This is a genomic window from Paraniabella aurantiaca, from assembly GCF_050309965.1.
Lineage (GTDB): Bacteria > Bacteroidota > Bacteroidia > Chitinophagales > Chitinophagaceae > Niabella.
In genome coordinates this window covers 1,499,462-1,557,132 of the sequence record NZ_JBLOSY010000002.1, presented here as the reverse complement: position 1 = coordinate 1,557,132, position 57,671 = coordinate 1,499,462, and the positions used below count along the sequence as shown (strand labels likewise).

The following is a 57,671-nucleotide window of genomic DNA, read 5'->3' as shown; positions in this document are numbered from 1 at the left end:
TGGCGAAAATCTTTTCTATGAAAGAATACGGATCAACGGCTCTCGTTATGCTTTTGAATGGGATATGCTGGGGAGTGCCACCCATGTTGGCACCGCGGCTTCACGCTACCCACCCAGGGACAAGGATGCGTTAACACCTGTGTTTAGAAGTATCAAGGCTGAAAATATTGTAATCGAAAAAACAACACAATTTATAAAAGCCACTGCCATACCAGAAAGTCCGCTGGAAAATATTCGTATTAACAAAATACAATCGAACACGGAGGACCTGATTGCTGCCGCGGATGTTCAAGGTTTAACGATCAGCAACAGTGTCCTTTCGGTTCAACAACCAGTAATAAATCTTTTAGACGCCAGGAATATTCTTTTTAACAAAGTAACCATTATCAGCCCGTCTAATACCGTACAACTTAAAGTCGAAGGTCCTTTATCCCGTCAAATCCGGTTCAAAAATAGTTCTCCATCCAGGCCAATAGGTTGGGCTAGTAACAGCTGGCAAAAAACCGCTTCAGCTACTAAATAAACAAATGGGAAATAATTATTGGTCTATATGCGACTTCCGGAAGAAAACTGAACCAAACTATTATCAATAGAAATCGTGTACTAAACACACAATAGAGTTTAATTTGCTTACTCTTTAGCAGGTTCGGGGCCTTTTAATTTTTAAAAAAAAGCCAGGTGAATAAACACCCGGCTGAAATTATAATGAAATCATATGACATTATACTTCCATTAAGTTTACAGCCGATTAAAAGTTAGCAACGGCCGGATATCGCTGTCATATATTAATAAATAATAAATATAAAACAGTTATGGTCATTTAACATTTAGCTAGTTCGAAACTGATTGTCAATAAAATATAAAAAGCAGTTAGTTTTGGCTCTACATATATTTATTTAGAATCTTTGCATTTTACTTTAACCAACCTTATTGCATAACCGTATAAATTTCTCATTTAATCCAGAATACAGTAAGTGGTTGCTCATATATTCCTAATAGAATCTTCTGCAAAATAGACGGTTTCTAAGAACTTATTACGTCAACTGTGTGAAACAAGCCTTTTATTTAGTGAAGTACCGGTTTTGACAGGTAAATACCGGTTTGTGCTGTTAAATAAAAACTATGTATTATATTGCTAGTTCACTTAACGGTGAAATTAAACATCTGATTACCATTGGCTAGTTTATGTTTGTCATATATGTGTAGGACACCTAAGTCATATTTCTTGTGTCTATTGATTTTTACAGTGGGTATATTGGGTATGCCTCTAAAAGTACCAGGCCAATGGTCTTTTAAACCTAATTACTATCAATATGATGCATCAGTACTGGGCACCAATACGGTTTACCGATTACTTGAAGATCCTTATGGCTTTATATGGATGGTGAGCGACAAGGGCATTCTTGTCTTTAATGGTAAAACTTATGAGACCATTAAAATACCAGGAACCGAACAGGAAATAGTAAACATTTATCGGTATAAAAATACTGTGTTTGCAGGCACCTACTCTGGAAAATTATTTGAAATAGATATGCTGACTTTAAAAGTTGAAGAAATACCCTTGCCGCAGTATATGAATAGACAAGCTCGCTATCTTTCCACTATTAATGTGATGGATGATAAACTATACCTAGCTAAAAATATGGGGCCCTTTGTCATACTCGATTTAAAGAAGAAAAAAACACCTACATTAATAAGCCATAGTAATTATCTTTTCAGGTATCTCTTATATGGAGATACATCGATACCTGACTTAAGATTTCATCCATACTGGATTAAAATCTTAGATTATAAAATTTTTGTAGAAAGTACGATTTATGATCTTCAAAATAGAGCTTTAAAAGTATTTTATACTGCAAGCAAAGACAGCCAGGAGTTAAAAACGGTATCTTCTTACTTAAAAGAGGGCAGCGATTTATATGTAGGTTTTTTACAATCGGGAGGATTGGTAAAATATAATAACTACAATGTCAAATCCTACCAAAATATAAGACAAACAATTTTGCCTGACGTTGAGGTTGGCGATATACTAAAAGACAGCAGGGGTAATATTTGGATATCAACATTACACAATGGAGTATTTGTCTTTTTAAGTGAGGTAGCGGAAGTTCAAAAGCTTTCTAGCAATTATACACTCTATAACAACGATATTTGGTACATAAAATATAAGAACAGGATACTAGACATTGGTTACAAAAAACAGCTGGTTGACCAACTCAAAGATGGCGCTTTTTATAAAAAATGGATAGGAGATACCACTACCATTTTTAACCCGGTCTTACTATTTCGTTCTTATAAAAACAAGTTCATGATTTTAGGAAGCGTTAGTAGCTATATGACCGGCGCCACCAACTTCGACAGGATAAGAAGCATATACAAAGATTTTTATACATATAATAATGAATTATATGGCACAATGAACGGAACCGCTGGGAAGTTCTTAGAAAATCTTAACTACAAGCCAATCCTGGCAGATACAAGCGAACTAAATTTTTATACAAGGTTTCCCTTACCTGATTCAACCTATGTGAAAGGTGGAGCAAACGGGCTGTTTATCAACGACAAACCAACCATTGTTAAAGACCGTGTTATCAAAGTAAGAAAATATAATAACGACATTCTTGCTTGTACAGATAATGGTTTATACATCAAACGAAAAGAAAAATATGTCCATATAACCCAAAAAGACGGTTTACCCGATAACCAATGTGTGCAAATAGAATATCCCGGAAATCGATACTACCAACTACTCACCAAGCAAGGCTTATCCTATATCGATACAGCAGACTGCAAAGTTGTTAATTCATTTAATGCTCAACTATTAGGTAGCGACGCTATTATTCATCATTTTGATGTTGAAAAAGACACCATTTGGTTAGCAACTAATAAAGGCATTTTCATCCTCGATGAGAAAGCTCTACTGATCAAAACCAAGAGTGATATTACTGCTTACCTATATCCGGAACAATTGACTGGGCGCTACCAAAAATACATGTACCAAAACTTCGAATTAAAATATAGCAAAGAGAAACTGGTAAAAATGCATGTTGAAATAATCAGCTTCTCACCTAAAGAATATTATATCGCTTATCAGGTTGCAAAGGAGAATAAAATTATAGCCGCCCCTGTACAGCTGGTTGATCGATCGTTCTTTGTAAATACACCTGAGCCTGGGACTTACACCATTAAACTACACATAGGAAGTGATAAAGATCATATTGATAAACAACTCACTTATTTATTGAAGATCAAGCCTCTCTGGTATCAGATTCTATGGATAAAAATTCTCCTGATCTTTATTTTAATTATTGCATTTGGGTTTATCGTCAGGATAGTGGCGCAGCAAATTATAAAAGAGAAAGAAAAAAGACTAAAAGAAAAATACGCGATGCTCCAGTTACAATCGCAGGCATTTTTTACTCAACTAAATCCACATTTTATTTTTAATGCATTAACCCCTTTACAATCTCATATTTTAAAAAATGAGAAAATGGAGTCGCTTGAATACCTGGATCGCTTCAGTAGCCTGATGCGGGACATCTTAAAAAACTCCGATAAAACGGAAACCAGTTTAAAAAAAGAGCTTGAGTTTATAACAAAATACATCAATATTCAACAAATACGTTTCACCCCGCCATTCATTTTCGAGCTTCATATTGCTCATGATATTAAACAAGACAATACATTTATACCAGCCATGTTATTGCAGCCTATTATTGAAAATGCAATTGAGCATGGTATCAAAAATAAAGGAGCCGAAGGCTTAATTTCAGTCCACATTCAAACAACTGTTACCAAAGGACAAGAATGCTTACAAATAGAAATAGCAGATAACGGCGTTGGAATGAAACACAATTTTCTGAAAGAAGGACATGCATTATACATTCTGCAAAAAAGAATACAAACCTTACAAAAACAAGCAGGTACAATAGCGTCCCTTACGCATCAACCGGGAAATAACGGGATGGGAACGATATTTACATTGTTATTATCTAAAACTAAAAATTTATGGATGCCATAATTATCGATGATGAAGTGACAGCGAGGGAAAGCCTGAAAGAGTTATTATCTATATTTTGCCCCGGAGTTCGTGTAACGCATATGGCGGAATCCTATAAAGTGGCGTTTGAACTACTGCAATCGATAACCCCAGAAATAATATTTCTTGACATACACCTGGGTAAAGAAACAGGTTTTGATCTGTTGAATGTGCTGGTAAACAAACCAACAGCTATCATTTTCGTAACAGCATCAGAGCAGCATTCTTTAAAAGCATTTGACTATGCCGCTACTGATTATTTACTGAAACCTGTTTCCGGGTTGCGATTGCAAAAAGCGGTAGAAAAAGTTGCCCTTAAAAACACCAGGTGGATCAAGTCTGAAATAGAAGATCTCAAGAACGCTATCGCGTCAGAAAAAAGAAATAATAAACGACTTTATATCAGCACGAGAACCGGAGCCGAAATTGTCAACTCAGATGACTTACTATATATACAGGCATTGGGTAATTATGTTAAACTTGTTTTACTGAACGGCTCTGAAATTGTCACCTCCAAATTATTAAAACAATTAGAAGATGATTTAGCGCAAGTAAAAACATTTCTTCGTATTCATAAATCATTTATAGCGAATCTTGCTCATATCAAGTCAATTGACCGAAGCAGTAAAGGCAGCGAAGTACTTTTTATTAATGGCCAATCTATTCCCTGCAGCTATTTTGATTTATTGAAAGAAAGACTCGAAATGATATAATGATTAGTATCCTGAAATCATACTTTCTAATATTATTCATTCTCACTGGATGTTTTTCTATTTGCACCTGCTCAAAAGTCCACGCGCAATGGCTTGTCGAGCCAAACTTTTATCATTATAACGCGTCTGTATTACCTACAAACACCATATACAGGCTGTTAGAAGATCCTTTTGGTTTTATTTGGTTAGTTAGCGATAAAGGCATTTTAATTTTCAACGGCAGAACCTATGAAACAATTAAAATACCGGGAAATGAACAAGAGATCGTAAATATTTGTAGATATGGAAATACAGTATATGCCAGCTCTTATGCAGGAAGACTGTATGCTATAGATATGATTACGCTATCGGTTAAGGATATAGCCCTCCCCAGTCACATTGCCAGCGAAGGAACGCCTTTTAAGATTATGAATATAGTTAATGATCAACTTTACCTTGCAAAATCGTTTACCGCCAGTTTTCTTATACTCGATATAAAGAAAAACCATCAGTCCGTACCACTAAAAGGCAGCATCAATTACCTGAAATATGTATCAAATGAAGACCAGTCATCACTTAGATTGTTGTTTACTAAACCATGGGGGAAAGCCCTAAATAATAAAATATTCACAAACAGCGAAATCTATGAAGTGCAGGATAAAAAGTTAAAAGTTTTTTATACCCCAGGACCAGATAATGTCGAACCTAAAATAGTATCCTCCTACCTGGAAGAAGGTGACAATTTATATGTAGGTTTTCTACAATCCGGAGGTCTGATAAAATACGCTAACTATAACAAAAGTTCAAGTACAAATATTCCGCAAAAAATATTACGCGATGTAGAAGTAGGAGATATTCTAAAAGATCGAAAGGGAAACATATGGGTATCTACAATGCATGATGGTGTTTTCGTCTTTTTGGAAGAAGGAAAAAAGATGCAGAAATTGTCAAAACTATACAATAGCTATTCCGATGACGTATGGTATATTAAGCATAAAAATAACATACTCGAATTAGGCTACAAACGATTAGTGGTTGATCAGATAAAAAATGGAAGGCTCTATAAAAGATGGACGGGCGACACGACGGTCCATTTTAATCCGGTAACTTTCTTTCGCAACTATCAAAATAAGGCTATCATATTTGGCAAATCGCAAAACTATACCACCTATGACAATTCAAAACATCCGGAAATAAAATTTTCCTACAAAGATTTTTATATAAGCAACAATGAGATATACGCAACAATAGCAGGAGGTCTGAGAAAGTTTTCTCGGAAACTTGACCCTATTACATTTACATCAAGTCAGGAAAAATTTAATACCATATTTATACTACCTGATTCGGTTTATGCAAAAGGTAGCGCCGCTGGGTTATATTTAAATAACTCACCGACTAAAATTAAAGACCGTGTTACCAAGGTAAGAGGATATAATAAAGATATCCTGGCATGTACAGATAAAGGTCTATACATAAAGCGCGGGGAAAAATATCTTTTCATAGATGAAACTAAAGGCCTTCCAGGTAACAAGTGTATCCAAATTGAATATTTTGGTGATAAATATTATAAATTATTAACCCAAAATGGATTAGCCTATATCGATACCGCTACCTGTAAAATTGCAGGAATATTCAATAGTCAGTCCTTAGGCGATGATGTTATCATTCATCACTTTGATGTGGAAAATGATTCTGTATGGCTGGCAACAAACAAAGGTATTTATGTTTTAGATGAACATCTTATTTTCAACAAAGCGCAAGAACCCATCACAGCCTACCTCTATCCCGATAAGCTAAATAATCGGAATACCAGGTACACGCAACAGATATATGAGACGAAATACGTTAATTCAAAACAAATAAAAATGTTGCTTGAATTACTTGATTTCTCGTCAAACAATTATTCAATTTCCTACCAGGTAGAAAAAGATGATATCTTAATTACTGAACGAAGTCAGGTGATTAACAATGCTTTTATAGTTAACACTCCAGACCCAGGTAACTATGCAATAACAGTATATATATCCGGCAAAAACAATTCTATTTCCAAAATATTGGCATATACTATTAAGATAAATCCCCTTTGGTATCAAACATTATGGGCCAGGTTATCCTTTGCAACAAGCTTAATCATCGTACTTTGGCTAACCATAAGATCAATAACCCGCTATGTTATCAGGGGCAAGGAAAAAAGATTGAAAGAAAAATATGCGACACTTCAATTGCAGTCCCAGGCTTTTTTTACGCAACTAAACCCGCATTTCATTTTCAATGCGCTTACTCCCTTGCAATCCCATATCTTAAAAAACGAAAAAATAGAATCGCTGGAATACCTGGATCGCTTTAGCAGCCTGATGCGCGACATCTTAAAGAATTCGGACAAAATGGAAACCAGCTTAAAAAAGGAAATAAATTTCATTAACGAATATATTGCGATTCAGCAAATACGCTTTTCGCCATCTTTTATTTTTGAGCTTACAGTTAGCGAAACTATTGATGTTGAAAATACTTCTATTCCTGCCATGATGCTACAACCTATCATTGAAAACGCCATTGAGCACGGGGTAAAAAATATGGGAGCAGCGGGAAAAATATCGGTAGAAATCGGCCAGGAAAGGATGAGGAATAAAGCGTGTATTCGAATACAAATAAGCGACAATGGTTCAGGCATCACCGGAAACATTCTGAAGGAGGGGCATGCTTTATATATATTGCAAAAACGCGTTCAAACCCTGCAAAAGAAAGATAACATAACGGCATCCCTGACCCACGGACCTGGCCCAGACGGCACCGGCACAACATTTAAACTAATATTACCCGAAACAAGCTCCTTATGGTCTACAGGTCAATAGCGCTCATTATTAACCTGATACTTCCTGATGCGGTTAGCCGCACGTTGCTGTTTAGAAGCTATCTTATTCTTCTCCTCAGAAGATAAATAGCCGTCATCTTTATATTTTTCTATAGTGTTATAAATAACCTGCTGTTCATCCATCAACTTGTTATATTCCTTGTGTGTTAATCTCTTCTTTTTATAAGCAGCTTTAATAGCTGCTTTCTGTTGTGTCATTGTTTTACTAAAATTTTGGGAATAGCCAACTACGGACCAGCATAGGGCAATTAAAATCAAGGGGGTTATTTTCCTGAACATAACGAAATGGGTTAATTGAAGTAATATAAAGTTCCTGCAGGACAAATATAGTCGTCTTTACATCCCCAACCGTTTTGATGGGGCTTCTTCTTTATAAGCTAACTGTTTTTAATGAAAGACGACCTTTCTTCAGATCCTTACCACTAACGTTCAACTCAATGGTTCCTTCTTTTTTTGACGCCTGCACCAGCACTACTAATTTGCCGCCGAAAGTCTTCATGGTTGGTAGATGAAAAGGCTCCAACGAGGTTGCATCGCCGTTACATACAGCTTTAAATACACCACTACCTTTTACAGCAAACTGAAGCGGCTGATCAGCAACAGGACAAAGATTCCCATCCTTATCAACAATCGAAACCGTTACAAAGCTGATATCCTGTCCATCGGCGACAATAGTATCTCTATCAGCCTCCAATTTTAAATGGTGCGGCTTGCCGGCAGTAACCATTACCTGCTCCGCTGCAGGCTTGCCGTCTTTTCCAAATGCTATTACTTTAATAGAACCCGGCTCATACTTAACGTCGTTCCACATTAAGCGATAGCGGTTCTGCGGTGTTGCATTGTGTTTTTTCTGAATGCCCATGCTCTTACCATTTACAAACAGCTCGGCGCTATCGTAGCTGGTATACACAAACACAGGTGTCACTTCGCCTTCCCTGCCTTTTTCCAACCGGGTCTTCGCAGACCAGTTCCAGTGCGGCAGTATATGTAAAGTGGGTGATTGCGTATTCCACCTGCTTCGGTATAGGTAATAACGATCCTTGGGCAAGCCAGCCAGATCATTAATACCAAAATAAGAACTACGGGAAGGCCATTTATTATCATAAGGTGTAGGTTCTCCTAGATAATCAAATCCTGTCCATACAAACTCTCCAATCACCCAGGGCTTGTCATCCTGCATTACAAAATCATCATCCGGCAGGTTTGACCAACTACAGTATTCCAGGTCATAGGAAGATGATTGATGATCATCATATTGCTGCTGGGCAGCCTTTATAACCGGGAACTTATACACCCCGCGCGAACTCACTGTAGATGCTGTTTCCGAACCCAATAAGAAACCCTGGGGAAAGGTTTTATAGGCCTCTTCATATAATTTAAGCCGGTAATTTAAACCAGGGATATCCAGCACTGCGCCAAATCCATATTTCGTAGCATTCTGCACCTGGTCCATACCTACTGTTACCGGCCGCGTCGGATCTTCCCTGTGAAAAATATCCTGTATGCGTTTAGCTCTTTTAGCACCTTCAAATCCCCATTGGTCAGGCACCTCGTTACCGGCGCTCCACATAACTATACTTGGATGATTACGTGTTGCATGTACGAGATTTACTACATCCTTTTCCATGTCGCTTTCAAAATAAAGATTATAGCCGTTTTTTACCTTCGGCCGCGCCCATTCATCAAAACTCTCCGCCAGGAACATAAAGCCCATTTCATCGCAAAGTTCCAGCTGTTCGAGCGACGGCATATTATGCGAACTGCGTATTGCATCACAACCCATCTCTTTTAATATTTGTAACTGACGCCGGAGTGCAGCTTTATTTACAGCTGTACCCAAAGGCCCCAGGTCGTGATGGAGACATACTCCTTTGAATTTCCGCGTCACTCCGTTTAACTGAAAACCTTTGTCAGCAGTATAACTAATAGTTCTTATTCCAAAGCCGGTACTCACCTCATCTTTTAATTCATTACCTACATATAGGCGCGATACAGCCTTATAAAGCCTTGGCGTTTCAGGACTCCATAAACGCGGTCGTGCAACCGCAATATCCTGTTCAAACTCATTGCCAAATATTCTCCTGGCAGTATCCTTACCTACCAGTTTACCACCATCATCAATAATATCTGTAACCAGAAAACTGTTGGCAGCTGAAACACGTGTTTTAATTTTCACCTTCGCTTCATCAGTAGTCACCAATGGTGTTGTAATATAAGTTCCCCATTGATCAATACTTTCCTTGTTTTTCACAATAACAGAAACCTTTCTATATAAGCCGGCTCCGGGATACCAGCGTGAAGATTCACCTTTATTGGTCAGGTGAACAGAAAGTAAGTTTTTATGCCCAACGCTTACCTGGTTGGATATATCAAAATAAAAATAGCTATAGCCGTAATTCCATTCACCAGCCTTAGTTCCATTAACATACACCTGCGGTTCACTCATAGCGCCTTCAAATAGCAGGATTACCTTTTTACCGGTATTAAAATCGGGCAACTCAAATTCCTTCCTATACCAGCCTTCGCCTATATATGGCAATGAGCCGGTACGGCCTGTTTTTTCGGTGGGTACTTTTTCACCGTTCTGTTCTATGGCTACTACCTGCTTGTCAATTTCTTTATCAAAAGGTCCATATATGGCCCAATCATGCGGCACTGAAACGGTTTGCCAGCTTTGATCATTAAATGAGATACTATGAGCATTCTCAGCTTTTAACCGGGAGAATTTCCATCCCTCCGAAAGCACTTGTACAGTTCTTACCTGTCCATTACCTGTTAAAATCGCCATACAAAATAAAGCCAGCAACAGGGCTCTTATACACTTCATAAACACCGTCAATTAATATTTAAAGGTTGTTCTAAAACATTGAGAAATTAAGTTTCATTAAGTTCTATTTCATATGATCTGGTAATACTAGCATTGCTGCAATCCTTAATTATCTTAATACCTTAGTGGTTTCTCTCTCTTCGGTTCTATTTTAAAAAACGTTAAGAAATTAAGGTCCGTTAAGTTCGATTTTATATAATCTGATAATACTAATATTGCTGCAATTCCTAATTATCTTAATCTCCTAATGGTTTCTACTGCTAATGTTTCCCTCAATCGATTACCGGATAACTTTTAAACGCGTGTTTAGGCTCGTAGTGGTTCCAGATTAAAGCAGCTATCTTTCTTGTAAGCACTTCCGCCTCGTTAGAATTTGTCCAGCTTTGATCCTGATTATTTTTGGTAAGCACACAAAAAACGATATCCCCGCCAGGCGCGTTAACCAATACTACTTCGCCACGGGCTTCATTAACTGATCCGGTTTTGGAGATCGTATTTACCGTGGAAGGAAATTGGGCCAGGGACCTTCCATTATAGAACTGGTTTTTAAGATACCGGTACATTTTATCAGAATAGCGGGCATCAATTACTTTCCCCTCCCGGATCAATTGAAATAAAGTAGCCATTTCCAGGGGCGTAGTTTGCCCCCAGCCATACTTTTTCCATATCTCAAGGCGCCCATCAGTACGGGAATTAACTTTTGTATTTTTCAGCCCCAGACTATCCATGATCTTGTTAATAGCCACACCTCCCCCACTTAGCTGCTGTAGCCAGATCGAAGTGATATTATCGCTATAAGTTAGCATCAGTGAGATCATGGTAGACAGATCCGTCCTGGCACTATCCTTATAAAACTGCATCAGTCCCGAACCACCATAAAGACGGGAGGTATCGTAAATAAACTCCTGCGATAGCTTCAACTCACCGCTTGCTATTTTATTAAAAACACCTGCCAATATGGGTACTTTTACAATGCTGGCTGTTGGGAACACAGTATCAGCTTTAATTGCCACTATCCTGTTTTTTTTCAGGTGATGCACGTAAACGCCTATATCTCCTTTAAAACCTGCTATTTCATTTCTGATCGAAGCGTCCAGCTTTTTGTCCACCTTCTGCCCTATCGCTACAGAAAAAACAGAGACAAATGTGAGTAAGAAAATCATTCTCATAATATAGCTATTGAAGTTCAATCAAAGATAGCTTTGAAAATTTAAGAGAACAACAGATGTTTATTATGTCCGTTTCTATTACATGCCTACTTCGAGGATTGAACCCAAGTGATTATTCAGCTATTTCAGGTAGTTATGAAGATCACTACCCTTTAAAGCCTTAATACCCTCAACAACTTTGGCGGCATTTAACATCGAACCTTCTTTATTGGGATGTGTATGATCCTTGGGAAAAAACCTGGCAACAGCTTCCGGTCCCATTGCATCATAAGCATCAGCAATCAGCGCATTCAAATCGATAAACAAAGCTCCTTCATCCATTGCTACCTGCTTAGCCCAAAGACCGTAATCCTGGTCACCACGTTTAGCTTTGCCATCCTTAAAACTATTCCTGGGAACAGGTGAACATACGATTGGGATTGCACCTTTCTCCCTGGCCTCCCGAATGTAGCGACGCATATAATGCCCGTAGGTATAAACAGTTTCATTTACCTTCCTTATAGGGTTATAAATATCTTTACTTTCCCTGCCAATGCCTTTAATAGTCCCCCTGGCTCTCGAAGTATCATCCAAAGGACCCGCATCATTATGCCCGAATTGCATGATCACATAGTCGCCTTTTTTTAAAGTTTTTAAAATAGCATCCCACCGGCCTTCTGTAATAAAAGTGCGGCTGCTCCGGCCCCCAATTGCCCTGTTCTCTATACTAAGCCTGCCGGTATCAAAATATTGATCAACTAAACTCCCCCACCCCCAAAGCGCATCAGCTCCTTTACCGCTGCCGTTCTTAACGGTCGAATCACCAATAATATACAACACGGGCTTCTCTTTAAATACCATAAAAGACATGCAGGTTAAGGAAGAGAGCAGCAGCAGGTAAAAAACTTTTTTCATTTCAAATATTTATATTATAAATTTTAGTGATGGCACTATAGACGTTTTCTATAGCTCTTACCGGTAATTTTTAAACCAGTCGTCAAATTCTTTTGATGTAATGGTGAAAACAGTGCCATGCCTGATTCCCCCGGGCATTTGAATTTTATCCGATACATCATTCCAGGTCTTTAAGTCGGTTGAAGAAACGGCTCCGTATCGATGGTCTCTATATTTATCAAAATAGACGATCCATTCTTTTCCTTTTAACAGTACGGTAGGCCCCTCCGCCCAGTAGTTACCGGTGATCGGCGCCGAGGGAGCAGAATAGCCTGTATGTATATTTTTACTGGTGGCTACTTTTATATTTTTCTCTGCTCGCGGCAATTTGGTTTCATCCTTGAGAAACATAACATGCTGACCGTTCCTGGATTGGATAGTGGCATCAATCACGGTAAAGCCCTTATCGTACAGCACTTCGGGACTGGTGAATGTTTTAAAGTCCTTGGTAAAAACATAATACATCCGGTGATTATAATTGCCATCGCCGGAAGAATCGGTTTCAGGATACTTACCCGGGATGGTTGTTGCCCAATAGATCATATACTGTTTTTTCTTTGAATCGTAGGTTATTTCAGGCGCCCAGCAATTTAATGCGTTAACATGCTCCATAAGCGGAATATACTTTTGTTCGCTCCAGTTAACCAGGTCAGCTGACGAAGCATACCCTATTCCCTTCTCATTCCAGCTAACGGTCCACACCATATGAAACCGGCCATCGGCTCCCCTGATCACACAGGGGTCCCGCATTAATTTGTCCTTGCCGGCCGTGGGTGTCAGAAACGATTCATCTTTTTTCAAAGCCGTCCACTTATAACCATCCCTGCTGTAAGCCAGGTGCAATCCATCCTGCCCGTTGTTTTTAAAGTAACTGAACATATATACCGGTGTTTGCGCATTTGCTACAACAGTTATTGTCAACATGCTCAATAATAAAATCAGCTTTTCTCTTATCATTACTTCCTGCTTTTTAAGGGTTGTAAACGAACAGAAACCGGCTGATCCCTGTCACAGGTGATCTCGCCGTTCCTGTATTGTAATTCTGCCACCTGTATCACGCTTCTTTTATCTTCAAAGCTTCCTTTTGCTACCGGCTGATCCTTTCCCCGGCCGGGATGTGTAAAATAGTAAACATAGGCTTTATCCCCGTTCACCACCACATCGCAGTGTCCGCCAATAGCCTGATCGTCTTTGCCCCTGCCTGGCTGCTCCAGTATTCTTGAGGACCGCTTTTTCCATTTCAACAGATCAGGGCTGGAAAATATTTCCATTCCTTTCCAGGCGTCGATGATCATGAAATACCGGCTTTTCCAGTAAAAGACTTTTGGTCCTTCTCCTCTTGCGGCGATCGCCTTCCCCCTGTCTTCCCATTTATAAAGATCCTTACTATCCGCATAATAGATACTCTTCCCATCTTTTTCATTGTTATACCACATACGCCACAGCGAATCATTGATCTTATAAACAGAAGCGTCAATAACTTTATCATTTACCAGCTTCAATACCGATTGATAATTCCAGTTCCTCAGATCGGCGCTGGTCAAATGTACTATGACACGTGGGTGCGCCCATCCATTAAATGTACCCGGAACATAGGTTAAATACATATGCCAGGTACCATTATGTTCAATTACGTCCGGAGCCCAATGCGTATAACCCTGATCCGGCCGATAGTTAATATTTGCAGTATCCAGGTAACGCCATTTGCTACCATCTTTGCTCTCTGCAATACCAATGCGTGTGCCGTGAACCCATTGCACGGTAGTATCATTTAAGGAAGCCCTGCGGTTGGTATAGAACATCCACCAGCGTTGTTCCTTTTTATTGTAAACGATAACAGGATCTGCGGCACCATGATGAACCGGATCATCGTATACAGGCTTTGGGGCTGCTTTATTCTGCCCGGCTACATTACCATTGGCCAGCAATAGCAGTACCGGTATTATGGTGGCTTTTTTAAAAACCCGATGTATTTCTTTTATAATCAGACAGGTCATAAATCAGTTTCCTTAATTAAAGTAACATCATCTACACAGCAAAATGCAGTGGCTTGTCCTTCACCAACAAAACCCACCTCCACGTTTCCGCGGGTCACTTTTATATTTTTAATCTCTATCTTTTTCCAACCCTCATCAGCGGTAATATAATTCAAAGCCGGATTACTATCCCCAGTTTGTGCATACATTTTTAATTTTGAAGTTCCGGGACTGAGCTTGATCATTGCTGTCAAAGTATATAATCCGTTCTTTAGTGGCACATAAGGTGTTGAGGTAATAATCTGTGATATTTTCCTTTTAAAAGGAATGCGGTCGCTGATATAAAGGCTCTTTTCCCCCGTTACCGTTTTCCGGTCCGACAATGTATTAAAATAGTTCAAACTGGGTGAAGTGGCACTGTCCAGCGATACTTTATTCCCTTCTATCACTTCGGTGGTCCAGCCCAGCAAAAAGGTTTGAACCGGTTTTACATGGCTGGGAATCCGGTTACGATCTGCTTCAAAACTACCATTGGATACATAATTATTATCTCGGGCCACTTCCCATAAACCGGTTGTAGCATCCAGGTTCCAGGAGCTTAATGAATTGAAATAAAGCACGTCATTTCTGAAGGAAAGCGGGAACCATTGGTTATAGCCCAATCCATTACCGGCAAAATTAGCCCAGCGATCACCACAATACAGCACTGTTTCTTTTTGACTTCCTTTTACATTAACAAAAAAACCAGTTTGCGTTATATGCGCATAATCTTTCTCGCTACCCTCCATTACCTGCATATCATTAACCGGCAGGTAAGGTCCGCGTATATGATCAGCAACCAGGTAGTAAGCAAAAGAAGCATCCCATCCATAAATATTAGAAGCCGCCATATAATATTTACCCCGGTACTTAAACATGCAATTCCCTTCCCGGCTGGCACCTTTAAACACTTCGGTACAATCCAACAAGCCCACTTTCCCATTCTTTACACCAATTTCAGAAACATAGATCCGGTTGCGGCCCCGGCCATATGAATATACCAGGTACGACTTACCCGTATCGGGGTCGGTAAAGACAGTTTGATCTCCTGTATTAGGCGTACCTATGATCGGCTGCATATCAATTAACTGGTGCCAGCTAAAGACACCGGCAGGTATATCGGATAACGCCACCAGTACCTGGTTTCCAAACTGAACAAACATAGCGTACTTATTTACTTCTTTCACGTACACCACACCTAAACGACCTACCCAGGTAACCTTGCTTAATTTTTCTAATGCTTCACGGCTCAGCACATCACCTTCGCTCTTCCAATTTACGAGATCGGTTGATGAGTAGCAGGTTACTGACTGGAAGGTCGCATTGGGTAAGGTAATCGAAGGATCTTTTCTGTATTGATTGGCTTCTTTATAATGTACCCCATACCAATAATATTGCTCCTGGTTCGTTGCAGGGTCTTTAAACCGGAATATACCGCCACCCTGGCTGTAAACAGGCTGTCCTTCTTTTGTATCCCAGAACACATCGTTTTTAATGTTCTGCATCTGCGCAGCTATATCGGCGGATAAACCAAAGTATAAACCAACGGAGAGCAATATTTTATTGGCTATCCAGTTAAAAAAAGATATGTCTGTTAATTGCATCAAACTGTTTTTATTTTAGCGGCGTCAGGGTAACGATACCTGAAAGCCCTGACGGGAGCGATTTCCATTGACGAATAACCGGCCAGGCTAACCGGGCATTTATTTCACCTGCGGCCATCAACATAAAGGTCATGCTGCATAATACAGGCCTGTCCCCCCTTTCTTTAAAAATCATTAGTACCATTTAGCATTTACAAAAATGACGGTCCTATCTCAATCGTTATTGTACAAAAGCATTAGCTTTTTCATCAATTATTAATAAGCTCTCTCGTAAAAATAAGCTTCTGTATCGCCCAGCAATCCTGAACTATCCTGTGACAAAGCAAAAAAAAATGCCGCGGTTTAAAAGCGGCATTTTTCTGACCATTATTATAACTCAATACCCTGGATTTTGATAATTTTTCATCTGATCGGGCGACATGGGTTGTCCGCCAATTTGCTGAGCCACCATCTGCAGGTATGGAATGGGCCTACGTTTATGGTAGGTAGCAAATGAAGGACTAATATCTGCGTTATACAATTTTGTTCTTTCAAACAATGTTTCGGTACGAACCAGGTCTTCCCACCGGTAAAATTCGCCACAGAGTTCACGGGTTCTTTCATTCAGTATAAAATGAATAAACCTGTCAGGCGTTGATGTTACTGTTGGCGGGTATAGCTCGCTGGGTGCGTTAGTAGTAAACAATGTAGTAGTAGCCGTATTAGTAGCTTCTGTGCTGGCTAAATTGTTAGGGCCACCCAAATATTGCCATATTTGCGGGCTACGTGCTTCATTTGCTTTGTAAGCAGCCCTCTGCCTAAGCCTGTTAACATATATTAACGCATTTGTATAGTCTCCTTTACGACCGTAAGCTTCTGCTATAATCAGGTAAGTTTCTGCAAGCCTGGCATAAGTACCATTCCTGATACCCTTAGCCTCATTATTGGTATTCGTTAAGCGAACAGGGTCAGACATCTTCCACATAGTGAGATACTTGTTATTATTAAAATCACTCGTAACAGGGCCACCCGCAGTAGTTTGTTTATTCCTTGCAAACACAGCGTAGTAGCGCATTGCAGCTATTTGCGATGTTAATAGCGGAAGATTAGGAGGATTAACGATATATAAACCGGCCGTATCTCCCAACATTACCTTAGGCAAATTAACCAGGCCGGGAGCAGGAGCATTTACAGCTGTCCAGTACAACGCCGGCGAAGCACTTTGCGCAGGTATTGCAGCATTCCGGTAATAAACAGTCTGGAAGGTTTTAAAAAAACGGGAATCATTGATTTTATCAAAAATATCAATGGCGTAATCGGTTGGGCGCAATCTTCTAAATGGCCGTCCGTTAAAGAAATCTCTGGTCATACCGGTCACTCCTGCATCATACTGCGATGGATAAAAAAGATGGGTTTGGTTATTGGCACCGCTACCAACCAATAAAAGGTTAGAGCTGAACTGAGCGGCAAAAATAATTTCATTGCTTGCGTTGTTTGCTTCAATTTTAGCCTTACTGCTAATCGGTGGCGTACCTGCCTGGCCTAACGGTGCTATCGTACCATCAGGATAAGCTGCGTTAAATAAATTGCCAAAGTCGGCCTCCAGCGTATGGCCACTATTTAGTATTACCTCATTGGCATAATAGATGGCACTATCCATATCGGTGGACTTTTGCCCCCGCTGTTCCGTCACCGCACTACCCCTTGTAAGATATACTTTTGCCAGGTAATGATTCACCATGGCTTTTGTAACACGCCCCCTGTCAGCAGCTGTATAGCGCCAGGGCAAACCGGTTACGGCTGTTGCTGCTCTCAGGTCGGTAATGATCTGTGCATACACGTCAGCTTCGCTGGCCCTCGGAAATTCGTACTGTGCTTCTTTAGGCACGGTTAATACCAGTGGCACCCCTCCCAATTGCTGCAGCAAATGAAAATAGTAAAACGCCCTTAATCCTTTTAACTCGGCTATTCTCAGATCTTTTTTAGCCTGCGTACCCAAAGTGGTAGATGCCGGGTTGTCATATGCCGAAATTAATTCGATGCCCTGGTTACAGCGGCGAATACCGGCGTAATTGTTGGTCCAAAGCCCGTCAACAAACAGGTCATTGGCATTCAGGTTGGCATCGTAATCATTGTACCTTACATTATTAAACTGATCTCCCTCGCGAAATTCGTCCGTTCCAAAATTAGACATGGCATAAGATTGCTCACCTGTAAACTTCCATTGTAAGGGCGCGTAGGCAGACTTTACCAGATCTTCCAACCCTGCATCTGTTTTATAGTAGTCTTCTGTAAGCGTACTTACCAACTCTTCTTTAATAAACTTGTTACACGATACTACCGCTGATAAAAAAAGAACAACAACAGCGCACTTTATATATAGCATTAAATTCTTCATTGTATTACATTTTAACCTTTATAAAAAACTTACAGATCAACTCTTACTCCTACCACATAACTTTTAAAACTATAAGAGCTCGGGCCTACCTGGCTGGTAGTATTACCCGGAAACTCCCTGTACGGTACCGTTTCAGGATCATAATCCTTATCGCCATTATGTATCAGGAAAGGATTAACCGCAGTTACATATACGGCCAGGTTGTTAGCATTTATTTTTGACGTAAATGCCTTCGGTACCCGGTAAGTAAGCGTAATATTTCTTACCCGTATAAAAGTTGCCTTCCTGTAAGTGAGCGCTTCCCAATAAAGCGGGATATCACTGGTTTGCGTAGGTTGCTGGTAATCGTTGGAGGGGTTAGAGGGGGTCCAGTAATCAACTCTGTTAGATTGATATCGACCTACCAGGCCCGGCCTTGGTACGCGATACAATCCGCCTACCCGGAAATAAGTAAGAAAGTTAAGTTCAAAATTTTTATAGGAGAACGTGTTATTGATACTGGCTATGAAATCCGGGTTATGAGACCCTAATACTACTTTGTCAGCATTACTGAAAGTGGAATCCCCATTGGCGTCCAGGATCTTTATTTTACCTGGCAAAAAGGCTGTATTGGTTTTACCATTTTTGATCCAGTATAAAGAAGAAAGGATACCTCCGGATGCGGTATCACTGTACTGAAAAATACCTTCTTTTTTATAACTCCAGTACACCTGCAGCGGTTGGTCTAATATCCAGAGATTGGCATAGTTACTGTTACCCGATCCATCAATATCTACCAGTTTTTCTATATTCCTCGAAAACATAAAATCGGTGCTCCATTTAAAATTGGCATTGTCAATATTCCTGGTGCTTAGCGCTACTTCGATACCACGATTATTCACCTTACCTAAGTTCACCGACAGGTATCCCACTCCATTCGCTGCGGGTATGGATTTATCCTGTAGTTGATTAACGGTATTGGTGTTATAAAGATCAATGGTACCGGTGATCCTATTCTTTAATATGCCGAACTCTATACCCAAATTCGTGGTAGTGGTTTTTTCCCAGGTAAGCGTGGGCACCGCAAAAGTTGCGGGAGCCGCGCCAATAGCAGGAGTACCATTGCCCCAGCTGTAACTGGTAGATGCTAAAGGTCCGCCTGTACGATAAGGAGCAATAGAAGCATTACCCACCGTACCAATGCCTAAACGCAATTTTGCATAATCGAATACATTTTGCGAGGCGAAAAAACCTTCCCTATCTAACTGCCAGGCTAGTGATGCTGAGGGGAACCAGGCTCCGGTACTGTTAACCGCAAATACAGATGAGTTATCGTAGCGATTGCTTAAGGTAAGCAAGTACTTACTCCTGAAACCATACTCTACCCTTGCCATATAAGAAAGGTATTTAGCTTCAGAAAAATTACCGCTGCCCGTTACTGTTGCGTCTGTATTCTTTTGCAAAGAATACCATTTCTGAGATTCAAAGATCAAATTATTGGCACTCATAGTCGCAGTATCTGTCCTGTTCAGGCTCTGCATTTCATGTAGTAGTGTGACATTAATAGAATGATCAGATTTTATATTGGCACTATAGGTCAATATATTATCATATACCCAGGACGAGCTGCGCACATCCGTCCGGGATGCGTTGGCCGGACTTCCCAACCTGATGGAGGATTGGGCACCATTGAAAGTGCCCCGGTTTGAATTGCGGATATCCGCGCCAAACATCGTCCGGTATTTAAGGCCTTTAAATAAAGTAACCTCGGCATACACATTACCAAAAACACGGTTGGCCTTGGTTTGATCCATAACAGTATTACGGTCATTAATGGCACTTACAATTTGCTGGTCTCTATTGGGAAACATCACCCAATTACCCGCACTATCGTAAGGGGTCACCAACGGTATCATACCGTTAGCATTTCCATAAGAGCTGGTGCTGGTATTGGTAATGCTATGTATAAAGTTGATAGAAGTACCAAAATTCAAGAATTTAGTAGGTTTAAAGTCTACCGAATTACCAATGGAGTAACGTGTATAATCCTGGGCGTACTCAATACCTGTTTGCTTAAAGTAGCCTGCATTTAAAGACGACCTGATCTTATCACTTCCTCCTGTTACAGAAATACTATGATTATCTGTAGAACCGTTTCTTAACCCTACTTCATTTTGCCAGTCAAAGCTCTTTACCTTTGATGGATCATACATGTCAACACTATCCAGCTGGGAGGTTATTCCAAGTCCCCTTAACAAATCTTTCTCAGCGTCGGTTGTGGGTCGCTTACGCGCCCTGAAAACATTATTGGACGGATCGTATACATCCCAGGTATAAGCATCTTTAACAGAGTTCCACTGCTCGATGCTACCGAAACGCGTCCAGAAAAGAGCAATATCGTTGATTGCGGTTGGATAATAATATAGTGGATTGGTAGCTGATGCGGTACCCCTGTTTGCGGTATATTGCCTGTCGGCAAAGAAGGCCTGTCGCCAGGCATCAGCAATTCCGGGACCGTCATATATGGGCGCCTGCCTGATAATCTGATCAACCGATTTGCTACCCATATAAGTAACATTCACTTTACCTGCTTTTCCTTTTTTAGTAGTGATCTGCACCACCCCATTGGCGCCGCGCACACCATAAATAGCCGTTGCCGATGCGTCTTTTAAAATATCTACCGACTCAATATCGGCAGGATTCATGTCATCAATGGTATAAGTTACCGGGAATCCATCTACCACATATAGTGGTTCATTACTGGCATTGAGCGATCGGTTACCCCTTATACGTATGGTGCTTCCACCACCAGGCCTGAAACTATTAGGAGTAGCTACCACACCTGTTACACGGCCCTGCAAAGCCTGCGTAAGATTGGTGACCGGCACACTACGAAGATCATCTCCTCCGACCGAGGCAATAGCGCCGGTAACATCACTCTTTTTACGGGTTCCATAACCTACCACCACTACCTGGTCCATTTCAGCAGCTTTCTGCCTGAGCACAATATTCAATTGTGCTTGATTCACTGTTACTTCCTGAGTTTCATAACCTACGCTGGAAATAATCAGCGCCGCGTTCATGGGTACATCAATGGCAAACTCACCTTCTGATCCCGTGGCGACTGTAAGCGTTCCGCCTTTTAGTTGTACGGAGGCGCCTATAACGGGTTTGGCATTTTCATCTAATACGTTACCTGTAATTTTTGTGGCTTGCTGGGCCTGCGACATAAAAGGGTTTATCCAAAAAAATATTGCACACAGCAATAAGCAACAAGAATACCTGCGTCTTTTCATATGACTGTTTGGTTTAAATTAAATAATCGTTAGAAAGTACCATACAATGTAGCTAATAAAGAAAAGCCAACTGTCCTGAACCATCCTGCTTAAAAACACAACTACTTCATTTGCATATAAGTTCTTTAAAAGATTATTTGATCAAGCTTTTAAATCAGATGAGCACAAAAAAGACGTGCTGCATGCAACACGTCTTTACAAAAGAAATAAGATTACTATTTCTTAATCATTTGTACGGCACTATCATTAATTTCAAAAGGGTGTGCCTTAAGTAACCGGTACATTTCAGCTGCGGCCAATAAAACCGGGCCGTAACCGTGGGCTGCAAAGTTATTTACAGGCCGGTAGTAATAAAAGGCGGGATCAAAGCCCATGCCCGTTCCCACGCAGGTGCCTTCCACCTGGCCATTGTCTGCAACCTTGGTAGCCACTGCATTCCATGCCAATATCACCATGGGGCCGTAAGCTTTTGCATCCAGCCACCCTTTATTAATGGCACGTGCTATGCAATAAGTATATATAGCAGTGGCTGATGTTTCCAGGTAAGAATCATTTCTATTCAGCAGCTGGTGCCAGAATCCTTTTTTATCCTGCAAAACCGCCAGTCCGGCGACATGCTTTTTCAACATTTCTAAAATTTGTTTTCTCCCCGGATGCGCTTCCGGTAAAGCATCCAATAATTCAATCTTTGTCATAATTGCCCAGCCATTGGCACGTGCCCAATGAAACTGCGGATGTGGCTCCATGCCCTGCACCCAGCCATGCATGTATAGATTATTATCTGTATTAAACATACGTCCGGCAAACAACTGATATTGCTTTACAGCCTCATTAAAGTATTTGCTATCACCGGTTAATTTCCCCATTTGAGCCAATGCCGGTAAACTCATATACAGGTCATCCAGCCAAAGCGTGTTGGGCAAAGGCCTGTTTCGGGCTAATGTACCATCACTTAGCCGGAATTCTTTGGTCATTATATAATTAATAAAATTATCGATCATGGGTCTCACTGCACTGGCATCAGCACCTGCATTGATCGCTTTAATCATAGACGCACATAAAGACCCTGCATCATCTAAAGCATGAGGTTGCATCACTGACCTGACAGGAGTAGTCACATCCGCTTGCTTTGCCTGTAAGGCTTTATAATACTTCACAACATTTCCCAGAAAATTGATCCTGTCAATAGAATATTGAGCATACCGTTTATCACCGGTAGCAGCAGACGCTTCCAGCATACCCGTATAAGTTACTCCCCATTCATAGCTGGTAAGCCGGAAATCTCCCTTTTTTAAAACCGAATGCTCATCTGCTTTAGACAGCTCTACTGCTGCATCAGTTTGCTTATTGGCCAAACTCGCCGGCGTTACCGCATTCAGATAATCATACACACGATCCAAAACCTTTTTTACTTTTTCCGGCGTTGTTTCACCATAAGGTATATCATAGTCTGGTTTCATCAGGTGTAAGGGCATCGTGGCGTCATTACCTTTACCGCTCACATATTGGGCAGATACCTGTGTTGCAGCAAACATACCGAATCCGAACAGCAGGGTTGTTTTAATTTGACCGGACAACATATTTTTTGGTTTAAGTAGAAAACACTAAGGCATGTAGAACACCTCTTTTAAAGGAACAGACAAGGGTTCGTTATCTGGATGGGTTTCCATGATATCAGCCATATAGGCCCACCATTTTTGCATAACAGGCTGATATGGCAGTTGGTCCATTGTTTTTCCATCTGCAAGTTTTAATACCCCAAACAGGTCCAGGGTTTGAGCATCCAGGAATATAGCATAATCACTCACACCGGTTTCATGTAAAAGCGCGCTCAGTTCGGGCCATATCTCATCATGCCGTTTTTTGTACTCATCTTCAAATCCCGGAAACAATTTCATCTTAAAGGCAATTCGTTGCATACAAGTGGTTTATCTTTCAATAAAGAAAGGGCAAATGATGGCTCCCATACATCGCAATCGTTCCTTATTGGCAACAAATTAAATCTTCATGGTGAACAGCCCATCCTGAACTGTCCTGAACAAGCTACCCGCCTGCTACTTCCTGGTATGCTGAAAAAAAGGAAAATCTTCATTTTCAACATGTTCCTTTTTCATGATATCAGCTATCCGTGCTGTAATGTCGGGGTGGGCCGCAGCTTTGTTATGTTGCTCCGCCGGATCGGACCGAAGATCATATAACTCTATTGGCCCATCAGGACGCGCCATTGCATTCAAACGTATCCCTTTCCAGTCGCCCATACGAACAGCCTGCTTACCGCCCTGCTCATGAAATTCCCAGTACAGGTAATCATGTTTTTTCTGCGGCTGACTTTTTAATTCCGGAACAATAGATATACCATCCACCGGTGATGCAACTTTAACACCAGCCAGATCTGCGAAAGTCGGCAGCAGGTCCCAGAAAGCACCCGTGAAGTTAGAACGGCGACCGGCTTTAATAGTTCCCGGCCACCAGGCAATAAAGGGTGTGCGTACGCCACCTTCATACAGGTCGCGTTTCACTCCTTTTAAACCAGCGCTACTATTGAAGAATAAAGGATCATTACCACCCTCTTTATGAGGCCCGTTATCACTGGCGAAAAGGATCAATGTGTTATCTGCTATACCTAAGGCCTCCACCTGTTTCCTTACTTCGCCTACATATTGATCTAATCGGCCAACCATGGCTGCATAGGCAGCATGTGGATACGCCTGGGGTTGATACCCTTTTCCCTGCCATCCTGTGGCAACCGCTACCGGCTTTTCATCAAACACTTTTATATAGTGTGCCAGTAAAGAGTCGTTGGCGGGTAACTGCAGGGCAGCATGCGGAAGCGTGTAGGATAGAAAAAGAAAAAAAGGATGTTTACTATTTTTTTGAATAAACTGTTGAGCTTTATTATGAATTACTTGTGCAGCATAAACGGTTTGGTTGGCGGTAGTATTGGGTAAAGACACTTTTGAACTGTTGTGCCACAGATGCTCCGGGAAATAATTATGGGCCAGCGACTGGCAGTTATAGCCATAAAACTCATCAAAGCCCTGTTGATTAGGATCGCCTGAAGTACCTACAAAACCAAGTCCCCACTTGCCAAAATCACCGGTAATATATCCTGCTTTTTTCATAATCCCGGCAATAGTAACTGCTCCTTCCGGCAACGGCCACTGACCTTCCGGCTGGGTAGCCTTATTACCACGGATAGGCGTATGCCCGGTATGTTGCCCTGTCATTAAAGATGAGCGGGACGGAGCGCATACTGAAGTGCCTGTGTAAAACTGGTTAAACAGAAGTCCGTCTTGTGCAAGCCGGTCGAGGTGGGGCGTTTTGATCTTTTGCTGTCCGTATACTCCCAGATCACCGACGCCCAGATCGTCAGCCAGTATCAGAATGATATTAGGCTTTTTTTGTTGTGCGTTTGATGTAGAATAAAACCCCGCCAATAAAACAGGTAGAAAAGAAAGCAGCCATTTGTATTTCATCGTTATAAACTATTTATTTTCGATTGTTGGGATAACTAATATAGGTATCTGTGCTTCATGTAATATCCGAACGGAAGTTTCTCCGTTTAACAATCTTGATAAACCGCTATGTTGATGTGTTCCTATTACGATAAGCTCTGCCCCGATTTCCCTTGCATAATTAACAATTTCATCTTCAACCGTACCTAAAAGCACTTTTGTTGTTAACGCTCCGAAGTTTAGATTTGCCTTAATTTTATCTAATTGCTCTTCTGCTATATTCTTATGCGCCTCTATGAGCTCCAGCTCATTGGGAAGAACGGCTGTTTCGATACCTCCCAAAGGATCAACCAGGTTGGGTGCGATATAACTACCCACTGATGCTATCACATGAACGAGGTGCAGGTCTGACGCAAATTTACCGGCCATTTGAACTGCTTTATCAACTACCAGCTCTGTGTGACTTTGTAAATCCAACGCTGCTACAATACTTTTCATATCAAATATTTTAAAATTTCAGCTACTTTAGTCTTATATAAAGCTACTACTTTGAAACAAGATAAAGAAGTTTGGTTAAGAGGTGAACATTTTGCAGGCATTACGCAACTTCTTCAACCGGTTGCCCATGCACTCCTGCAGGCCAGTGAAGAGCTTGCAATTATTATGCAAAATTTTAATGATGAGCTTTTATGGGCTAAACCGGCAGGTTGCGCGTCTCCCGGGTTCCACCTGTTACATATTTCCGGCGTTTTGGATCGATTACTTACTTATGCAGAGGGTAATATGTTGACTGATGACCAATTGGCTTACCTGAAAAAGGAAACCGAAATACAGGAACTATCATCTTCCGACTTAGAAGACCGATGCCAACAGCAGATCAAAATAACTTTAGATCGATTGAAAAATTTTTTACCTGACACACTCACTCATCCCCGTTCTGTTGGAAGAGCAGCCCTACCCTCAACCGTGATCGGGCTTTGTACGCATGCCGCTGAGCATACGATGCGACATATAGGACAACTTATGGTTACGGTAAAGGTTCTTAACTACCAGCCAGCTTCCTGACCTTATGTTATACCTGCTTCTCTGTAAGGTATTTCCAATATCTTTTGGGTACATGCCGTACATGTAAACGGGTGTTTTTCCTGGATGCAATATTGGTACTTTTAAAATAATCCTGCCACAACGCCGCATACAAGGCTTCCTGCTCATCTAAGGTAACAGCATCCGAATCCACCATACCAGATGAAATATCCAATACGCTCAATTCTATTTCACTGAGATTTTGCTTATCGTAATAAGCACCGTACCGGCGTTTGTTATCGTAGATCAGCCACTGTTGATCTGCATACCGTTCTTTAAAAAAACGGGTAATCAGAGGGAGCACATTAAAGTCGGGTTCCATAGTAGCAAAGTATAACTGTTCCTTACTTTTCTGAAAACGTATAAAGGCCTTCATGCGATGCTTTTCCCGCTCAACTTTTTTGGCCACCTGCGTTATAAAAAGTATATCTCCATCGCCGTAATTGCTCATTACGTCGCCACTATTCCGAAATACATTCACCATTAACCGGAACAATTTATCATACACTTCCGGCATCTCCGATAAATAAGCCACGTATATCTTTCTGGCCTCAATGGCGGGCAGGCGGCTCATTAATCCTTTCCAAACTCTTTGCGCACTGGTATCATTGGTATTTACATGATGAATAATACCAAAAACAGAATTTTGGTAACTGGCAGATGGATATAGCCGGGCATTAAAGTCCTTTCTTTCAAAACAATCAAATACAGCCGTCAACATCCCTTTAAAGCTTCCGTCAAAAAGATATTCCATATAAGCATGTTTTAAAACAATTGCAATTGAGCATCATGCAAACTTTTATACTTACTGTGCCCACCACTAAGAATTAAGGACTTTATTTCATGGGGTTGCAGGTGGCGCAGGCTTGCATAAGAATCTGCACAATAAATAAAGTATTGAGCCCGGTTATAGGCTATGCCTATTTTCTTAAGCTGATGCACATGTAACTTTCCAAACTTACGGGCTGATACAATATGTTGAGCGCTTTGCCTGCCAATGCCGGGCACTCTGATGATCATTTGATAATCGGCGGTATTAATATCAATAGGAAAAAGATGCAAATTGCGTAACGCCCAGCTTAGCTTAGGATCTATATCCGTATCAAGGTTGGGATGGCTGGCATTTAGTAACTCCCGCACTTCAAACCCATAAAAACGCATCAACCAATCTGTTTGATACAACCGGTTTTCACGCAATAGCGGCGGCGGTGTTCCTAACTGCGGCAAAAGCGCAGCTGTATTGGGTATTGGAATAAACCCACTATAATAAACCCTTTTCAGAGAAAAGTTTTTATAATAAGCATTTGCGGTCTGTATGATCTGCATATCCGACTCCGGTGTTGCGCCAACTACCATCTGTGTACTCTGACCAGCGGGAACGAAACGGGGCACTTTCTTAATCAGCTTCCTGTCATCCCTGAATTGAGCAATTTGGTTTTGTACAAAATCCAATGGTTTTTGAACGTCCAGATGGCTTTTATCAGGCGCTACCAGTTTCAGGCCCTCTTCGGTAGGCATTTCCAGGTTAATGCTCATCCGGTCCACATACAGGCCTGCTTCTTTGATTAATTCCTCACTCGCTTTGGGTATGGTTTTCAGATGAATATAACCATGATATTTCTCGTCAACACGAAGCTTTTTAACTATACGTAGAAGACGTTCCATAGTATAATCAGCATTTTTAAAAATGCCGGAACTTAAAAACAATCCTTCTATATAATTACGGCGGTAAAAATTCATAGTAAGCTGCACTACTTCATCTACCGTAAAAGCAGCACGTTTAACATCATTACTTTTCCTGGAAACACAGAAGGCGCAATCATAAATACAATGATTGGTGAGCAGAATTTTTAATAATGACACGCAACGCCCGTCTTCCGTATAGGTATGGCAAATACCATTGGAAGCATTCCCGATGCCGCCTTCATTTTTCCGTTTGCTGCCACTACTGCTACAACTAACGTCATACTTAGCAGCATCTGCTAAAATGTTTAATTTTTCACGTAATCTATCGTTCATATAAATTCCTCCATTAAAAACGCTGGATAACATTATGAACGACAGGATATACTATACGTTCAATTTCCCTTCAACACCATCACTGTTATCGGTTTTTTGTCCTGTTACAGCGGCCCAGGCAAAACTGGCCAGCGTTACCAGCTTCCCTGCTTTTGTATCCCAGTAATAAGTATCACCTGGCGCTACTCTTATAATGGTTACATTCGGGTCGTCTTTTCCCTCTTCAAACCAGGCTTTGGCAATGGGAGACCATTTTTCTTCTATGGTTTCCCTATCTGTATAAATAAAAGCGTCGCCAAAAACAGAAAGGTATTCATGGTTGCTATTATTCATAAAAAATAGCTGCACCCTTTTGTCATCGCCTATTTCAAAATTCTTGTTACTGTCAGCACTGCTTATAAACCAAAGATTTCCTTCTTCATCACACTCCTGCAAAGACATAGGTCGAGCAGCTAAAGGCAATTCATCCAACTGCGTGCAAAACATACAAACGCGTGCTTTTTCGGAGAGTTCTTTTAATTTTTGAGCAGCTTCCTGTCGGGTTAAATTTTCTGTAGACATAAAGTTTAGAGTTTAATTGTCTCTCTTATGCATAAAGCGCGCCAAACCAATTTCCTCGTCTTTATTTCTTACTTCCTATGTAAAAATACAGATTAAAACTAAAATATTTAGTAAAATATTATGCTATATTTTTTAGTTTTTATTATTTTCCAACTTATCGTATCTTTAAATAACCAATTCTGCACTATGCCCTATCCAAATATTAACGCCGTAATTGTTGATCTTCAGTCAATAGTCAATCATTGTAAAAAAAATAACCTCAGGGCAGGTTACTTTGCTGCACTTTATTTGCGAATGACACAGGCTGTAAAAGAAGGCATTACTAACGGAACTTTTGAAGATCCCTCCCGTATGGAGCAGCTGGATATACATTTTGCTGCGAGGTATACCGATGCATGGAACAATTTCCAGGCTCAGCAGCCTTGCACCCAATCATGGCAATATACACTTAACAGCAGTCCCAACAATAATAATATTGTGCTGCAGCATTTACTTTTAGGAATTAATACACATATCAACCTTGACCTAGCTATTGCGGCTGCAACTATTGCTCCCGGCACAAAAATCTACGAGCTTGAAAAAGATTTTAACGCTATCAATAATATTATTGCCGGCCTTATTGACGATGTACAGGAATGTCTTTCACAGGTGTGGGCTCCGATGCGGTTTCTGGCGCGTGTTATCAATGGACGCCATGAAGCCGTTTTAAATTTCAGTATTGATAAAGCCAGGGCAACATCGTGGAGCAATGCTGTATTATTGGCTAATATGACCCCGGCTCAGCAGGAGCAGCATATTGCAGCGATGGACAACCTGGTGGTAAAGCTTGGAAAGAAGATTGAGCAACCTGGTCCCTGGGCTATTTATCTTTTAAAACTGATCAGGAAAACAGAGTTTGATGTACCCGCCAGGACAATAGGTTTGATTGAGTCGGTAGTTATGTAAGTGCAAAAAATATTAGCCGCAGGAGGAAAAGAGAAGCGGAGATAACGCAGGGTAATGAATTTATTTTATTAAAAACATCAAGTTATGCTTAAACTGCTCGTTAGTTCCATTTGCACCTTTGCGCATATTCTGCGCACTTCTTTTTCTGCGGTGATTTTTAGCCAGAAAGAGCTAACATTAATTTCACCTTCAACAAGATATTCCTCCTTACACTTAAACAGGATATTTGAATTATCTTTGAAAAAACTTAACCCATGATACAGGTGAATATACATGCAGGAGGACACGCCAATTACCTGGAAAAGCTAGCAACCAGGCTACAGGAATGGATCAAAAAAATCAACAGGGATCCCGATCTCTCGCCGTTAGAAAAAGCGGATGCCCGAAAAGAAGCCAAAAAGTCGGTTCAGAAAGACAAAAAAGAAAGCCTTAAAAACTGTTATTAATTTCAGGTCTTCTCCTTAAAAATACCTGCCTGCCTGTTTCGGCTTAAATATTGCATTACACTTCGTTACTAATTTTAAGGCAGATGAAGAAGAAATATTTATGGATTGGAGCAGGTGCATTAGTTGCAGCAGGAGCTGCTGTATATTTAGCAGGATGCAGAACCATACCCAAAGGGATTAATGCTATTACCGGTTTTCAAAAAGAGCGCTATCTGGGTAAGTGGTATGAAATAGCCCGGTTTGATTTTCGGTTTGAGAAAAATATGAGCCGGGTAACAGCAGAATATAGTACCAATCCTGACGGCACTATCCGGGTAAAAAATTCGGGTTACGATAATAAAAAGTATAAACAAAAAGAATCAATAGGTAAGGCTAAGTTTGTTAAGGATGAAGATATCGCTATGTTAAAAGTATCTTTCTTCGGTCCGTTTTATGCCGGCTACAATGTGATTGCCATAGACGACAACTATCAATATGCCCTGGTTTGTGGAAAGAACAGGGACTACCTGTGGTTACTTTCGCGCGAGAAAACAATGCCGGACAGTATCAAAAACCAGTACCTGGATATTGCCAAAAATGCCGGATTTAATATTTCTGAATTAATCTGGACACAACAACAATAACCCAGGAAGCAATGTTGTCAATCAATCCGGATCAATACGATCAATTAACAGCTTCTGAAGCAGTAGCATTGCAAAAAGAACTGAGAACTAAAATAAACCTCTCAGCACTCCAAACACCCATCCGTTTAATAGGAGGCGCTGATATTTCTTTTAATAAATTTGAAGACACGGTTTACGCCGGCATTATTATACTGAAATATCCCGGGATGATACCTGTTGACCGGGTATCAATAGTTGCTACCACCCAATTTCCATATATATCAGGTTTATTGGCTTTCAGGGAGATACCGGCACTTCTAAAAGCCTGGAATAAGCTGGATCAAAAACCAGATGTTATTGTATTGGATGGGCAGGGTATTGCACATGAAAGGCGATTGGGTATTGCCACTCATTTTGGATTGCTTACCAATACTCCTTCTGTAGGATGTGCCAAAACCCGGCTAACAGGTACTTATACTGAACCTGCTGATATTCCGTTTGCCGAAAGTCCTTTATTTCATAAAAATGAACGCATAGGGACTGTACTTCGCACCAAAATAAAATGTAACCCTGTTTTTGTTTCGCCGGGCCACAAGGTCAGCATCGACCAAAGCGTTGACATCATTAAAAACTGCACCCGCAAATACAGGATTCCCGAACCTACCCGGCTCGCTCATTTACTAGTTAATGAGATCAGGATCCAGCACAGAGAAAATAACATTCCGCCTTTGTTCTAGAATACGACCCAGCCCCGCTCTAGTCCACCTTGCACCTTATTAATTCCAGCCTGGAATAGGTCATTTCATGGAGCGTTCCAGGCAGATTTATCTAAAAAAAACAGGCACTGAACTTATAAAACAGCCCATTCATCGAAAACCAAACTAACAACCCACTATGATGCTCTATTTTTACAATGGTTTAGAGGGCTAGAGTGGGCTACGGTGCTTTTCCAGGCAGGACGTTCGCCCCTCTTTTTTTTATCTTCACCCCGTTGTTTTGCTAAAACAGGTCCTTCAATATAGTTTGGGCTGCATGATACCCGCACATGCCGTGAACACCTCCGCCGGGCGGCGTTGATGAGGAGCATATATATATTTGTTTATCGGATGTGCGGTAAGGCGTAAGACTTAAACTCGGGCGTGTATATAGCTGACGAATGTCTATAATACCGCCGTTGATATCTCCGCCTATATAATTAGGGTTATAAGTTTCCATCTGTTGGGCGTTCATGGTATGCCGGGCTAATATCATTTTTTTAAACCCCGGGGCAAACCGCTCTACCTGCTGTTCTATTACTTCAGTCATATCAGCTGCTGAGCCGTTAGGAACATGGCAATAGCCCCAGGCGGTATGCTGCCCGCCAGGAGCCCGGGAAACATCAAACAGGCTCTGTTGTGCCAAAAGCACGAAAGGTTTATCAACCATTTTTCCTGAAGATGCGTTACTCTCAGACAAAGCGATCTCTTCAAATGTTCCCCCTATATGAACGGTAGCGGCTTTTCTACATGGTTCTGCCAGAAAAGGAATAGGACCACTTAATGCCCAATCTATTTTAAATACCCCCATCCCGTAACGATAACGCTGTAGCTGGGATCGGTAAAATGAATTAAAACGGTGACCGGCTATTTTTAACAGTTGCGCAGGCGTTACATCAAATACGAGAGCACGCGCCCGTGGCAACTCATCTACCGATTGTATCCATTGCCCCGTTTGAACCGTTCCACCTAAATGCTTAAAGTAGGCAGCCATTGCATGGGCAATAGCCTGCGATCCACCTTTCGCCATAGGCCAACCTTTGATATGCGCCGCAGCCGATAATACTAATCCTATTGCAGCCGTACTGACGTTGGTGAGCGGCTGAATAGAGTGGGCAGCCATGCCGGCCCAAAGCCCTCTCCCTTCTTTCGTTGAAAATTTGTCGGCAATAGCCGATGCCGAGCGCAGCGCCTTTAATCCAAACCGGGCCAACTTAAAGGGATGGGCGGGAAAACGTAAGGGCGCCAGGATATTGTCGATAATAAAAGGCCAGTTTTCTATCACGGGTCCTATCAGGTCTAAATAAACCTGTTCGTCTTTACCTAAAGCCTTTGCTGTATCCCCGATTGAGTTGGTAACATAAGCCGCATTTCCTCCATCAAAAGGATGTGCTGCCGCAATGGCAGAATGAACATACTCCAAACCAAAGTCTGTTAAAGGAAGCGATGAAAGGAATGGAGAATGTATAGCCATGGGATGAATAGCAGAGCATACATCATGTTGAAAACCGGGCAGGGTTAATTCACTGGTTCGTAAACCTCCTCCTACCTGGTCCTTGCCTTCTATCAGTAATACTGAATGACCGCTTTGCTGCAACCTAATGGCAGCTGCCAGTCCATTGGGACCAGATCCTACTACTATAGCATCATACTTAACAGACATGAGATAGATAATTCCAGGTATAGTTAATTAAATCGTCAATAATAATACCTATAATATTACAAGCCTTAAAACTAATGATCAGTGCTTTTTTTATTTTTGATGCGCGTTACATCTTCTCCCAAATCCAGTATGGATAGCTGGGGATATTCCTTCCTTATAATACTGGTAGCAATGGACGAGCGATAACCCGACGCACAGTGCACTACTATGGGCTTATTCTTAGGAACCTCCGCTAACCGCTTCTCTAATTCCGGCAAGGGTATATTTACAGATGAAACAATGATGGGGTCTTCGTCGTATTCTTTTTTATTACGCACATCTATAATAGTGTAATCGTCTTTATCATTCAAAGAAAAAGATTTACCATTTAAAAATACCGGATATGGTTTCTTTACTGTATAAACAAATCCGCCTTCTATATTGGATTCATAGCCGATTTTTGCAAGCTTTTTTACGGCTGTATGAAAGGCATCCTTATCCTGTACTGCCAGGTAGAACTTTTTATCCGGAGCGATAACAGTTCCAAGCCAGGTTTCAAACTTCGTACCCTCCGGTACATAAATAGCGCCAGGATAATAGGCTTCCTGTATATCACTTTTTGGCCTGATATCAACTACCAGGGATCGCTCCGGAGGTTGAAAATTTTCTTGCCGCAGTTGAACCTTCCTGATACCTGGTTGCACATCGCCGGCTCCCGACCGGTTTAATTCAACATCATAAGGAAAATACTTAGGTATAAAGGGAAGATCTTTTAAAATAGAGGCTACAAAATCCGATTCATTCGCATGATGAAAAGCATGATTATTCTTCTTCTCCTCTCCTATGGTACTGGATTTAACATTACGAATAGCATTACCACAAAGCGAGCCGGCTCCATGCGCCGGGTAAACGATTACTTTGTCATTTAAAGGCAGGTACTTGGTTTGCAAGGTCTCATACATCGCTTTGGCGAGGCTGATCCTTTGCTCATTTTCATTGTTGCCATATTCCCGTAAATCAGGCCGGCCTACGTCTCCAAACAACAGCGCATCTCCCGTAAAAACAGCCTTATCAATATTATTCTCTCTTAATACAATAGAAATACTGTCAGGTGAATGCCCCGGCGTATCTAATATTTTTAACAGGAGATGATTATTTAAAGCAATTACATCGCCATCTTTTACCGGATGATGCGGGTATTTCGCCTGCAGCTTCTTACTTGCGTATATACGCGTTTTTAGTTTGCGGTATATTTCGGCATGGCTGCTTACAAAATCTGCATGCGGATGGGTTTCAATAACAGCAACAATAGCAGCATTATTCCGGTCTGCCAAGTCATAAAAGGGTTGCGGATCCCGCCAGGGATCTATCAACACAATCTTTTTATCGAACAGGACAGCATAAGTGAATTGCGAGAGTCCTTCATCTGTAAATTGCTCTATATGATACATACCCGTTGTTTTATTCACCATGAAATGAGGAGCCAGCATTCCCCAACCAGCCATTGAAGCACCATTCTTTAAAAATATTCGTCTGTTCATGAACTATTATTGAACCGTGAAATTAATCCGGTCTACACCGGCGTTATTACCCCTTTTCTGAAAAGCAGACACCGTTAATTCGTAACTGCCTTTTTCCAGCAAAGGAAGCCTTCCTTCATATAAGTTAACCACATCGATCTTATTTAGTTCATAATTCCCGATCAGTTTGCCCTCTTTTTTTAAATAAGCCTTTACTTCAAAGTCATCTGCATCCCATACGCCGCCTTTAGAAATAGGGCAGCCACAAAGCATCACCAAATTTACCCTGAAAACAAATGCCCCGTTTTTAAAACTTTCTTTAGATAAAGACTGATGGGTATATGGGCTTAGAATATCAAGAATCAAACCAGGTAATTCGATGATGATACCATCCCCCAGAATGTCCTTACCTGGTATCACCCATACTTGTGTAGTGCCTTTTACAGCAGCCCCTCTACGGCTTAAGGGCGCCTGTACTTCAACATCTACCAAAGTAGGTTCGTTAACATCAATAGTTGCAACAAATTTTGCAGTGGTACTGTCAGTTTGAGGCTGGTATCTTACTATGGAAGTCTGCATTAATATTTTGGTATCGCCTGAACCTCCTGCTGTAACGCCCCTTGACAATATTGATCCTGATATATTGTCTCTTACAATAACAGCGGCACCGCCAATACCGGTTCCTATAAATTTAGCGTCTTTCGCTTTTACCCTAATTATAATTTTGGTTGGAAGCGCATGCAGTTCACCCGAGAACAAGAAGAGCGTTAATAAAACAATAGAATAAAATATACGCATGTTTATGTATTTATAATTTAATAATGAAATTTCTTATTTTCAGTATACCAGTATTTGCCTGGCGTATGTAGCTGTGGAATACGCTCCAGCTCTACATGAATGGTATCTTTATACTGATCAATTCCCGACAGCTGAACAGTAGACGAATCTATTTGAGCATAATGCCACCTGAGTATACCCAGCGTATCCCTGGCATCTGTTTTATATAATTCTTTCAAACCCAGGAAATCCTTATCTGCGTATTTCTTTAGCGTATTCTTACTGAACTTCTGGTTTTTATCTACCAGGTAAAGGTTCCGCTCTACCGAATCTATTTCATAATATAGGTACACACGCCCGCCCGCTCTGCCGGTGAGCTCATATTCTTTAAACAAATCTGTACCATCAGGAACCCCATTACCCGTTTTGATATCGAAAGGTTTATATACCTTATAAGAAAAAGTAGAATAACGCTCGAATACTGCGTTATGCCATCTTACAGAATCTGTGGGTGAATACCGTAGGCTATCTCCGTTTAACACAAAACTTTTTACATTGTAAAATCCTTCTGCTTTTTTGAGGCCTGGCAAAATAGGCTCCTTAAGCCGTCCTTTATTAAAATGCAGATCATAACGGTAATAGCTATAAACAAAAAGAAACAAAAAAATAAAGATTGCTTTCGCAGCAATATAGAACGTCTTGCCCCGGGTTGTTGTGTAGTCGGGAGTATAATACTGTGGCACTACCGTTTCGCCTTTTATAAATAACTTCCAGATACCAGGAATATACTGTACTAATAAAAAAAGAGCAAGTAATACAAAATAAGAGCTATATACATGCACGCCGCCATCGTAGCCCAAATTGGCATGCGCTATATTGTATAATACGCCTGCTGTAAGAATAGCACCAATGGCTGTGGTTGCCCTGAAAAACAGCAGCGCCCCTATTATGATTTCCAGTGCACCGAGGAAAATCTGGTACTCCAAAGAAAGACCTACTGATTGCCAGTATAATTTAAAGGGTGCATAATCCCCAAACTCTGTATGAAGATTACTTACCGAAGGATAAGGCATTTGCATGGGATAGAATTTAATCAACCCGAAAGCAATTAAACCTATGGCAATGCGGTAACGAACCAAAACCCTTAACCAGTAATATAATTTATGATAACCGGAGATCGTTCGTTTACGAACCAGCAAAGACCACATAATCCCCCCCACAACGGCAGCCAGCAGAAGAATACCCCAGGTGGCATAAGAAGCCAGTCCCCATCTCCCGCTTTCTGACTTTATTTCAATTAACCCGGGCCGGGATCCTGCCAGCGCACTCAATAGCTTATAAAGAGAAAAGTCTGAAAAAAGTTTGGTGTACCATTCAGGCTCCGAAGGAACAATCAGCAGAATAAAGAAAATAAACGCTACTCTGAAAATAAACTTTTCAGGGCGACTCCATAATTGATCATCTATTGAATGAGACAATGTTTGGGTAGCTGTGCTCATGATATTTTTTTAATAGATTTTGATTGGTTTTCTGCGCCCGGCATCCAGCAGGTATTTTTTAGAAAAACGGGCTAACTGAATATGCAATGAATCACCTTTATTGTTGGCACCATGCGCATAAATAATACTATCCGCAATCCGGATATGCAGGTCATACTTTTTCAGGTTTGTGCTCTTTTCAAATAACTGTAAACGATAACCATTATTATTTGTAGGCGTATAAGTGTAGCGGTAAAAATGCCGGCCCGCATTGCCAATCTTCTCAAAATTCTTTAAAGAGTCCGGATGCCATAAAAGTTGTGGCTTTGTGCTATCTATGATAACAGGCTCGTTATCCCTGATGCTGATCGTGTTCCAGGATTCGAATACTACGTTTTGCCAGCGAACCGGGTCTACCAAAGAATAAGGCAAAGTATCTTTATTATAAACGAAGGTTGGTACATCGTAAAAACCACGGGTGCCCTTTATGCCGGCTTCGGGAGAATAAGGTAATTGAGACGCCGAGTAGGAACGATAGGCTCCTATTCCGAAGAAAATAAATATCGCCACGAAAGCAGCCCTCAATGCCCTCTTAACCGTTGCACGTTCATTAGAACTGTTAGCCCAATAAGGATCAGGCATTGTTTTAACGCGTAAAAACAGGAGCGAATAAAACCTCGGGAAATCGTATGAAAATATAAAAACAGCCAGCAAAAGCAGGAAGGAGCTATACACCTGTTCTCCGATATCAAAAACAAAATTGGAGATTACTACATTGGATAGTACTGCAATTAAAAGTCCTGAACCTATTGCGGCGGTTTTCCTGAACAGTAGCAGAATGCCACCCAGCAGTTCCAGCAATCCTATAGCCGGTACATACCCGGCAAACGTAACAGATGTGCTGAGATAATAAATTTTCCAGCTAAGAAAATCTCCATACTCGGTATGATAATCGCTTAAAGAAGGCTTAGGCAACTGCAAAGGCAACAACTTAATAATGCCTGTTGTAACCACGGCCAGCGCCAGTCTCACCCGTATAAAAACTCTGAGGAAATAATATAAACGGTTATACTCTTTTGTAGTTTTCTTATCCGCTATCTGCCAGATAATGGTTCCGATCAAAGCTGCAATTAATGCGATCAACCAGTTCCAATAACCGGTAAAAGGATGATTAACACTTTGACTTTCCGCCACGGACGAAGTCCGGTACGTAAATAGCTGAAAAGCAGTTTCAAAACTAAAAGGAGCATTTTTAAGCGATTCAAATAAAAGCCGGTCAAAAGGAAGGGACAAAACAAGGAGAAAAATAAAAACCAGCCTGAAGATAAACAGCTCTCCCGGAGTCCAGGGTTTGTGCAGCGTTGGATGAGACATAAAAACAGATTAATGATCAGATAATAAAATCATGCTGTTAACATTAATTTCCATATCCCGGATTTTGCGTCAGACTGCCGTCTACCAGTATCTGGGAATAAGGAATGGGTAATAACAGTTTTGTAGCATCGGTAATACCTAATACTGCCTGCGCCCGGCCCGTTCTCACCAGGTCATACCAGCGGTGATTTTCAAACGCAAATTCATACCTGTTTTCATTTTCGATAGCCAACAATAACTCGGCAGCAGTATTTAATGAAAGAGATGCCAGGCTGGCCCTGTTCCTTATTTTGTTTAAATCTTCACGGGCGCCTGTTATGTCCGGCGCAGGCAAGCTGGCCCTGGCCTCTGCCCTGATCAGGTATAATTCTGCCAAACGAATGATATAGGCAGGATCAGTACCATTGGTTCTGTAATATAAATTACCATACCAGGTAGCAATACCATTTGCAGGAACATTGATCAGCAATTGTGTCCTGTCACCCACTATAGCTGCATTACTTAACACTGTTGCAAAATCATCTGCCGGCCTTACCCAGCCAATTCCTCCTCTTGCAGAAGGTTGCCAGTTATAGGCCTGTGTATTGGTTACGGTAGTATTATAATACAACTCAAAAACCGACTCGCGGGTATTGGACGCGTTGTTGGCGAAGAAGGAATTATAGGGCGCGGGCAAGCTATAGTTTTCTGTATCATTGATCAGCCTGCCGGCATAGTCTATCGCCGCAGCCCATTCTTTTACATATAAATGATAACGGGCCCTTAAAGCCCACACAGTTTTCTTAGTAGCACGTATCCTGTTTATTGTGTTGGGCAATAAATTCTCTGCAGTCTCCAGGTCTTTCAATATCTGGGCATAAGTTTCCTGTGCCGAGCTCCTGGCTACGTTACCGATAGTTCCTGCCGACTGGGTGGGTGTAAGAATCAATTGCACACCGCCCCAGGTTCTTACCAGATCGAAATAAGCGAGCGCACGTAAAAAATGCGCTTCTCCTGTAAGCTGATTCCGTACAGCTTCGGTAAAAGTAGTAGTCGTATTTAAAGAGGGTACTTTTTCTATCACGTTGTTAGCCCTGTTAATGGTATTGTAAATGCTGGTCCAAACACTTGCCAAAGGACCTAAGTCTGCCCTTACCGTATGCGTGGTTAATGTCTTATTTACGGCCTGGCTTCCTGTATACTGTACGTTATCGCCGGAAAGGTTTCCCAATAAAGGAAAATTGTATCCATAATAATCGTTTGACTCTAACTGATTATAAATACCCCTGACAGCTGTTCTTGCTGAAGCTTCATCTACAATGGTAACCTGGTCTGAAGTTGCGGTTTTGGGCTCTACATCCAGGAACTTTTTGCAGGAGGCCAATGCTCCTGAAACAAGGCTGAGTAGAAGTAAATAATAGAGCGAATATTTTTTATGTTGCATATCAATAAACTGTTTTGTAATAAGAAAAAAACTAGAACGTTACGTTAAGACCAAATTGAAAGCTGCGGGGCTGCGGAGGTGTGCCAAATCCACCAAGACCCTGCGCATTAGGATTGGAAGTAACACTTGTTTCGGGATCGCCGGTATATTTGGTTAAAATGAAAAGATTAGCTGCCACAAAATACAGGCGCACATTATTTAGTCCCGCTTTTTCTACAAACGACCCGGGTAACGAATAGCCGAAGGACAATTGCCTTAATCTCAGGAAGGACGCATCTTCCAGGTATCGGCTGTTCTGATCTAAAGTATAATTATAGCCGGCCGATGTTAACCTCGGCACATCTGTTATGTCTCCGGGCTTCTGCCATCTTTTCAACAAGGTTGCATTGGCTCCGGTACCGGGATTACGCTCGAGGAAGAAGCGTTGCAGGTTCAGCGCATAGCTACCATACTGGAACGAGAAAAGTGCTCCCAGATCGAATTGTTTAAATCTTATCGTATTGGTTAAGCCTCCATAAAATTTAGGATAGAAATTGTGCAGGATCTTCCTGTCTTCCGCAGTTACCACGCCATTCTCATCCTGCCCATCGAATACCGGGTTACCGGTTTGAGGATCTACCCGTAGTTGCTCATATAACCAAAAGGAATTTAAGGAGTAACCTTCTTTTAATATCACCCAATCTCTTGTATACTGTGTAATCTGGGTAGGTAATTTTTCGATCCTGTTCCTGTTGCCCGAAATATTAAAGCTCGTTGTCCAGTTAAAATTTTCATTCCTGATATTGGTCGAGTTGATCGTCAACTCATAACCTTTATTACTTACTTCGCCTACATTAGCCCAATACACCGAGAACCCCGAGGAGGCCGGAACAGGGCGCTGCAGCAGAAGATCTGATGTGTACTTATTGTATACATCAAAAGTGATACTCAAACGGTCGCGGAAAAACGAGGCGTCCAGCCCCAGGCTTGTCTGCGCTGTTTTCTCCCACCGTAAATCGTCATTACCTAATTGCAAAGGACCAATACCTGCTAAAGGAGTACCCGACACATCGGCGTAAGGACTTCCTCCTGACCATAAACCTCTTGCAGCAAAGTCGTCGATTCCCGCCTGGTTACCGGTAATACCGTAAGAAGCTCTTAATTTCAGGTCACTGATCCAGGACACATCACTCAGGAAATTCTCCTTCTTCAGTCTCCATGAGGCGCCAATCGCCGGGAAATAGCCTCTCCGGTTGTTTTTACCAAATTTGGAGGAAGCATCTGACCTGAAGCTGGCTTCTGCAAAATATTTATCTTCAAAAGAATAACCGATACGTCCGAAGTAAGAAGCGATAGTGTGCTTTGTCCAGCGATCACTCGCTAATGTTGAAGCCGCAGAGGAGATCAATTTGTAATTAGCATTGGCAAAACCATTACCCTCTGCATAAGTATATTTCAGTGTATTGCTCTGCAGGGTATTTCCCAGTAACACAGTAAGGTTGTGCGCATTGATCTTTTTATTATAGGTTAATACCTGCTCGTTGATCCAGGCATTGTTTTGCGTCACCGATTCAATAGCTTTACCGTTAACAGCCGAACCAATCGAGGTTCCGCTGTTCCAGTATTGGTACTCATCATACAAATTATAATCGGTACTGATGCTTGATTTAAACTTTAGTCCTTCCAGTAGATTGAATTCTGCGAAAACGCTTCCTACATAACGAAGGCTAACAGTATTCACGTCATAGTTATCAACTAATGAATAAGTATTCTCTAAACCAATAAGGGCACCCGAAGCATCATGTGTGGGACTGTAAGTAGAACCCGTAATAGCCGATCCCCATAAACGGCCCTGTGGGCCGTCGCCTAAGCGCGCCTGGTTTCGGTAACTGCGTGAGATATTATTGGTAAGGCCAATCTTAACCTTCTTCGATAATTGCTGGTCAAAATTAAATTTGATGCTGGCCCTGTTAAAGCCAATCACCTTAAAGAAAGCATCCTGATCTGTATATCCTGCACCCAGGTAATATCTTGAATTATTACCTCCGCCCTGGATACCGATATTATAATCCTGGATATATCCTTTTCTTAACAAAAATGCCAGGCGATCATAGGTCTTCTGCTCTTCAGGTGCACCCAAACCGCCTTGAGACACAGGTCTGAAAGGGCTTTGAGCCGCCTGCCCCGAATTCACCCAATATTCATTTACTAAAGTTGCAGCTTCCGGTCCGGATATCAGATCAGGTAATACCGACTTATCAGCTTGTACCCAACCATTGGAAACATTAATATCCACCTTGGTCTTACTTCCGTAATTTCCCTTTTTAGTAGTAACGATCACCACACCATTCGCCCCACGCGAACCATATATAGCTGTAGCCGAAGCATCTTTCAACAGCTCTATTGATTCAATGTCGGCAGGGTTAATATCAGCCAGAGGTGATGTACTTCTTCCACCCAGGTTGGTAGTTTGTAAACTGGTATTATTTAAAAACACCCCATCAATAATATACAAAGGATCGCTGCTTGAGTTAATGGAAGTAGTTCCTCTTAAGCGAAGGAAAATACTTTCTCCCGGAACACCCGAGTTAGTAATCACCTGCAACCCTGCTGCCTTACCCTGTATCTGCGCATCAAAACTGGCAACAGGAATCTTATTTACTTCGCCTGCACTGATCTTAGCGATTGATCCTACCACATCAGATCTGCGCTGGGTTCCATACCCTACCACCACCACATCATCTAACTCGCTCCTGGCAGGCATTAGTTTTACATGTATGGGAGAACCGTTAGCCAGAACAATCTTTTTTTCATAACCAACAAAAGTGATGATGATATTATAGGGAAATTTTTGCCCGGTGCGTAACTCAAAATATCCTTTCGCATTAGTAGTGGTTTGATTGGTAACGCCCTCAATAGCAATATTGGCGCCCTCCAGCGGCTGATTGGTGATTTCATCTGCAACAGTACCTTCTAATATAGAATTGACCGTTGGAGGATTCTGAGCTTTAGATAGCTGGTTCAATGAAAGTAACAGTATACATAGCAGTATACGATAAAAAAAAATGTTTGTTTGCTTGTTCATTTGTTTGAATAGTTGGTTGCTCCGCATCTTTATGGACATGATTGTCCTGCCGGCAACAGATGCACGTTTAACGAAATTTTTCCAGTAAGGTGATTGCAAAAAATCCCCTGAGCATTCGTCGTTTATTGATTTATTCAACCGGGTCAACGGGAAATACAGCGTGGGATAGGATAGCCTTAATTTACGATAATGAAAATCGAAGTGATCAAAAACAGTTATCTACAACAACAGCTTAGAGAAGATGAAGTAACTGCCAACACCGATGAATTTGAAACCATCTTATAGAAAAGAAGACGGCCTTTTGTGTACCACACATAGTTTCCTGACTGGTTCATTTTTTTTAGTTTAGATTCTGCCGCTGGTGGTTAACAGCAAATAGTCTATTATTTTAGTAGACAAAAATATTATTATTTTCTATTCTGACAAATTTTAAATGTACTTTTTATAATTATTGTTGAAAAACCACGCCAGACCTGCATTACAACAGACAGGTCCTCATTGTAGTACCAATCATAAGAATGTCTAGGTTTTTCAATATAGAATCCATGCTACACTCGCCTTTTATGAGCATTTTTGTATCAACGATATGATTGTTATGGAGCAACAGAAATTTAATAACGGCTATGTCATCGGGATATCCTTTATCTCAGCATTAGGAGGTTACCTATTCGGTTTCGACTTTGCCGTTATTGCAGGAGCACTCCCTTTTTTAAAAGAACAGTTTCATTTTGATGAGGTACAGGAAGGTGTTGCTACTGCAACCCTGGCGATAGGCTGTATAGCAGGATGCATTATTGCAGGCAGCTTGTCTGACAGATATGGAAGAAAAAAAGGTCTCATGCTATCAGCAGCTATTTTCCTGCTCTCTTCGCTTGCAATGGCAATTAGTCATAGCAGTGCTGCTTTTATTATTGCCCGTTTTTTTGCAGGTATCGGCGTAGGTATGGCTTCTGTACTTTCTCCTATGTATATTGCAGAAATTGCGCCTCCGTCCATGCGGGGCAGGTTAGTGGCAATCAACCAGATGACCGTCGTTATTGGCATATTCGTTACCAACCTGGTTAATTATAGCTTACGTAACGAGGGCAGCGAAGCCTGGCGCTGGATGGTTGGGTTGGGAGCTATTCCGTCCTTCCTGTTTCTTTCCGGTGTTTTACTGTTGCCTGAAAGCCCGCATTGGCTGATCAACCGGTCAAAAAAAGAAAAGGCCCATGCCATTTTATCGAAAATAGGCGGTAACCTATATGCCACTACTACTGCAGAGTCTATCAGAGCTTCATTAACCCAAGGCGCATCAACGGGGCTCTCCCAATTGTTTGACAAAACAGTGTTGCCGGCAGTTATTGTTGGTATGGGGCTCGCCATTTTCCAGCAGCTATGCGGTATTAATGTTGTATTTAATTATACGGCTACTATTTTTGAAAGCGTGGGCTTCAGCCAGGATGACCAGCTCAGGCAAATGGTATTTATCGGCCTTGTAAATATGATCTGTACAGCGGTAGCTATGTGGCAGGTAGACAAATTGGGAAGAAAGCCCCTGATGCTTTTCGGAGCCATTGGTTTAACCCTGCTTTACCTGATCAGCGCATTTCTGCTGCAACAACAGTCTACCTCCGCCTCCTGGTCTTTGTTAGCTGCCATTGGTATTTATGCAATGACCCTGGCCCCTGTAACATGGGTATTGATAGCAGAAATTTTTCCCAACCGGGTTCGCAGTAAAGCAACATCGGTGGCCATTATAGCTTTATGGCTGTCTTACGCCCTGTTAACTTTTACATTCCCCATTATGGCCAAACGCATGGGCACTTACACTCCTTTCTATATATACGCCGCTATATGCCTGGCCGGGTATGTATTTGTAAAAATTAAGGTAAAAGAAACCAAGGGTAAATCTTTGGAAGAGATGGATCATATTTTTTCGGGTCACTAGTAATGAGTTAACGCCACGGCACTCCATGTATTTAGTACCTGCTGATTATGAATTAGCAAATCCGACCTGCATCAAACAAATCTTAAAACGAAACCGGCAATGATGGAAGTAAAAGCCTGGAAAGAAAAAACAATCATTCCAACTTATAAAACAGGCAAGCCTGATAAAAACCCTATGTTCCTGGAGAAAAGAGTATACCAGGGAAGCAGCGGTGTGGTATACCCTTACCAGGTTATTGACAAAGTGTATGATGAAAAAGAAGATAAAGCCTGGACGGCCCTTTACCTGGAGAATGACTACATTAAAGTAATGATACTACCAGAGCTGGGGGGGCGGATACAAATGGCTTACGACAAAACCAATGACTATCATTTCGTTTATTATAACCGTGTTATCAAACCCGCACTGGTTGGCTTAACCGGGCCCTGGATCAGCGGCGGTATTGAATTCAACTGGCCACAGCATCACCGGCCTACTACATTTGATGCAACTGACTACTACATCTCAGAAAACAAGGACGGAAGCAAAACCGTTTGGGTAAATGAATACGAGATGATGTTTGGCACCAAATGCGCGCTGGGCTTTACTTTGTACCCCGATAAAGCTTATATAGAACTGCAGGCCAGGCTCTACAACCGAACGCCGTTTCCACAAACCTTTTTATGGTGGGCCAACCCGGCGGTGTCTGTGGACGAGCATTATCAAAGCGTGTTTCCGCCCGATGTGCACGCCGTTTTCGATCATGGCAAAAGAGACGTGAGCTCCTTCCCCATTGCCACCGGAACTTACTATAAGGTGGACTATTCACCAGGTACCGATATATCAGTGTACACCAATATTCCTGTTCCTACTTCTTACATGGCCGTTAACAGCCAGTTTGATTTTGTAGGCGGCTACCATCATCAAAAAAAGGCAGGCCTGATGCATATCGCCAATCACCATATCAGTCCGGGTAAAAAACAATGGACCTGGGGATGTGGCGATTTTGGCAAAGCCTGGGACAAACAACTCACCGATGAGGATGGCCCCTATTTTGAACTGATGTGCGGCATGTATACCGACAATCAACCCGATTTTGGCTGGATCATGCCTAACGAAGCCAGGGAGTTTAAACAATACTTCATGCCTTATAAAAATATAGGCTATGTAAAAAATGCTTCCAAAGAGGCCATGGTCAACATGGAATTGTCGGAGCATCAAATCAAGATACAAGTATATACCACCAGCGAACAAGCAGTTATCATCCGGCTATATAACAATGAAAATATAATATTCGAGGATAAAGCAACGCTTTCTCCCGTTAATACTTACCACAACACTATTCCAATACCGGCAGCTGATACCTCACAATTCAGGCTGATTGTATCAGATTTAAGCGGGAAAGAACTCATTGCCTACACACCGGTAACGAGGCAGGGCGCACCGCTTCCCGACCCTGCCCGGCCTATTGCCCTGCCTGAAGAAATTGAAACGACAGAAGCTTTATTTTTAGCAGGACATCACCTGGAGCAATACCGGCATGCCACCTACAATCCTATAGATTATTACAACGAGGGCCTGAAAAGAGACAGTACCGACATCCGTTGCAACAACGCCAAAGGGCTGTGGTTGCTACGAAGGGGCGCTTTCCAGGAGGCCGAAATATATTTAAGAAAAGCCGTTGAAAAAATAAACAGGCATAATCCCAACCCTTACGATAGTGAGCCCCTATATAACCTGGGACTCTGCCTGAAATACCAGGGGCAACTTGACGAAGCTTATAACCTGTTCTTTAAAAGCAGCTGGAGCGCGGCCCAGCAGGACGTAGCCTATTTACAGGCTGCATATATTGATGCCCGCCGTGCCCAATGGCAGGATGTGCTTGAATTATCTGAAAAATCGTTATTTAGAAATTACAATAGCCTTCGCGCAAGACATTTAAGAATTATTGCACTACGCAAAATCGGCAGACCAGAAGAAACCGTTGAATTATGCCATCAAACATTAGGTACCGATGCTTTTGATTTTGGCGCCCTATACGAATTAGCATTATGCTACTACCAGAAAGATCAACATGCTTTGGCGGATGACACTGTAAGTCGCTTACAGGAAATGATACGGCAGCGCGCTTACACTTATATCGAAATTGCCAACCAATATGCGGAAGCCGGTTTATGGGAAGAAGCAATTTCTTTTTTACAACTTTACAAAGGCAACGACGCCCTCATCACGTACTATATAGGTTACTATGAACTACAGGCAGGCCGTTCCGAACAGGCCGGAGAACATTTTGATTTAGCATTGAACCAGGAAGTAACAGGCAGCTTTATCAACCGGATAGAAGATGTTTTAGTATTAGAAACAGCCGCAACTTTTAATGCCCATGATTATAAAGCATGGTACCACCTGGGCAATTACTATTATGCAAAACAGTTATATAAGGAAGCGGGAGCTGCATGGGAACGAAGCATTGCTATTAACGCCAATTTTCCGACTACACTGAGAAACCTGGGGATTGCCAGTTTTAATAAATTTAATAAAAGGCAGGAAGCGCTTGATTTGTACGAACAGGCTTTTGCGGCCGATGAATCTGATGCCCGTATTTTGTTTGAACTGGATCAGTTAAAAAAGCGCTTCAACATATCTCCACATAAAAGGCTCGCCTTTTTAGAGCGTTATACTGAGCTGATTTATCAACGGGATGACCTCCTGATCGAATTGATCAACCTTCACACACTTACCGGTAATACCGGCAAAGCCCTTGAGATGATCGAGGGACATCAGTTTCATCCGTGGGAAGGAGGTGAGGGAAAAGTATCAACGCAGTATATAACCAACCTGGTTTTACAAAGCCGGAACGCACTGTTGAATAATAACAGTGCGGCTGCTATAAGCTTATTAAACCGTGCGCGCGCTTATCCCGACAACCTGGGAGAAGGAAAGATATTCGGCGCACAGGAAAATGACATCTTCTATTGGCTGGGATGTGCCTACCATCAACAGGGCGATGCCGCCAGGGCCCATGAACACTGGGAGGCAGCGGCGGTAGGCTTAGACGAACCTACACCAGCTATTTTCTATAACGACCAACAGCCGGATAAAATATACTACCAGGGTTTGGCTTTAAAAAAACTTGGCAAAACAACAGAAGCAACGCAGAAGTTTCAGAAGTTGATTGATTATGCAAGGACCCACGAAAACGATCATATCCGTATCGATTTCTTCGCAGTATCATTACCCGACCTGATGATCTTCGATGATGATCTGGATACAAAAAATAAAATACATTGCTATTACCTGGCAGGGTTGGGTCATTTAGGTCTCGGTAACTTCAGCGAAGCAAAACAGTACCTTGATAAAGTAATTGACGTGGATCCTAGTCACCTGGGCGCCATCATTCACCTGGCTCAGCAAGAGCACGCGCACTTATAAGAAACGCTTCCGTTTCCTGTAATGCAGCGGAGATTCGCCCATATATTTACTGAATAACCTCGAAAAATAGAATGGATCGTCTAATCCCAGGGTATAGCAAAGTTCTTTCACAGGCATGTCGGTAAACTCGAGATACTGGCATGCCCGTTGAATTTTCAGATGATTAAAATATTCGAGTGGAGGATGGCCGGTTTTGTTTTTAAACATGGCTGAGAAGTGAGAAGATGACATATGTATCAAAGAGGCCAGGTCTTTCAGCACCACTGTTTCCATGATATGTTCCTGCATGTATTCCACTACTACGTCAATTTTACTTTTCTCCTCTTTATAAGGAGGATTGAGAAACTGCGGAAAGCAAAAAGTACCCAGGTAGCTGTAGAACATCATGTTCAGGTAAAACAGGTGATCAATACTATAGCCCGATTCCAATGTCCGGTATATATCGTCAAATAGTATGGTACGCTTTTCATTGTATATGGCACTACCCACATGATCGGTGCAATTCTTTAGTAATAGTTCGATAAAGTTAGCAGCAGATAAGCCATTAAAATGTGCCCAGTAAATAGACCAGGGCTGATCTTCGTCCGCGGCATACCTATGTTTGGTACCAGCAGGTATCACCAGGTACTCCCCTTCTTTAACAGCTACTCTATTACCATCTACTACTGCCCATCCTTTCCCCCCTGTACAATAGATCAAAATATGCTGATTACATCCATGATCTCTTTCGCGAAAATGAAAAGCAGCTTTGGGATAATAACCGATATCTGTAATATAAAGATTAGATAATAACTGCTGCCCCTGGCATGCCTGTATCACCTGCCGGGGCAGCACAATGGCTTTTTGTCCCTTAAATCCATCCTTCTTTTTTACGGTATCCTTTCGATTATTTCCAGCCATATACACTCAGCGATAGATTTATAAAAATAACCTATTAGTTAATTTTCACCAATTTCACCCAAAGCGCATCCCTGGTACCAGTGGTTAAGGTAAATGATTTTTCTCCGGGTTTGATGATGCCTACTTCTTCGTTGGTAAGATACTCCCTGATACTATAGGCTCCGTCTTTCCACTTTAACTGCTCGCGCATAAAAACATACTCAAACGACCGGGTGGTATCAAAGTTGATAATGGCAGCGCTGATGGCATCGCCGGGCAGGTAAAAGCTTAATTGTTGATCTTCTTTTAACCCGTCGGCTACTTTCAACGGTATAAAAGCTTGTGGATGCTCAAAATACCGGCACAGATGCGGGTTATTTAAAAACCGAATGGCCCTTGCTCTTGTAGTGCTATCCCTGAAATCAGAGCCATCGCCCAGCGCACTGCCCATAACGGCCATAGTAATTAACCGCACCTTTACGTCCTGCTCACTAATGGCATTATTTTTTTGAAACTGTTTCATTACCGACACATCCATATTCGTGTAAGGCCACAGGCTGCCCTGCATCCATCCCAAATGCGAAGATGTGATCATCGAAGCGGCAGTGCTACCATAATGCGGGAATCCTTTCTGATCATTTCTTAAATGGGAGTAAACATCAGTAGACAAAAAACGGATATGTGTATACTGGCTGGGGAAGGTTGGCGATATGGCCTGCGTTATAAAGACATCAGGCCCCAGTATTGAGTCTATCAATTGCTTCAGCATGCTCATTCCTTTATTGTATGCCTGCAGCCCCGAACGCACACTTTTATCATACCGCGAGGTGGATTCTAACGCACCTGCTGTCAGGAAATCGATCTTTAAAAACCGGGCTCCAATCGCTTTGGCTTTTTCCAATTCACCAATAATTCTTTGCCGGGTAGCCGGGTGAGTGGGATCCAGGGGAAATGCCCCAAACTCGCCGTCTTTGTATACAATCGTTTTACCATTATTATCTTTTAAAGTCACATCACGGATGTCGACATCAGTATATTGCAGCTTATCTTTCTCTACGGAAGATTTCCAGGTCCAGACCGCGAAAGGAATAAAATAAAAACCCAGTTCCTGGTTGTTTTGTATACAATGCTCGCGGATAGACTTTAATACCTCTTTATTGTAAATACCCTGGTCGTAGGAGTCGATACTCATATAAACCTTCTTATTAGCAGAGAAATGTTTTAAAGACGCTATATAATCCGAAACAGCCAATACGCCATCCGGCATCATTCTTTTTTCGTATCCCAGAACACCTTCTACACCAAAACTGTTCCAATAGAATGGTGCTGTATCATTCCATTTTAAAGCGCCATTTTTTTTCTGATTTACCCTTCCATAAGCCTGAAAAGCCTCTGCACGGCTGTTTAAGCCACTTACAAAAATAGCCGGCGATACAACGGTACTGCCGGTCATAGCGCCATGCGCTACGATATCATGTGTTCCGTCGTTGCCCCCATATTCGGCAGGCAACGAACTGTTATCCGGAGTTGATGCTCCGCCATAAACTATAAAGGAATCCAGTATATTTTTTTGCGTTGACAAAGTATACTGCAGCCCTGTCTTCCAGAAATCATGCGTAACAGCACCTACTACAACGCCTGAAAGCCGTTCTGCATCATACAGTGAGGAAAAGCTGTAACCTGTACCACGCACCGGTTCGGCTCTCCACTCAGCGGTCAGGGCTTTTGTCCAGTTATCATTATCAAAGGGCATGTCCAACACTCGGGGTTGATTGCCGTTGATAAAACCCGTTCCTCCCTTTTGCTTCACCAACGCCAGGGGGCTTATATAATTAACAGACAATTTTTCTGTATTTCGGGTAACAGCTGCCAGTCTTAATATAAAAAAGGATTGCGCCTTGTAAATTAAAACAGACTGAATCAGTTTTAAACCGGTTCCGGGATTCCTATGCACAATATTCAGCTGTTGACCCTTACCTATCAGGTCACTTACCGGCTGAACTTCAATTATGTGTTGCGCAAACTGGTCGCTGCTATAGACTTTACCGGCGACATCCTTTACCATTGCAGTGGTATTTTTTAAAAAGCTACCATCCTGGAAATAATAGCTGACATGTCCCTCTTTTTTATTGATCACCAACCGGTAAGCCGGCGATACTACAATCGTACTATCCCTGAAATTTTGAATAGTTTGGGCGAATATTACATTTTGTATAACCAGCAGCAATAAGCCGCTTACCAACCATTTCATTATTTTTTCCATATCACCAGTTTTGCAATCATGGTATAATCAGGCACTCTCAAAAATGAGTAAAACCCCGTTAAATTCACTAGACGATCATCGGCATTTGATGGACAATCGTATGCAAAATAAAAAAAATTATACTAATAGAATAGTATAGTATACTTTTGAGTAAGGAACTAATGCAGGTTGCTCCTGGATTTTAATAACAATTGCTATGCAAACCGTATACGACCATATCAGGGAAATGGAGAATGTTCATGGCCTATCCAAACACGAACAATTTGTGCAAGGTTTTTTGAATGCTGTGGACAACAAAGTGTTATCCAAAGGAGATATGCTTCCTTCTGTAAACAATTTGATTTCCGAGCTGGGCTTTGCCAGGGAAACTATTGCCAAAGCCTATAAAGAACTGATCAGCCGTGGCATAGTAGAATCCAAAAACAGGATTGGCTTTTTCCTTGCCAAGGAAAATACACGCAACCAGCTCAGAATTGCATTGATCATTTTCGCCTTCGACAGTTTCCAGGAAGTGTTTTATAAAACATTCAGGAACCGCCTGGGTAAACAAACGCATATCGATATTTTCTTCCATCACAATAATATAGATATATTTGAAAGCATTATCGACAGGGTAAGAGGCAAATATGGCATGTATGTTGTAGCGCCTATTCCGCACAAAAAATCGGCCGCTATCCTCAATTCTTTACCGAAAGATAAGTTCCTGATGATTGACAGGTACTTACCGCTTGCTACTGATGTATCTTATGTTACCCAAGAGTTTTTTCAGTCGTCCTATGCTGCATTTGCCCAGCTGGCCCCCGCTATAAAGAATTTTAAAAAAATGCTTTACTACCACCGGCCTAATTCTGATACACCTGAAGAAATACTGAAGGCATTTGAAAAATTTGTAAAAGATTTTAAGATACGACACACCATACTCCCCGAATACATACCCGGGTCTATCGAAGCCGGCTATGTTTATTTTACCATCAACAATGCAGAACTCTGGATGATGTTAAAGGACGCCAAGCATAAAAAACTGAAGCTGGGAAAGGATTTAGGCATCCTGTCCCATAACGACGAAATAGTTAAGGAGATTATATTTGACGGAATTACGACTTACTCAACCAGCTTTGAAGCCATGGCGGAGAAAGCTGCTGAATTTATTCTCCACCGTAAAAAAATACAGGAGACTATCCCCACCGTATTGATCAGGAGGGGCTCTCTCTAACTTTCAAACGCAAACTATGTTTATCAGCTTTTTCCTGCTACTGGTAATCGCTGCGGCTGTGTCGGCGTATACCACCCGCAAGCAAAGCAAAACTTCCGTTGGTCATTACCTGGGAAGCAGGAGTCTTAATTTCTGGATGGTAGGCTGCTCGCTTTTTTTAACTAATATGAGCGCCAACCAGTTTGTTGGTGAGAATGAGTTTGTTTATACCAACAATATGACGGTTATGTGCTGGGGCATGAGTTCGATCTTAGCCATGATCATCGTATCGGAATTTCTAATGCCGGTATACCTTCGCATCGGGGCTATGACTACTCCCGATTTCTTGGGCATACGTTTTGACAAACAAACCCAGCGCCTAGTATCCATTATCTTTCTTTTAAGCTATGCCATTAATCTTGTTCCCGCGGTATTGTATGGTTGCGCAGTTGCCATGAACGGCATCTTTCAACTAAACCTCCTACTGGGTCTCGATTACTTCACTACGATCAGGTTGCTGGTGGCTTTTATAGGCGTAACAGGTTGTTTGTACGCGGTATTGGGCGGACTGAAAGCAATCTCTATTAATGACATTGTACAGGGTATAGGAATGGTGATTGGGGGAATACTGATCACCTGGATCGGCCTGAAATTTTTGGGCGATGGAAACCTGGCCACAGGTGTGGAAAAGCTTTTGGGCAATAACCGCGAGCACCTGAATGCAATAGGCCAGCCCGGCACGGCCATCCCTTTTGGCACTTTGTTCACCGGCATGTTGCTGATCAATATTTATTATTGGGGCATGGAACAATACATTGTGCAGCAATCGCTGGCCGCACGCAACCTGGCAGAAAGCCAGAAAGGCATTTCCCTTGCTGCTGTAGGAAAACTGTTTGCCCCCCTGCTTTTGAACGTACCCGGGCTTATTGCATTACAGCTTTATCCGGGCATGGAGAACACCACACAGGTATTTCCCAAAATGATAACCGATACATTACCTCCTGTCATTACAGGCCTCATTGCGGCTATTGTATTTGGCGGCGCTTTAAGCACTTTTAATGCGGGTTTAAACAGTATCGGTACCCTGTTCACCATGAATCTTTATAAACCATGGATGGAGAGACGAAACCGTTTTATTAACGACAGGGACCTGGTCAGGAAGGGGCGGCTGGTACAGGTAGGCATTACATGTATCGCTATTATTTTTTCGCCCTATATCATGTTTTTTAGTGGCGGCTTTTACAGCTACCTGCAAAAAGCAGCCAGTTATTTCAGTGTGCCGGTATTCACTATTATGCTGATTGGCCTGGTAACGCGGAGAGTGCCTGCTGTGGCAGCCAAAGCCGGCCTGTTCTTTTTTGTGACCGCCTACATCATTACCCAATTAGTTATTGATACCGGCCTGCATTACCTGCATGTACTGGCCCTGCTCTTTGTAGTAACCAGCCTGCTCATGCTACTCATAGGAAAATGGGTGCCGCGTGAACAACCCTTTACAATACAAAACCAGGCTAAAGTAAACCTAAACCCCTGGAAGCAAAGGTATATTTACTACATTCTTTTGATTGTCTTAATGACAGGTATGTTCTTCCTGTTCTCCCCTTTGGGCATTGCAAAATAGATCTCTAAGCGTACAGAATATTGTGCAGTCTTTTCATAAAAATGTCTATTGTACCGGCAACCGGTTCACAATACCTTCGATGTGCGGGTTTACCCCTGTTTATTACCACCAAAAAAAATTTGTTTATAAAAAATTAAATATTACTTTTGGTATAGTATAGTATAGTACAGATTGCTTTTACTGAATTGCTTGACTAAACTTTTTTAATAATTGCTTAAAATGAATAACCGATTGCCTTGTATTTCGGGAGGGAAACGAGATTCCTTTCTATGCCGTACCTGGATCCTGACAGGCCTGCTTTTAGCCTGTTGCTTTGTTCAGGCGCAAACCAGACCGATCATTGGGACTGTGAAGGACAGTTCGGGCAAAATGATGGATGGTGTAAATATCATTATTGTTAACAAACAGAAGGTTGGAACCGCCACAGACAAAAACGGGCGGTTTGTTCTGGAAGTAGCCAATGGCGATTCTTTACGCTTCTCTTATGTTGGCTACTCCGATGAGTCATTTACCATTTCGGAAGCCACCCGGAGTGTAGATATCATTATGACCCAAACCGTGTTCCAGGCAGGAGATGAAGTAGTGGTTACCGCTTTCGGCCGGAAAGAACGAAAGGAAGCCGTGGTAGGGTCGGTTACCAGCATTCAACCGGAAGAGCTTAAGATTCCCGCCAGCAACTTAACCACCGCTATGGCCGGCCAGATCGCCGGTATGATCGCCTACCAAAGAACCGGCCAACCAGGGCAGGACAATGCGAATTTCTTTATTCGGGGTGTTACTACTTTCGGGTACAAACAAGACCCTTTAATACTGATTGACAATGTGGAGCTTACAGCCAATGACCTGGCCAGGTTACAGGTGGACGATATTGCCTCTTTTTCTATCCTGAAAGATGCCAGCGCCACAGCATTGTACGGCGCAAGAGGTGCTAATGGTGTGATATTGGTAAGCACTAAAGAGGGTCGCGAGGGAAAAGCTAAAATCAATTTCAGATCGGAATACTCCTCTTCCCAATCAACGCAAACCCTGCAGCTTGTTGATCCTATAAAGTATATGGAATTATATAACGAAGCTTCCATAACCAGAGATCCAACCGGCTCTGTTCCGTTTACACCGGCAAAAATTCAAAGTACCATTGATGCGATGAACGGAGCTCCCGGCAGTAACCCCTACGTATACCCTGCTGTGGACTGGCTCGATATGCTTTTCAAGAAGCGAGCTACCACCCAACGCAATAACTTAAGTATTAATGGTGGTGGAAAAGTAGCAAAGTATTACGTGGCGGGTTCTTATAATATTGACAATGGTGTACTGAAAAAAGATGTCAGAAATAATAACAACAACAATGTCAAGTTTGAGAACTACCAGTTACGTTCCAATGTAAATATCAACCTCACCAATACTACCGAAATGATTGTGCGTTTGTCGGGCAATTTCAGTGAGTATAACGGCCCTATTACAAGTGATGGTTCTTTTGCATCGGACCTCTACAATATTGCTGTTCATACCAGCCCGGTTCTATTCCCCGCTTATTATGAACCGGATGCAGCTAATGCCAATACGCAACATATTCTTTTCGGTAATGTTGGGATTGGAGATGCGGGCATTGCAAGCAACAGCATACAATACAATAATCCCTATGCTGCCCTACTAAGAGGACATAAGAACTTCTCAGAGTCCAGGATGTCGGCCCAGTTTGAGGTTAATCAAAACTTTGATTTCATTACAAAAGGATTAAAATTCAGGGGGCTTCTTAACACCAATCGTTATTCCTATTTTACCTCTCAAAATGCGTATTCTCCTTTCTACTATAATATAGGTTCCTATAACAGACAATCCAACGAATATGCGCTTGTATGGTTGAATCCACAACCTACGGGTAACAACGTGGCTACAGAATATCTGCAATATAGCCGGCAGGAGCCTAAAACGAATACCTTCCTTTATATGCAGGGTGCACTCGAATACAACCGCAGTTTCGGTGATCATTCTATCAGCAGCACTTTTATCGCCACAAGGCAGCAAACCCTGTACTCTGATGCAGATCATTTCCTGGGTGCATCTAATAACAGCCCACTGCAAAACTCGCTTCCCTACCGGAACTTCGGTCTGGCAGGCCGTTTAACTTATTCTTTTCTAAGAAAATATTTTATCGAAGGGAACTTTGGCTACAATGGGTCAGAACGTTTTTCAGCCAACCACAGGTATGGCTTTTTTCCAACGATTGGAGGCTCGTGGGTTGTATCAAACGAAAAATTCTGGAACGGTGGTATCGCCAACATCGTTTCAAGATTAAAGTTAAGAGCCAGCCATGGTCTTGTAGGTAACGATGCTATAGGAAGGCAGAGGTTTTTTTACCTATCCGATGTGATTCTTAATGATGGAAATAACTATGCACAGTTTGGCACTACCAATGGCTACGAACGTAAAGGCGTTGTAATAAGAAATTATGAAAACCTGGATGTGACCTGGGAAACCTCAAGACAAACCAATCTGGCAGCCGAATTCACTTTACTTAAGAATTTTAATTTTATTGCAGAGTATTATACCAATTACCGCTACAACATCCTCCAGCAAAGGGCCAGTATTCCGACTACCATGGGACTTGAAGCCTCTATCAGCGCCAACCTGGGTGAAGTAAAATCGAAGGGTATTGATTTATCGCTAGACTATAAACAGAGCTTTAACAACAGCCTTTGGCTACAGTCCCGGGCAAATTTCACGTACTCTACCAATGAGTATGTAAAACGTGAAGAACCCAGTTATAACGAGCCCTGGCGATATTCCATTGGCCAGCCCATCAACCGGGGCTGGGGCTACCTGGCAGAAAGGCTTTTTGTAGATGATATTGAAGCAGCCAACTCACCTATACAGAGCTTTAGTACGAATGGAAGGCTGCCCCAGGGAGGAGACATCAAGTATAAAGATATGAACAATGATGGCAGGATCGACTATCTTGATCAAACCTTTATTGGTTACCCAACCGTTCCTGAAATTGTATACGGGTTCGGCTTGTCCAGCGGTTATAAAGGATTTGACATTTCAGCATTCCTGCAAGGACAGGCGAGAGTATCCTTTTTCATTAACCCAAGCCGGGTTAGTCCATTTATCCAAAGCCCGGATCCTTATGTTTATGGCAATACGCAGGTTATTACTGAGTTTGCCGATGACCACTGGACAGAAGCCAATCAAAACACTTACGCAACTTATCCGAGGTTAGGCGTAAGCAGAAATGTTATTGAAAACAATCTTCAAAACAGCACCTGGTGGCTGCGTAACGGCGCTTTTTTAAGACTAAAATCGGTTGAATTGGGATATACAGTGCCTGCAAAATTCACAAAAAGAGCCTGGATATCCAATGCCCGTATTTATCTAAGTGGTCTTAACCTGCTTACCTGGGCTCCATTTAAAACCTGGGATCCGGAACA

General features: G+C 41.8%; 40 protein-coding genes (2 of these 40 running past the window's edge). 14 read left to right on the top strand and 26 right to left on the bottom strand.

Annotated elements, in window-relative coordinates:
- The 4 genes from ACLOAU_RS20745 to ACLOAU_RS20730 form a co-directional block, all read left to right on the top strand.
- On the top strand, nucleotides 1–523 hold the 3' portion of the coding sequence (locus tag ACLOAU_RS20745; protein WP_427863815.1) for a glycoside hydrolase family 28 protein. Its footprint begins 1,106 nt before the window's first position; 523 of the gene's 1,629 nt are visible here — the last part of the coding sequence; its start codon lies beyond the left edge, outside the window; it ends in the stop codon at nucleotides 521–523.
- 738 nt (nucleotides 524–1,261) lie between these two features.
- The gene (locus ACLOAU_RS20740) at nucleotides 1,262–4,021 is read left to right on the top strand and encodes a sensor histidine kinase (protein WP_427863814.1); all 2,760 of its coding nucleotides are present in this window, start codon (nucleotides 1,262–1,264) and stop codon (nucleotides 4,019–4,021) included.
- Nucleotides 4,009–4,752, top strand: coding sequence for a LytR/AlgR family response regulator transcription factor (locus ACLOAU_RS20735; RefSeq protein WP_427863813.1), 744 nt, complete (start codon nucleotides 4,009–4,011; stop codon nucleotides 4,750–4,752). The genes ACLOAU_RS20740 and ACLOAU_RS20735 overlap by 13 nt, the downstream gene beginning before the upstream one ends.
- Nucleotides 4,753–5,087: 335 nt before the next feature.
- Nucleotides 5,088–7,583, top strand: coding sequence for a sensor histidine kinase (locus ACLOAU_RS20730; protein ID WP_427863812.1), 2,496 nt, complete (start codon nucleotides 5,088–5,090; stop codon nucleotides 7,581–7,583).
- On the opposite strand, the gene ACLOAU_RS20725 is transcribed toward ACLOAU_RS20730, so the two are convergent.
- From ACLOAU_RS20725 to ACLOAU_RS20660, 14 genes are all read right to left on the bottom strand, one after another.
- Nucleotides 7,577–7,801 (bottom strand): hypothetical protein, encoded by a 225-nt coding sequence (locus tag ACLOAU_RS20725; protein WP_427863811.1) that lies wholly within the window; start codon nucleotides 7,799–7,801, stop codon nucleotides 7,577–7,579. The genes ACLOAU_RS20730 and ACLOAU_RS20725 overlap by 7 nt on opposite strands.
- 172 nt (nucleotides 7,802–7,973) lie before the next feature.
- A complete protein-coding gene (locus ACLOAU_RS20720) occupies nucleotides 7,974–10,430 on the bottom strand; it encodes a DUF4982 domain-containing protein (RefSeq protein WP_427863810.1) in 2,457 nt (818 codons plus the stop codon).
- 272 nt (nucleotides 10,431–10,702) lie between these two features.
- Nucleotides 10,703–11,599, bottom strand: coding sequence for a serine hydrolase (locus ACLOAU_RS20715; protein WP_427863809.1), 897 nt, complete (start codon nucleotides 11,597–11,599; stop codon nucleotides 10,703–10,705).
- 120 nt (nucleotides 11,600–11,719) lie between these two features.
- Complete coding sequence (locus ACLOAU_RS20710; protein ID WP_427863808.1) at nucleotides 11,720–12,493, bottom strand: rhamnogalacturonan acetylesterase; 774 nt, start codon at nucleotides 12,491–12,493, stop codon at nucleotides 11,720–11,722.
- Nucleotides 12,494–12,550: 57 nt separating this feature from the next.
- Entirely contained in the window at nucleotides 12,551–13,489 is a 939-nt protein-coding gene (locus tag ACLOAU_RS20705; protein ID WP_427863807.1) for a glycoside hydrolase family 43 protein, read from the bottom strand.
- Nucleotides 13,489–14,529 carry a family 43 glycosylhydrolase gene (locus tag ACLOAU_RS20700; protein ID WP_427863806.1) on the bottom strand — a complete coding sequence of 347 codons (1,041 nt, stop codon included), beginning with the start codon at nucleotides 14,527–14,529 and terminating at the stop codon, nucleotides 13,489–13,491. The genes ACLOAU_RS20705 and ACLOAU_RS20700 overlap by 1 nt, the downstream gene beginning before the upstream one ends.
- Nucleotides 14,526–16,151: a family 43 glycosylhydrolase gene (locus ACLOAU_RS20695; RefSeq protein WP_427863805.1), complete on the bottom strand. Its 1,626-nt coding sequence runs from the start codon at nucleotides 16,149–16,151 to the stop codon at nucleotides 14,526–14,528. Before ACLOAU_RS20695 ends, ACLOAU_RS20700 begins: the two co-directional genes overlap by 4 nt.
- Nucleotides 16,152–16,161: 10 nt before the next feature.
- On the bottom strand, nucleotides 16,162–16,326 hold the full coding sequence (locus ACLOAU_RS20690) for a hypothetical protein (RefSeq protein ID WP_427863804.1): 165 nt from the start codon (nucleotides 16,324–16,326) through the stop codon (nucleotides 16,162–16,164).
- 201 nt (nucleotides 16,327–16,527) lie between these two features.
- A complete protein-coding gene (locus ACLOAU_RS20685) occupies nucleotides 16,528–18,528 on the bottom strand; it encodes a RagB/SusD family nutrient uptake outer membrane protein (RefSeq protein WP_427863803.1) in 2,001 nt (666 codons plus the stop codon).
- Nucleotides 18,529–18,557: 29 nt separating this feature from the next.
- Nucleotides 18,558–21,737, bottom strand: coding sequence for a SusC/RagA family TonB-linked outer membrane protein (locus ACLOAU_RS20680; RefSeq protein ID WP_427863802.1), 3,180 nt, complete (start codon nucleotides 21,735–21,737; stop codon nucleotides 18,558–18,560).
- A 281-nt stretch (nucleotides 21,738–22,018) separates the two neighbouring features.
- Entirely contained in the window at nucleotides 22,019–23,383 is a 1,365-nt protein-coding gene (locus ACLOAU_RS20675; RefSeq protein ID WP_427863801.1) for a glycoside hydrolase family 88/105 protein, read from the bottom strand.
- Nucleotides 23,384–23,407: 24 nt separating this feature from the next.
- Nucleotides 23,408–23,722 carry an L-rhamnose mutarotase gene (rhaM, locus tag ACLOAU_RS20670; RefSeq protein WP_427863800.1) on the bottom strand — a complete coding sequence of 105 codons (315 nt, stop codon included), beginning with the start codon at nucleotides 23,720–23,722 and terminating at the stop codon, nucleotides 23,408–23,410.
- A gap of 135 nt (nucleotides 23,723–23,857) precedes the next feature.
- Nucleotides 23,858–25,279, bottom strand: a complete 1,422-nt coding sequence (locus ACLOAU_RS20665) for an arylsulfatase (RefSeq protein WP_427863799.1) — start codon at nucleotides 25,277–25,279, stop codon at nucleotides 23,858–23,860.
- A 9-nt stretch (nucleotides 25,280–25,288) separates the two neighbouring features.
- Complete coding sequence (locus tag ACLOAU_RS20660; protein ID WP_427863798.1) at nucleotides 25,289–25,756, bottom strand: universal stress protein; 468 nt, start codon at nucleotides 25,754–25,756, stop codon at nucleotides 25,289–25,291.
- 51 nt (nucleotides 25,757–25,807) lie between these two features.
- Between ACLOAU_RS20660 and ACLOAU_RS20655 the strand changes: the two genes are divergently transcribed.
- Nucleotides 25,808–26,323, top strand: a complete 516-nt coding sequence (locus ACLOAU_RS20655; protein WP_427863797.1) for a DinB family protein — start codon at nucleotides 25,808–25,810, stop codon at nucleotides 26,321–26,323.
- 7 nt (nucleotides 26,324–26,330) lie between these two features.
- On the opposite strand, the gene ACLOAU_RS20650 is transcribed toward ACLOAU_RS20655, so the two are convergent.
- Genes ACLOAU_RS20650 through ACLOAU_RS20640 form a run of 3 tightly spaced genes read right to left on the bottom strand, consistent with a single transcriptional unit; the run spans nucleotide 26,331 to nucleotide 28,921 of the window.
- On the bottom strand, nucleotides 26,331–27,095 hold the full coding sequence (locus ACLOAU_RS20650) for a TIGR03915 family putative DNA repair protein (protein WP_427863796.1): 765 nt from the start codon (nucleotides 27,093–27,095) through the stop codon (nucleotides 26,331–26,333).
- Nucleotides 27,096–27,106: 11 nt separating this feature from the next.
- A complete protein-coding gene (locus ACLOAU_RS20645) occupies nucleotides 27,107–28,360 on the bottom strand; it encodes a putative DNA modification/repair radical SAM protein (protein WP_427863795.1) in 1,254 nt (417 codons plus the stop codon).
- Between the two features lie 51 nt (nucleotides 28,361–28,411).
- Nucleotides 28,412–28,921 carry a pyridoxamine 5'-phosphate oxidase family protein gene (locus ACLOAU_RS20640; protein WP_427863794.1) on the bottom strand — a complete coding sequence of 170 codons (510 nt, stop codon included), beginning with the start codon at nucleotides 28,919–28,921 and terminating at the stop codon, nucleotides 28,412–28,414.
- Between the two features lie 186 nt (nucleotides 28,922–29,107).
- On the opposite strand from ACLOAU_RS20640, the gene ACLOAU_RS20635 reads away from it, so the two are divergent.
- The 4 genes from ACLOAU_RS20635 to nfi all read left to right on the top strand — a co-directional run bounded on the left by ACLOAU_RS20635 (nucleotide 29,108) and on the right by nfi (nucleotide 31,651).
- Complete coding sequence (locus ACLOAU_RS20635) at nucleotides 29,108–29,866, top strand: DUF5995 family protein (RefSeq protein WP_427863793.1); 759 nt, start codon at nucleotides 29,108–29,110, stop codon at nucleotides 29,864–29,866.
- 254 nt (nucleotides 29,867–30,120) lie between these two features.
- The gene (locus ACLOAU_RS20630; RefSeq protein WP_427863792.1) at nucleotides 30,121–30,312 is read left to right on the top strand and encodes a hypothetical protein; all 192 of its coding nucleotides are present in this window, start codon (nucleotides 30,121–30,123) and stop codon (nucleotides 30,310–30,312) included.
- Nucleotides 30,313–30,395: 83 nt separating this feature from the next.
- Nucleotides 30,396–30,935: a lipocalin family protein gene (locus tag ACLOAU_RS20625; protein ID WP_427863791.1), complete on the top strand. Its 540-nt coding sequence runs from the start codon at nucleotides 30,396–30,398 to the stop codon at nucleotides 30,933–30,935.
- 11 nt (nucleotides 30,936–30,946) lie between these two features.
- Nucleotides 30,947–31,651 carry a deoxyribonuclease V gene (gene nfi, locus ACLOAU_RS20620; RefSeq protein WP_427863790.1) on the top strand — a complete coding sequence of 235 codons (705 nt, stop codon included), beginning with the start codon at nucleotides 30,947–30,949 and terminating at the stop codon, nucleotides 31,649–31,651.
- Nucleotides 31,652–31,913: 262 nt separating this feature from the next.
- Here the strand turns inward: nfi and ACLOAU_RS20615 are convergent, their stop codons facing one another.
- From ACLOAU_RS20615 to ACLOAU_RS20585, 7 genes are all read right to left on the bottom strand, one after another.
- Complete coding sequence (locus ACLOAU_RS20615; RefSeq protein ID WP_427863789.1) at nucleotides 31,914–33,332, bottom strand: phytoene desaturase family protein; 1,419 nt, start codon at nucleotides 33,330–33,332, stop codon at nucleotides 31,914–31,916.
- A 71-nt stretch (nucleotides 33,333–33,403) separates the two neighbouring features.
- The gene (locus tag ACLOAU_RS20610) at nucleotides 33,404–34,852 is read right to left on the bottom strand and encodes an MBL fold metallo-hydrolase (RefSeq protein ID WP_427863788.1); all 1,449 of its coding nucleotides are present in this window, start codon (nucleotides 34,850–34,852) and stop codon (nucleotides 33,404–33,406) included.
- Nucleotides 34,853–34,858: 6 nt separating this feature from the next.
- Nucleotides 34,859–35,629 carry a hypothetical protein gene (locus ACLOAU_RS20605; protein ID WP_427863787.1) on the bottom strand — a complete coding sequence of 257 codons (771 nt, stop codon included), beginning with the start codon at nucleotides 35,627–35,629 and terminating at the stop codon, nucleotides 34,859–34,861.
- Between the two features lie 17 nt (nucleotides 35,630–35,646).
- Complete coding sequence (locus tag ACLOAU_RS20600) at nucleotides 35,647–37,107, bottom strand: hypothetical protein (protein ID WP_427863786.1); 1,461 nt, start codon at nucleotides 37,105–37,107, stop codon at nucleotides 35,647–35,649.
- Nucleotides 37,108–37,116: 9 nt separating this feature from the next.
- Nucleotides 37,117–38,460: a hypothetical protein gene (locus ACLOAU_RS20595; protein ID WP_427863785.1), complete on the bottom strand. Its 1,344-nt coding sequence runs from the start codon at nucleotides 38,458–38,460 to the stop codon at nucleotides 37,117–37,119.
- Nucleotides 38,461–38,503: 43 nt separating this feature from the next.
- The gene (locus ACLOAU_RS20590; protein ID WP_427863784.1) at nucleotides 38,504–39,883 is read right to left on the bottom strand and encodes a RagB/SusD family nutrient uptake outer membrane protein; all 1,380 of its coding nucleotides are present in this window, start codon (nucleotides 39,881–39,883) and stop codon (nucleotides 38,504–38,506) included.
- A 31-nt stretch (nucleotides 39,884–39,914) separates the two neighbouring features.
- On the bottom strand, nucleotides 39,915–42,947 hold the full coding sequence (locus ACLOAU_RS20585; RefSeq protein ID WP_427863783.1) for a SusC/RagA family TonB-linked outer membrane protein: 3,033 nt from the start codon (nucleotides 42,945–42,947) through the stop codon (nucleotides 39,915–39,917).
- A gap of 595 nt (nucleotides 42,948–43,542) precedes the next feature.
- Between ACLOAU_RS20585 and ACLOAU_RS20580 the strand changes: the two genes are divergently transcribed.
- Both ACLOAU_RS20580 and ACLOAU_RS20575 read left to right on the top strand, forming a co-directional pair.
- Nucleotides 43,543–44,877 (top strand): sugar porter family MFS transporter, encoded by a 1,335-nt coding sequence (locus ACLOAU_RS20580; protein WP_427863782.1) that lies wholly within the window; start codon nucleotides 43,543–43,545, stop codon nucleotides 44,875–44,877.
- A 99-nt stretch (nucleotides 44,878–44,976) separates the two neighbouring features.
- Nucleotides 44,977–48,288, top strand: coding sequence for a DUF5107 domain-containing protein (locus ACLOAU_RS20575; RefSeq protein WP_427863781.1), 3,312 nt, complete (start codon nucleotides 44,977–44,979; stop codon nucleotides 48,286–48,288).
- On the opposite strand, the gene ACLOAU_RS20570 is transcribed toward ACLOAU_RS20575, so the two are convergent.
- Nucleotides 48,283–49,188, bottom strand: a complete 906-nt coding sequence (locus tag ACLOAU_RS20570) for an AraC family transcriptional regulator (protein ID WP_427863780.1) — start codon at nucleotides 49,186–49,188, stop codon at nucleotides 48,283–48,285. The two genes, ACLOAU_RS20575 and ACLOAU_RS20570, sit on opposite strands and share 6 nt — an antisense overlap.
- Before the next feature lie 34 nt (nucleotides 49,189–49,222).
- Complete coding sequence (locus ACLOAU_RS20565) at nucleotides 49,223–51,430, bottom strand: alpha-amylase family protein (RefSeq protein ID WP_427863779.1); 2,208 nt, start codon at nucleotides 51,428–51,430, stop codon at nucleotides 49,223–49,225.
- Nucleotides 51,431–51,626: 196 nt separating this feature from the next.
- Between ACLOAU_RS20565 and ACLOAU_RS20560 the strand changes: the two genes are divergently transcribed.
- From ACLOAU_RS20560 to ACLOAU_RS20550, 3 genes are all read left to right on the top strand, one after another.
- The gene (locus ACLOAU_RS20560) at nucleotides 51,627–52,643 is read left to right on the top strand and encodes a GntR family transcriptional regulator (protein ID WP_427863778.1); all 1,017 of its coding nucleotides are present in this window, start codon (nucleotides 51,627–51,629) and stop codon (nucleotides 52,641–52,643) included.
- A gap of 16 nt (nucleotides 52,644–52,659) precedes the next feature.
- On the top strand, nucleotides 52,660–54,243 hold the full coding sequence (locus ACLOAU_RS20555) for a solute:sodium symporter family transporter (RefSeq protein WP_427863777.1): 1,584 nt from the start codon (nucleotides 52,660–52,662) through the stop codon (nucleotides 54,241–54,243).
- Between the two features lie 219 nt (nucleotides 54,244–54,462).
- Nucleotides 54,463–57,671, top strand: partial view of a SusC/RagA family TonB-linked outer membrane protein gene (locus tag ACLOAU_RS20550; protein ID WP_427863776.1) — the 5' portion only. 67 nt of this gene lie beyond the right edge of the window; 3,209 of the gene's 3,276 nt are visible here — the first part of the coding sequence; its start codon is at nucleotides 54,463–54,465; the stop codon falls past the right edge of the window.

Excerpts from the sequence above, each read along its gene's own strand:
- ACLOAU_RS20740 (WP_427863814.1), top strand. The coding sequence starts at position 1,262 with ATGCCTCTAAAAGTACCAGGCCAATGGTCTTTTAAACCTAATTACTAT.
- ACLOAU_RS20735 (WP_427863813.1), top strand. The coding sequence starts at position 4,009 with ATGGATGCCATAATTATCGATGATGAAGTGACAGCGAGGGAAAGCCTG.
- ACLOAU_RS20730 (WP_427863812.1), top strand. The coding sequence starts at position 5,088 with ATGATTACGCTATCGGTTAAGGATATAGCCCTCCCCAGTCACATTGCC.
- ACLOAU_RS20725 (WP_427863811.1), bottom strand. The coding sequence starts at position 7,801 with ATGACACAACAGAAAGCAGCTATTAAAGCTGCTTATAAAAAGAAGAGA.
- ACLOAU_RS20720 (WP_427863810.1), bottom strand. The coding sequence starts at position 10,430 with ATGAAGTGTATAAGAGCCCTGTTGCTGGCTTTATTTTGTATGGCGATT.
- ACLOAU_RS20715 (WP_427863809.1), bottom strand. The coding sequence starts at position 11,599 with ATGAGAATGATTTTCTTACTCACATTTGTCTCTGTTTTTTCTGTAGCG.
- ACLOAU_RS20710 (WP_427863808.1), bottom strand. The coding sequence starts at position 12,493 with ATGAAAAAAGTTTTTTACCTGCTGCTGCTCTCTTCCTTAACCTGCATG.
- ACLOAU_RS20705 (WP_427863807.1), bottom strand. The coding sequence starts at position 13,489 with ATGATAAGAGAAAAGCTGATTTTATTATTGAGCATGTTGACAATAACT.
- ACLOAU_RS20700 (WP_427863806.1), bottom strand. The coding sequence starts at position 14,529 with ATGACCTGTCTGATTATAAAAGAAATACATCGGGTTTTTAAAAAAGCC.
- ACLOAU_RS20695 (WP_427863805.1), bottom strand. The coding sequence starts at position 16,151 with ATGCAATTAACAGACATATCTTTTTTTAACTGGATAGCCAATAAAATA.
- ACLOAU_RS20690 (WP_427863804.1), bottom strand. The coding sequence starts at position 16,326 with ATGATTTTTAAAGAAAGGGGGGACAGGCCTGTATTATGCAGCATGACC.
- ACLOAU_RS20685 (WP_427863803.1), bottom strand. The coding sequence starts at position 18,528 with ATGAAGAATTTAATGCTATATATAAAGTGCGCTGTTGTTGTTCTTTTT.
- ACLOAU_RS20680 (WP_427863802.1), bottom strand. The coding sequence starts at position 21,737 with ATGTCGCAGGCCCAGCAAGCCACAAAAATTACAGGTAACGTATTAGAT.
- ACLOAU_RS20675 (WP_427863801.1), bottom strand. The coding sequence starts at position 23,383 with ATGTTGTCCGGTCAAATTAAAACAACCCTGCTGTTCGGATTCGGTATG.
- rhaM (WP_427863800.1), bottom strand. The coding sequence starts at position 23,722 with ATGCAACGAATTGCCTTTAAGATGAAATTGTTTCCGGGATTTGAAGAT.
- ACLOAU_RS20665 (WP_427863799.1), bottom strand. The coding sequence starts at position 25,279 with ATGAAATACAAATGGCTGCTTTCTTTTCTACCTGTTTTATTGGCGGGG.
- ACLOAU_RS20660 (WP_427863798.1), bottom strand. The coding sequence starts at position 25,756 with ATGAAAAGTATTGTAGCAGCGTTGGATTTACAAAGTCACACAGAGCTG.
- ACLOAU_RS20650 (WP_427863796.1), bottom strand. The coding sequence starts at position 27,095 with ATGGAATATCTTTTTGACGGAAGCTTTAAAGGGATGTTGACGGCTGTA.
- ACLOAU_RS20645 (WP_427863795.1), bottom strand. The coding sequence starts at position 28,360 with ATGAACGATAGATTACGTGAAAAATTAAACATTTTAGCAGATGCTGCT.
- ACLOAU_RS20640 (WP_427863794.1), bottom strand. The coding sequence starts at position 28,921 with ATGTCTACAGAAAATTTAACCCGACAGGAAGCTGCTCAAAAATTAAAA.
- ACLOAU_RS20635 (WP_427863793.1), top strand. The coding sequence starts at position 29,108 with ATGCCCTATCCAAATATTAACGCCGTAATTGTTGATCTTCAGTCAATA.
- ACLOAU_RS20630 (WP_427863792.1), top strand. The coding sequence starts at position 30,121 with ATGATACAGGTGAATATACATGCAGGAGGACACGCCAATTACCTGGAA.
- ACLOAU_RS20625 (WP_427863791.1), top strand. The coding sequence starts at position 30,396 with ATGAAGAAGAAATATTTATGGATTGGAGCAGGTGCATTAGTTGCAGCA.
- nfi (WP_427863790.1), top strand. The coding sequence starts at position 30,947 with ATGTTGTCAATCAATCCGGATCAATACGATCAATTAACAGCTTCTGAA.
- ACLOAU_RS20615 (WP_427863789.1), bottom strand. The coding sequence starts at position 33,332 with ATGTCTGTTAAGTATGATGCTATAGTAGTAGGATCTGGTCCCAATGGA.
- ACLOAU_RS20610 (WP_427863788.1), bottom strand. The coding sequence starts at position 34,852 with ATGAACAGACGAATATTTTTAAAGAATGGTGCTTCAATGGCTGGTTGG.
- ACLOAU_RS20605 (WP_427863787.1), bottom strand. The coding sequence starts at position 35,629 with ATGCGTATATTTTATTCTATTGTTTTATTAACGCTCTTCTTGTTCTCG.
- ACLOAU_RS20600 (WP_427863786.1), bottom strand. The coding sequence starts at position 37,107 with ATGAGCACAGCTACCCAAACATTGTCTCATTCAATAGATGATCAATTA.
- ACLOAU_RS20595 (WP_427863785.1), bottom strand. The coding sequence starts at position 38,460 with ATGTCTCATCCAACGCTGCACAAACCCTGGACTCCGGGAGAGCTGTTT.
- ACLOAU_RS20590 (WP_427863784.1), bottom strand. The coding sequence starts at position 39,883 with ATGCAACATAAAAAATATTCGCTCTATTATTTACTTCTACTCAGCCTT.
- ACLOAU_RS20585 (WP_427863783.1), bottom strand. The coding sequence starts at position 42,947 with ATGAACAAGCAAACAAACATTTTTTTTTATCGTATACTGCTATGTATA.
- ACLOAU_RS20580 (WP_427863782.1), top strand. The coding sequence starts at position 43,543 with ATGGAGCAACAGAAATTTAATAACGGCTATGTCATCGGGATATCCTTT.
- ACLOAU_RS20575 (WP_427863781.1), top strand. The coding sequence starts at position 44,977 with ATGATGGAAGTAAAAGCCTGGAAAGAAAAAACAATCATTCCAACTTAT.
- ACLOAU_RS20570 (WP_427863780.1), bottom strand. The coding sequence starts at position 49,188 with ATGGCTGGAAATAATCGAAAGGATACCGTAAAAAAGAAGGATGGATTT.
- ACLOAU_RS20565 (WP_427863779.1), bottom strand. The coding sequence starts at position 51,430 with ATGGAAAAAATAATGAAATGGTTGGTAAGCGGCTTATTGCTGCTGGTT.
- ACLOAU_RS20560 (WP_427863778.1), top strand. The coding sequence starts at position 51,627 with ATGCAAACCGTATACGACCATATCAGGGAAATGGAGAATGTTCATGGC.
- ACLOAU_RS20555 (WP_427863777.1), top strand. The coding sequence starts at position 52,660 with ATGTTTATCAGCTTTTTCCTGCTACTGGTAATCGCTGCGGCTGTGTCG.